Raw genomic sequence first — 56,488 nt, forward strand, 5'->3', positions numbered from 1 at the left:
CTCATCCTCACGGCCTTCGTGCTGAACGTGTGTGTTCCTTGGTCGGAGCACATGTTCAGCCGAAGGCCGCCTCCGTGTACCGCAGATACCGAACCAGGTGATCAAGTTCGACGGACCATTCGACACCGGACGTTAAAGATCAAGCTAAGGGGCTGTCCCGTGACTGAGGGTGTCTCGTCTCGGCGGGTTCCCTCAGGAGCGAGCAGGTGCTGGGTAAACAACCAGGTCGACGGGGATCAGTGCGATACCCGATCATGTGCTCATGTCCCTGAGAGGACCCTTGCCCGTGTCGATGCAGACCTGGCCTCCAGTCGGGTTCCTGTGGCGCGCCAGCGTTTGCGCGGTCTCGTCTCGTCCTTCCCGTGCGACCACTGCCCCGGCCCGTCGGACAAACCCGCAGCCGCAGCAGCCAGCCGCGCGGACCGACCAACGACCCCGGCAGCCCGCAGTCCAGCAGCAGCCGCGCCAGCGCCCGGACCAGCAAGGACCCCGGATCCGGTAGCGCGGAAGCATCAGCGCTACGGCGAACGTCTGTGCTAGAGCCACAGCCGCATCCAGGTAGAGCGCCCGGATGCGCATCGGGATTCCGGCGGATTCCGGCCCGGTGGCCATCGTCGCTGGGTGGCCAACGGCAAAGGGGCACAGCTCGCACAGTCGGCGGCTTGAGCTGCCCCGACGCCGACTGTGCCGCGAACCGAACCGGATCAGCCTTTTCGATGGGTGGGTGCGGGCTGTCTGCTTCGTCCCATGAGCTGAAGCGGAGACACGCTTCCCTCTCGCACCATTGATCCGACCATCGGCACAGCTGGTGTCAGACGTCCGCCGGAGCGTGCGCGGGTCTGGCGGTGTCTGAACGGTTGGTTGCCCATCAGGGCTCCTGCTACAGGCTCTTGCTACGCGCGGCCAGGGTGCGGAACAGTGACAGTTCCAGTTGCTGTGCCTCGGGGAACGGCATCCGGCTGCCCTGCACGACGGAGGCCTTGACAGCGTTCAGAGCCTCGCCGGGTGCGGCCGCGACCCGTGCGGCCCAATCCAGAACGTGGCTGCCGAAGCCGTCCGCGGGCAGCAGGGCACTGAGCCATCCGATGCGCAGCGCCTCTTCAGCCTCGACTTCGCGCCCGGTCAGGATGGCCTCGGCTGCGGCTCCCGGGCCGACCAGGCGTGGCAGCCGGACACTGCCGCCGCCGCCAGGGATGATCCCCGCAGTGACCTCGGGCTGCTGCAGCCTGGAGCGCGAGGAGCCGATGCGGACCGTGCAGGCCAGCGCCAGCTCGTTGCCGCCGCCGGAGGCAAGTCCGTCGATGGCCGCCACGGTCGGCTGCGGGATCTCTTCGAGTAGACGCAGCGCCCGGCTCCAGGATCCGGCTTCGGCCGGTGAGGCCTGCCCGCTGCCGACCCTGGCCAGGTCGCCCAGGTCGGCGTGGTTGATGAAATAGCCGTCATTGCGGCTGGCCAAGACCACCAGTTTGATGCCCGCCGGGTCGTTGGCGCAGGATTCCAGCAGGTCGCCGAGCTCCAGCAGGGCGGCGAAGTCGATGAAGTTCTCCGGCGGCCGGGCGAAGGCGAGCACCGCCACCGTGTCATGCCTCTGAAGGCTCCAGGCGCTTGTCACAGGTTTTCCCTTCGCAACAGCGGTATTGACTGACGTGCCCAGACCGTTGATCGGGGCGGGGTCCTTCGGACCTGACGGGCGCATGTTCGGGTCGCGGGTCAATTGCCGAGGAAGGCGTTCACTTCGGTGGCGAACTCGCGGGGGTATTGGAACAGGAACCCGTGTCCGGCGTCGGGGTAGATGCGCAACGTCGCGTTGGGCAGGTGCTCAGCGAGCAGGTGGGAGTTCTTCGTGGGGACCATCTCGTCGTTGTCGCCGTTGGCAACCAGGACGGGCTGCTGGATGGAGGCCAGGCGCCGCAGTCGGGTCTCGTCGCGCACTCCCCACGTGGAGATCGCGGTGAGCTGGGCGTCGCGCACGGCCAGCGTGGACGGCGCGTCGCGTTCGGCAGTGCGCAGGGCAAGGCGCTTGAGGAACTCCACGCCCTTGGCCTGGCTGGAGGCGCTCTTCTCGAAGAAGAGGATGAGCAGGCTCTGGGCGGTGGGCGCGTCCAGCAGCGCGGTGTCTCGGATGAGGCCCGCGGTGTACACGTGGATGTCCTGCCCGCCCCGGGGAGCGGTGCCGGCCAGGATCAGGCGGCGCAGCTGCCAGGGGCGCATGAGCGCCACCTCCTGGGCGATGAACCCGCCGAGGGAGAAGCCGAGCAGGTCGTAGCGGCGCACTTCGATGGCGTCGAGGAAGGCGAACAGATTGGACGCCATCTGCTCGACCGTGTCCGGCGTGGTGCCGGTGGAGCCGCCGACGCCGGCGAGGTCTACGAGGATGACCTCCCTTTCGGCGGCCAGGGCGTCGACGAGTTCGGGGTCCCAGTTGTCCAGGTTGGCGCGGAAGTGCACCAGGCAGATCAGCGGCAGGCTATGGGTGTCGGCGGCGCCGAAGCGGCGGTAGCGGTAGGTCACCCCGTCCGCGGCGGCGACCTGTAGGTTCGGAGTGGTGATCTGGCTCTGGTCGGACATGGCGAGGCTCCTGCTCTGAGTGGATGTGTGGGTCGGCTTGCCACCCGCCGACGATTGAGGCGCGGATCCGGGAGGCGAAGGCGGTGCGCCGGTGGGAAGTCGGGCCCTGGGGGACCGCGTGGCCCCCGCATGCGCCGCTGGCTGGCGTCAAGTACCGGCCCGGGAAAGGAGACGGGGGCCGCTTCCGGGCCGCCTCTGATCGAGGCGTTCGGTTGTTCGCCCGCTGCCGGCCTGGCATCCCGGGCCAGCGGCATGGCGCGTCAGAACATCGTGTTCTCGTTGGCGCTTTCCTCGGGGACCGGCTGGATGACATCCCAGTGTTCGACGATCTTGCCGTCGGCGATGCGCCAGATGTCGGCAACGGCCATGCCGGGGTGGCCGGTGATCACGTGCATCTTGGTGTGTGTGACGACCAGGTCGTCTTCGGCGATGACGCGCTTGATGTCCAGGTGCAGTTCGGGGAACCGGCCGCGCATTTGGTGCACGTAGCCGACGAAGCCTTCGGCGCCGTCGGGGGCCTGCGGGTTGTGCTGGGTGTAGGTAGCGCCCAGGTACGCCGCAGCGGCCTGCTCGGGCTGACCGTCGTTGAACGCCTGCTGGTAGAAGGCGATCACCAGGGACTTGTTTTCCGCCGGGGACATTGGCGGGCTCCATTCATGTCGGGCAGGCGCCGCGATCGTGGCGTCGCGGTCGCCCGCGGGCTTGGTACACATGTGTGCGGCGACCGGTCAGGCGCGCGCTCCGAGGCGCTCGCCCATGTTGAGCTCCAGGTCCCAGATCGCCTCCGGTCCGGCCTTCACGGACTGCTGGAGCCAGGCCTGGACGGAGGGCCGGGCCAGCAGGGCGGCGAAGCGCTGATAGACGGAGGCCATGCTCTCGGTGCTGGGCGGCGCATCCTCGCCGTTGAGGATCTCCTTCACCGCACGCAGCGCCTCGGCGTCAAACGAGGCGATCCGCCTGGCGAAGCGCTCGACGAACGCGTCCAGTTCGTCGTCCGGGACGGCGCGGTTGATCCAGCCGTAGCGCTCGGCCGTCTCCGCGTCGTAGTCCTCGCCGGACGCGATGATCTCCAGTGCGCGGGCACGGCCGGTCAACCGCCACAGACGCTGCATGCCGCCGCAGCCCGGGATGATCCCTGAACCGATCTCCAACTGGCCCAGCACTGCCTTCTCCAGGCTTGCGAACCGCACGTCCAGTGCTGTCAGGAACTCGTTGCCGATACCGCGTGCGCGGCCGCGCAGCGAGCCGACGGTGATGAACGGGGCCCGACCCAGGCGGCTGACGACGTCGAACCAGGTCGGCATCCCCGTCTCGAACTCCCCGATGCGCCCCAGGTTCAAGTGCGCCATGAAGAAGTCGGGCAGCGCGCTGTCGAAGACGACGACCTTGACCTCGGGATCGGCTTCGAGTGCATCGACGATCGCCGCCAGGTGGGTCTCGACCTCGGGGTCGTACAGGTTGAAGGGCGGGTTGTCGAAGGTGACGCGCCAGTAGCCGGCGCCGCGCCGTTCGGCGCGGACGGGGCTGCGTCCACTGTCCACGGTGCTTTCGGACATCAGGGGTCTCCAATCGTGTGGCATCAGGCGTGCCGGGAAGGTTTGATGGAAAGTCGGCCGCAAATGCCGGTCGGATGTCGTCCGACCGACGACGCCGAAGTCGTCCGGGTGCTGCAAAACAGGGGCCGCCGGGGGAAGGCCCGTCGCCCCGGGTTTCCTGCTCGCGAATCAGTCGACCGTGATGTCCGTCAGTTCGATGGAGACGACTAGCTGCTCGGGGATGGGGTGGTTCTCGCCGTCGCGCACGTAGATCGTTCGCGTGCGCGGTACGACCAGGCCGTCGACCTCGTCGAAGTCCGAGACGTAGTGGGCCGCCGGCGACCCTCCGGCGATGTCCACCTGGTAGTCGCGGCGCTTGATCAGCCCGTCGCTGTCGACGTAGAGCACCTGGTGCGGGCTGTGGGTGGCGATGGTGTCGGGATAGGTCACGTGCAGCCGCCGCCAGCGCTCGCCGTTCTCCGTCCACGGCTCGCCCTCCTCGGTCCGCACACCGGGCAGGGTGAGGCTGAACGGCTCTGCGGTGTACGTCCACATGGCGTATCCGGTGAAGTACGCCAGCTGGAGCGTGGTCCACGGGGTTTCCAGGGTGTGCCCGGCGAAGGACGAGCGAGGGTCTTCCAGGACCTCGACGACGTCACCGCCACTGGCCTCGATGCCGACCCTGTCCGGCGTGTAGGCGGTCCTCAAGTCCGGTGCCGTGAAGGGCCGCAGACTCGTGCGCTGGTCCTTGACCCACACCGTGATCTCGCCGTCGTCGACGATGCCGGGGACCTGCTTGATGTCCCAGATGGCGCCGCCGAAGCGCTTGTGCGCGCTGATCGACGTCGCTTCCTTCCAGCGGTCGTAGCCGCCGTAGGCCGCGAGTACGTTCTGCAGGATGTCAGTCATGGTCGTCTCCTAGCGTCCGAGGAACTGGCGGATGTGGTGGCCGAACTCCACCGGGTACTGGTTGAGGAACCCGTGTCCGGCGTCGGGGTAGATGCGGATCTGTGCGCCCCGGATCTTCTCGGCCAGCAGGTGACTGTTCTTCGTCGACATCATGGTGTCGTTGTCGCCGTTGGCCACCAGGGTCGGCTGGGTGATCGCCGAGAGGCGCTCCAACTTCGCGGATTCCGGGATGCCCCAGGTCATCAGGGCCTGGTACTGGGCGTCGCGGCAGGCCAGCGTGGTCGGGGTGTCGCGGTCCTCGGTGCGGGCCTGGGTGCGGGCCAGGTACTCCCATGCGCTCTTGGTGCTCTGTTCGGATCCGGAGAAGAACAACGTGGCGAAGTCTTCCGGCGTCGTCACATCGCTGCAGGCGTACCCGTAGACGTCGTCGGACCAGCGGTGCAGGTCTTGGGCACCCTGCGGGGCGGTGCCGGCCAGCACCAGGCGACGCGGCAGCCGCGGACGCACCAGTGCGATCTCCTGCGCGATGTGCCCGCCCAGCGAGAAGCCCAGCAGATCGACCGTGCCCAGGCCCAGCGCGTCGGTGAAGCGCAGAGTGTCGCGGGCCATCTGGCTGACGGTGTCCGGCGTGGTACCGGTGGAGCCGCCGACGCCGAGCAGGTCGACCGTGATCACCTCGCGGTCAGCGGCGAGTACGTCCAGCAGCGCCGGATCCCAGTAGTCCAGGTTCCCCCGGAAGTGCTGGAGCAGCAGCAGCGGCGGCAGTGTGGCCGACGGCGTGCCGAACCGCCGGTAGACGAAGGTCTCACTGCCCGCATCAGCGCGGCGGTTGGCCGCGTAGGCGGCGCCTGTGTGTTCCGTGGTGGTCGTCATCCCTCTTCTCCCTGTCGGTCGGGTGCACGTCCACCACGCTGACATCCGCCGCCGGGGCCGGGTATCCGACGGATGACCATGGTTCGGCGCGGCCGCCTCGCCGAATTCCGTGGTCACCTGACTTACGGGCAGAGGGACGAGGCAGCGACCGCCCATCGTGTTCAGTCACGAAGGGCCGCTGAGCGGGGATGTGTGGGACATCGAGCTGAGGCTGCTTGCGGGCCCCGGATGGCGTGCGATCGCCCACGACCGGCGTGCACACGGTCGTGCTGGAACTGTCGGATGTCGCGCCCGGTCGGACGCTCCGACGGCGGCGGTGAGGCAGCACGCCACGGAAGGGGCCCGGAATCGGCGGCCACTGCCTGCCGTAGGCGCGGTGCGGAGTACCAAGCGAAGCTGAAGAGGATCCTGCAGTCGGCGTTCGATGAGATCTGCGCGACCGGTCTGAGCATGGGCAGGGGGTCGCGCTGCCCGCTCGCGGGCTCAACGGGGACGGCACCGTCTCATCCCAGGGCCCGAGCGCAGAGGTCAGCTGTTCTTCTGCTCCACCAGGGCGACGCTGGCGGCCCGGACGCGGCTGCCGTCGCGACGGCGGAAGCCGACCCCGACGGTTTCGCCGGTGCCGGTGTCGATGAAGCGGTAGTCGCTGCTGTCGGAGCGGGACAGGTGGATGTGGCCCCACTGCCCCATCGCCGCCAGCACCGGCAGCAGGCCCCGTCCGGCGTCGGTCAGCACATAGCGGCTGCGCTTGCGGTCCCCAGGCTGCTGGTAGTCGACGGCTTCGAGGATGCCCGCCGCCACCAACTCGGACAGCCGGGCGCTCAGGACGTCGGATGCCAGACCCAGCCGCTCCCGGAACTCGGAGAAGCGTGACCGGCCGAGCATCGCCTCGCGAATGACGAGGATCGCCCAGCGCTGGCCCAGCACCGACATGGTGCGAGCGATCGGGCACGGGTCCTCGGACCACGGATCGGGGCGCATGATGACACTATAGCTGGGTTGGCCTGGCCAACCCAGCCTGTTAGTGTTGTAAAGGTGATATTCGGACGATCGGTTGAGCTGGTCGCCGTCGGCGACGCGCTGGCGGCGGTCTCCGGCAGCGGCACAGCGCTGGTGATCGACGGTGAGGCGGGCATCGGCAAGTCGACGCTGCTGGCAGCTGCCGCGGACCGGGCGGCCGCCGAGGGATTCCGGCTGCTGCGCTGCTCAGGCCTACAGGGCCAGACCGAGGTCGGGTTCGCGGGGATCCATGAACTCATCCATCCGCTGCTGGGGCAGGTCGGGGAACTCCCGCCTCGTCAGCGCAGCGCACTGATGACCGCCTTCGGGCTGGAGGACGGCTCCGAACCGGACCGGCTGCTGGTCAGCCTGGCCGTACTGGGCCTGCTGGAGGAGGCCGCGGTACGGCGCCGCCTGCTCCTGCTCGTGGACGACGTCCAGTGGCTCGACCAGTCCTCCTTGGACGTCCTGGCCTTCGTGGCCCGCCGACTCACCGCCGCGCCGCTGTTTCTGCTGTGCGCCGAACGCGTGGGCCTGGGCGGATCGGCACAACTCCTCCAAGGGCTGCCGCGGTTGTCACTGGGACCGCTGCCGCATCCGGACGCTGCACAACTCCTGGCGCACACGTTGCGGCACGCCCCACGAGAAGTGGATACCCATCTGCAGCACGGACTGCTCGAACAGGCCAACGGGAACCCGCTGGCCGTCATCGAGCTCAGCGCTGCGCTCGGGGAACGCTGTAGCCACGACATCGGTTTCTCGGGCGAGCCGCTGCCCGCCAGCCAACGGGTCGAGCGCGCCTTCCTGGCCCAGCTCGAACCTCTGCCCGACGGCAGCCGCCAGCTCCTGCTGCTGATCGCGGCCAGTGACGGCTCCGTGGCCGAACTCGACGCCGCCTCCCAGCGGATGGGTTTGAGTCTGACCGAGCAGCTGGCGCCGCTGGAGCAGGCCGGCCTGGTCGCCGTGGTCGGCGGCCGCCTGCAGGTGCGCCACCCCCTGATCCGCTCCACCGCGTACAGTGCCGCCCCGCTGTCGGCGCGCACGAGCGTGCACCGCGCTCTGGCGGCTTCCGCCGTCGATCCGACCAGGTCGGCATGGCACCGGGCGCAAGCGGCGTTCGGGCCCGACGAAAGCGTGGCAGCCGAACTGGAAAGCGCAGCCGAACGCACCCGGGCGCGAGGCGCCGGCGCCGAGTCGGCTGCGGCGCTGCGACGCGCGGCCGTGCTCTCGCCCGATACCAAGGACCGGGTCCGGCGACTGGTCGCCGCCGCACACATCGCGCGTAGCGCAGGTCTGACGGCGGAGGCCATCAGCATCCTGGAAGAGGCGCAACCCCTGGCCCAGGAGCGCGCCAGTGCACAGCAATTGGCGATTACCAGATTCGTGCTGAATGTGACGGCCGCTGTGCCCGGCCAGACGGCGGACGAACTGGTCGCCCTGGCCGACACCTACACCAGCCCCGATGCCGGCCAGCGGGAACTGCTGTGGGCTGCCGCCATCGAATGCCGCATGCACGGGCTGGCTGAGCGTCCACGCCGGAAGGTGGTGGCGGCCCTGCGCCGCCTGGACGGCTCACTGGAGGACCCACTGGTCGACATCGCCATGGCGCTGGTCGACGACGTCGAAGACGGGCTGCGGTTGCAGGAGCGGCTGCCCGCTCTCATCGGCCACCTGGACGGTAACCCCTTGTTGGCGCTGTCCCTGGCCTTCGCGGCCGAATGCGCCAGCGACCGGGACAGCGCGCTGCAGTGCTGGACTCACGTGCAGAACCGCGCCCGGCAGCGGAACTCCTCGGCCGACGAGTGTGAAGGCCTGCGCGGTGCAGCTCACCTGCTCATCCAGCAGGGCCGCATCCAGGCGGCGGTGATGGCGGCGCAGAACGCCCTGGGCTTGGCCGAGGACATGAACCTGCCGATGACGGCGGCCTCGGCGGCGGCGAGCCTGGCCCGCGCACTGATCTGGCAGGGCCACCCCGAGCACGCCCGTCAGATGCTGGACCGCGCCCGGCAGCTGCTGGCAGCGGATCCGGCGATCCTGTGGAACGACGACGCGCACTGGGCGGCAGGGCTGGCCGCGTTGTGCGCGGCCAGCCACACCGAGGCACTCCACCATCTGCTGAAGATGTCCTTGCACCGGACCAGCCGACGGTGGGCCATCGCCGACCTGGCCGAGGCGGCTGCCGGAGCCGACCAGCCCGATCTCGTCCGCCCGCTGCTGGCCGACGCCGAGCAGCAGGCCAAACGGCTCAACACCCCGCTGGACACCATGCTGGTGCACCGGGCCCACGCGCTGATCGCGCGCACCGACAGCGAAGCCGACGAGCACTTCCGCGCCGCACTGCACCAGAGCGAAGGCCTCGACGCCGACCTGGAGCTGGCCCGCACCCACCTGCTCTACGGGGAATGGCTACGCCGGCACCGCCGGATCGCTGATGCACGGACGCACCTGGCGACCGCGTTGACGACCTTCGACGCCGCTGGCGCGGCCGCCTTCACCGACCGTGCCGCAGCCGAATTGCGCGCCGCCGGTGTGACCGCACCGAGCACGGCCGCGCCGGGTCCGGCGGCAACGCTGACCGCACAGGAACTCCAGATCGCCCAGCTGGCCGCTTCCGGGCTGACCAACCGCGAGATCGCCGACCGGATCTACGTTTCGCACCGCACCGTGGCCGCCCACTTGTACAAGGTGTTCCCCAAGCTGGGAATCACCAGCCGCAGCCAGCTGTATGCGGCCCTCGGCGACGCCGCAGCATAGTCATCCGCCCTATACCCCGGCCGTGGCAGGCCGATCGAGGATGTCACGAGGGGCCGGTGAGGACCAGCGGGGTGCTCGCATTCTGCTCTCCATGACTGTCGCAGGAGACCGTCGTTGCGACATACCGGGCCCTCGACCACCGATCGGACAGGAAGTCGGCATGAGCTGGAACCCTTATGAACTCCTTCCCCCTGCGGCGTCTTTCTCGCTGACCAGCAGCGACCTGCGAGACGGCGAGCAGCTGGCGCTGCCACAGGTCAGTGGCCTGTTCGGCGACGGCGGCCTGGACGTCTCCCCTCAGCTGTCCTGGAGCGGATTCCCCTCGGAGACGAAGAGTTTCGTGGTCACCATGTGCGACCCGGAAGCACCCACGGTCAGCGCCTTGTGGCACTGGGCCGTGGTGAACATCCCCGGCACCGTCACCCGGCTGCCGGCCGGCGCAGGAGACGAGTCAGGGGCAGGACTTCCACCGGGCGCCTTTCACCTCCCGAACGACTCCAGGACGAAGCGATACGTCGGCGCCGCGCCGCCAAAGGGCCATGGGAGGCACCGCTACCTCTTCGCTGTCCTCGCCCTCGACATCGACAGGGTCGAGATCGACGCGGAAGCGACTCCCGCCTGGTTGATGTTCAACCTGTTCGGGCAGGACTGCACCCTTGGACGCGCCTTCCTCACCGGCTGGTACGAAAGCTGAACCACTGGGACCGAGGTCAGACAGGCGGCGGCAGCGCGTCGGCGAGGGTGGACCAGTCCAGCAGCGCGCCCTCGCCGCCGGCGGGGACAAGGTCCTAGGTGTCGTCCAGCCACCGGCGGATCACCGTCAGGTCTCCTGCGAACGTCGCCTTGTTTGAAGGGTTGTCAGGACCTTCAACTCGCCCTGACGGTTGCCATGGCCGTGGCCCCGATCTTTTCCGTACTCAGTCATCTGGTCATTGTCCTTGTCTGTCGTCTGACTGCCCCGGCGGTGCAGGGACGAGTCGTTGGTGTCTGATGTGGCAACCCGACAGTGAAGATGGGGTGCTGGGGGCTACCGTTCGGCAGAGTCCTCCGGGACCAGGAGGACCGCGATCCGGCCGGCGTGGGCGATGGCGTCGCTCACTCGCGGGTTGAAGAACGCGGCGACCGAGCTCCTGTGGTGTGGGCTGACAACGAGCAGGTCGGCCTGGAAATCCTCGGCCTCGGTGGAGATGATGGCGGCCACTTCCTGGGCGAACCCTTGGGCCACATGTCCGTCGGCTTCCACGCCGAGGTCGTGCAGGACTGCCAGCGACTCCTTGAGGATCGCCTCGCCCTCGATCTCGTCCTCCAGCACCAGCACGGTGCCGGCGGCCACAGTGGACGCCGCGACGTGTACGACGTGGACGCGGGCCCCGGTCAGCTGGGCCAGCTGACCGGCCGTTGACGTGGCCGCCCGGCGGGCGTCGGTCGGATCGATGGCTACCAGGATGCGTTGGAACATGAGACTTCGTCCTTTCTTCGGCGGCGCGGCAAAGTCAGCCCGTGCCGCATGGGCAAGTGAGTTGGGGCACGCGGCCCGCGCGGCTTCTCAGTCCGTCCAGGAGGAGAACAGCGCGTTCAGCCCTTCGGCCATGGTCGGGTGCGCGATCATTCCGTCTCGCAGGCGAGTGAAGGGAAGCTCGGCCCACATGGCCGTCTGCACCACGGACAGCACCTCCGCCGACTCGGGTCCGAGCAGGGCCGCCCCGAGGATCTGCTCGGTGTCCCGATCGACCACGGCCTTCCACAGTCCCCGTGTCTCTCGTAGAGTCCGGGCCCGAGGAATAGCCTTGACCTGCAGTTTCGCGACCCTGATGGCACGGCCCGTGGCGCGGGCCTGCTCCTCGGTGAGGCCGACCCGGGCAAGCTCCGGGTCGGTGAACAGGTTCCAAGGGATCAGCCGGTCGGCCGTACTGCGCGAGCCGCCCTTGATGTTCTCCCTGACGATGCGGTAGTCGTCGAGCGATACATGGGTGAACTGCGGGCTGGCCGCCACGTCGCCCACCGCCCAGGTGTGCGGGGCGTCGGTCGCCAAGGTGTCGTCGACGCGCACGAATCCGCGGTCGTCGGTCCGCACACCTGCCGTCTCGAGGCCCAGGTCGCGGGTGACCGGGGCCCGGCCGGTGGCCGCCAACACGTCGTCCGCGGTGAGCATCCGACCGCCCTCAAGCAGCACCCGCACCGTTTGCCGTTCCCTGACCACCTCCTTCACCGCCATGTGGGTGATCAGCTCGACACCGTCCTCCCGCAGACATGCCGCCAGGGCTGTGGCGATGTCCCGGTCCTCGTGGGGCAGCAGGCGGGGGCCGCGTTCCAGGACGGTCACCTGACTGCCGAAGGAGGCGAACATCTGCGCGAACTCCAGCCCTACGTAGCCTCCGCCGATGACGACGAGCCGCTCCGGGAGGCGCCGCAGTTCAAGGATGCTCTCGCTGGTCAGCGGCTGCGCCTCGGCCAGTCCGGGGATCGCGGCGATATGCGGTTCGGTCCCCGTGTTGATCACTACATCGGCGCCGCGCACGAGACGGCGCCCGCCGCCGTTGACATTGATCTCCACCGTCCGCTGCGCCACGAAACGCGCGGTCCCCAGGACGAAGTCCATGCCGCTGTCCAGGAACTGACTGTGGTTGAGCTGGACCATGTCGGAGACGACGCCCTCCTTGTGCGTCCGCAGCAGTTCCAGGTCCACTCGGGGCGCACCCATGCGGATCCCCAGCGCGTCGGCTCTGGCTGCCCTGCGGGCCAGACGGGCGCTGGTCACCAAGGTTTTGGTGGGGATGCAGGCGACGTTGATACAGGTACCACCGATCATGCCCCGCTCGACCATCATCACCCTGCCGCCGGATCGCGCGGTGTCCATGGCGAGGGTCTTGCCGGCCTTGCCGCCTCCCACCACCAATAGGTCGGCATCCTCCACGACTTCCTCGGTGACGTTCATCCTCAGGGCCCTCCTGCGCCGGTGAACAAGTGATGGGGGTGGGGTGACCTGGACGTCAGGAACCCGTTCCCCGCATCAACAATCACTGCTTAGGCGACCTGTGCCATCAGTCGAATGACCAACAGCTTGGAGTCACTGCCCACGAGCGCGTCCGCCTGCGTCGACGGCTCAAGTCATCTGACTGATGGCCGTACTGCCGGTCGGGTCAACCTTTCTGACAATGGATTCGGCTCATGGACGAACTGGGATGGGCGCTGGGGCACGAGCAGAACCGTGGTCAAATGCCCGATGCCCGGGAGGCCCTGCGCCGTCAGTGTCGACGTCGTACGTGCGCCCGCTGAGGGGATGACGCATCCGGCAAAAGGACCGACATGTACATCGACGCACCGAACCCCATGGTCGACGCCGCCAACGGCGTCAGGTACGCGTACCGTCGCTGCGGTCCCGCCGACGCGCCCCGGCCGCCCCTGTTGATGCTGCAGCACTTTCGCGGCACGCTGGACAGCTGGGATCCGGCGCTGGTCGATGGGCTGGCCGCCGAGCGCGACGTCATCGCCTTCGACCATGCCGGTGTCGGCATGAGTTCCGGACGCACACCGCGCACCATCAGCGGCACAGCCGTCGACACCCTCGCCTTCATGGACGCCATCGGAGTACGGCAGGCGGACGTGCTGGGATTCTCGATGGGCGGCTACACAGCGCAGGAACTCGCCCTGCAGCAGTCCTCCGCTGTCCGGCGCCTGGTCCTGGCCGCGACCGCCCCTCGTGGAGGTCCCGGCATCCACGGATGGAAGGACGACGTCCTCGCCCATGCCGGCGCCGACCAGCCGAGATTCGAGGACTACCTCTACACCTTCTTCAACCACACCGAGTCCAGTCAGCGCAGTGGTCTCGAATTTCTGGGCCGATACATCGAGCGGGAGGACGACCGGGATCCGCCGGCCGACCGGGAGGCCAGGGAGGCACAGTACGAGGCGGTGGTCGAGTGGGGAACCCCGGATGACAGCGCCCTGGGCAGGCTTTCGGAGATCGGGCAGCCGGCGCTGGTGGCGCTCGGCGACAGTGACCGGGTGACCCCGCCCCACGCGTCCTTTCTCCTCGCGGACCTGCTGCCTGATGCCCGAGTGAGGACGTATCCCGATTCCGGGCACGGATTCATGTTCCAGTACCACGCGGAGTTCGCCCGGCAGGTGCTGAACTTCCTGGCCGAAGTCTCCTGAGGGCGGCTGCACATTAGTCAACTGACGGATGTACCCGCCGACGGGCGCCCTTCACGCTGTGGATGTGGGGTGGAGCAATCGCCCCTCTGGCGAGGGAGGAACGTTGTCGTTGGTGGGGCGTACATCCGAGCTGCGAGTCCTCGCGGCGCTGTTGGCCGAGGCGGAGAATGAGGGAGCAGCGCTGCTGCTCCAAGGCGACCCGGGCGTGGGGAAGACCGTGCTGCTGGATGCCGTGACCGCCCGCGCCAGGGCGGGGGGCTTGCGGGTGCTCCAGGTGGTGGGAGTGGAGAGCGAGCAGGAACTGGCGTTCTCCGGGCTGCACCAGCTCCTCTATCCGCTGTTCGACCGCCTGGCGGAACTGCCGGCCTTTCAAAGCGTCGCACTGGAACAGGCTCTCTCCCTGCGGGAAGGCACCGTGCCGGGCCGCTTCGCCATCTCGGCGGCGGCGCTGGCCCTTCTCCAGGCAGCGGCCAAGGGGCAGCCCCTGTGCGTGGTGGTCGACGACGTGCACTGGATCGACCATTCCAGCGCCGAGGTACTGACCTTCGTCACTCGCAGACTCAGCAACTGCCGGGCAGCCTTCGTCATGGCCGCCCGTAGCGGGGGGTACGGCTTCCTCGATCCGACCGGACTGCGCGTGCTCAGCGTCGGTCCGTTGCCCCACACCGACGCCTTGGCGCTGCTGGACAGCAGCCATCCGGGACTGGCCGAAACGACTCGACGGCGATTGCTCGACGAGTCCGAAGGCAACCCGCTCGCCCTGGTGGAGCTGCCGAGCCAACTCACCCACGCCCAAAGGGAAGGCGCGGAGGCCCTGCCGGCGAATCTGCCGCTCAGCAGTCGGCTGGAGAGCGTGTTTGCCGACCGGATCCGGCAGCTCGGCCCGCCGGCGCGCTTCGCCCTGCTGCTCACCGCACTCGACGGCGAGCGCCCTGGGAACCTGGCGGACATCCGGGCGGCGTGCCTGACAGCAGGGGAGGAGTGGGATGACGGCCTGTTGGAGAGCAGTGAGCGGAGCGGGCTGGTGCGGATCGATCATCTGGTCGAACAGGTCACCTTCCGGCACCCCCTGGTCCGTTCCTGTGTGGTGCACATGTCCCCGGGGGGACGCCGCAGAGCGGCGCACCGAGCACTCGCCGAGGTCGTGAAGACGGACCCGGAGCGACGTGCCCTGCATCTCGCCCACGCCGCCACCGACCCCGACGAGGGGGTCGCCGTCGCACTGACCCAGGCCGCGGAACGTGCGATGGCCCGTGGCGGCTCCGCGGAGGCTGCCACGGCGTACCGCCGCGCAGCGGAACTGAGCCAGGATCCCGCCGAGCGCGCGCGCCGCCTGGACGAGGCCGCTTTCGCCGCCGGCGTCGCCGGGCTCCTGGACACGGCCCACGAACTGACCTCCGCCCAGACCACCGAGACACTGCGAGGCGCGGCTGCGGCGGCCTATGTGCAGTTCCACCGTGAAGGAGACATCGACGCCGTCTACCGCACCCTTCCCCCTGCTATGGCGGCAGCGTCCGGCAGTTCCGCTCCGGAGGATGTGGATGCGTTCGACGACGCCTTCTATGTGCTGCTCAACTCGGCGGTGTGGGGAGGACGTCCTGAACTCTGGCCTTCCGTGTACGAAGTGCTGGACCGTGTCTCCGAGTTCGCGCGCATGTGCTTCGACTGCGTCGCCGACCCGGCACGGACCGCCCACGACGTGCGGGAGCGACTGGACCGCGCGACAGCCGCGCTGTCTCCCGACACACCCCTGTGGCGGGTCAACTGGCTGATCTACACGGCCATGTACCTCGACTGCTTCACCTTCTACGACGGTGCGTGGCGAGACGCCGTCGGCCACGGCGCATACGACAGCCTGCGCTTCGGTGTGGTGGCCAGGACCCACGAGGCCTTTATGCGCGGGGACTGGGACCGGGTGCAGTCCATCGCGACGCAGGGCATCGCGGACGCCACCGAACACGACTACAACCTCATCCACATCATCTTCATCTACGGACTGGCCATGGTCGCCTCCGGGAGGGGGGACGAAGACGCGCTGCGCAAGCACTGCGACACCATCAACGCATGGGCCCAGCCGCGGCGTATGCAACTGCTGGTCAGCACCACGAACGAGACCTGGGCTCGCGCGGCGGTCGGACGGGGCGACTTCGAGGAGGCCTATCTGCTGACCTCCGCGCTGACCCCGCCCGGCGAACTGACCTCGCACTTTCCCCACTTCCCGCGGATCTTCCTGGACCTGGTGGAATCGGCGATGCGCACCGGCCGGACGGCGGAGGCACGCGCACATGTCGAGGCCGGTCGGCGTGCGCGCCTGGATGCCGTCTCGCCGCACCTCGCGACCATCCTCGCGGCAGCCACCGCGCTGGTCGCGCCCGACGAACAGGCGGGCGAACTGTACGAGGCAGCCCTCGCGGTACCGGACGTCCGCCTGTGGACGTACGAACACGCGCGGCTTCGACTCTGGTACGGGGAGTGGCTCCGCCGTCGTCGGGAGTACACGGCCGCGCGCGTCCAGTTGAGCATGGCTCTCGAAGTGTTCGAACAGCAGCTGAAGGCACCTCTGTGGGCACAACGGGCGCGGGACGAACTGCGGGCGGCCGGCGTGGGCGTCGGCCTGCCGGACAACAGGGCGGGGGTGAGATTCAGCCCACAGGAGCGCCGCATCGCGGAGTTGGCGGCGAGTGGCCTGTCCAACAAGGAGATCGGCAGGCAGCTCAACATCTCACCCCGTACTGCGGGCGCTCATCTGTACCGGGTTTTCCCCAAGCTGGGCATCACCGCCCGAGCTGCGCTGCGCGACGCGCTGAGGGCCCTTGACGACGCCGACAGCGCGTCCCGGTTCCGCTGAGCGAGGGTTGCCGCACACGGTTCGCAAACCTCTGATCTGGTTGACGCCCCGTCAGGTCACTTCTGTGCCAACTGCGGGTACAGGGCCGTCAGGTCCGCGGACAGGCCCGCCCTGACCGAGCGCGTGATGACGTCCGCGAGCACTTCATAGGCCCCGCTGACGATGCCGTCCAGCGCGAGGGAGGCGACCTCCTCCGGAGTCGACTTGGGTGCGTTGACGTCCGCCGTCATGTCGGTCTCGACGTATCCCATGTACAGGCCGGTGACCTCGATCTGCCGGGGCCGCAACTCCAGCCGCAGGGAGTTGGTCTGGGACCACAGGGCGGCCTTTGAGGCGCTGTAGGAGCCGGCGACGCCGACCCAGGACAGCACCGAGGCGACGTTGAGGATGTGGCCGCCGCCGTTGTGCTCGATGACGGGGACGAAGGCGCGGGTCATGTGCAGTGCGCCGTAGAAGTTGGTCTCGAACTCCTGGCGGACGTGGTCCAGGGGTGAGTTGAGAAGGGAGGCGTTCAGCGAGATGCCTGCGTTGTTGACCAGTACAGTCACGTCACCGGCCTGTTCGGCGGCCGCGGCGACGCCGATCGGGTCGGTAACGTCCAACGCCAGCGGCACCGCGTCGGGGTGCCTCACCGTGCGAGGGTCACGCGCGGTGGCGTAGACCCTGGCCGCACCGCGCGCGAAGGCCTCCTCCACCAGTGCCCTCCCCAGACCGCGGCTGCCGCCGGTCACCAGAACCACTGCGCCGTCGAGCGAAGTCATGCGCTTCTCCTAGCAAGATGATTGATCACGTATTTCGCTGGGCGCGCCCAGCAGGCGGCAGGGGAGGCTCAGGCGAGGAAGCGGTTCACCTCGTGGGCGAAGTCCTCCGGGTGCTGGAACAGGAAGCCGTGCCCGGCGTCGCTGTAGAGGATCACTTTGGCGTTGGGCAACTTCTGTGACATGGCATACGAGGCATAGGCGTGGATCATCACGTCGTGAGCGCCGTTGGCCACCAGGACCGGCAGCGTCAACTCCTCCTGGCGGTGCCAGTAGCCCTCGAAGGAGCCGATGGCGCCCAGTTGACCGCGAACCGTCTCCGGGCTCACCACGCTCTTGGAGTCGTGCAGACGGTGTTCCAACCGCTCCAGGGAGGCGCGGCCCGCGGCTGTGGCCTGCTCTGTCTCCGGGAAGAACAGGTACAGGAAGTCGTCGTCGTTGACCGGCCTGCTCATGGCCTGCCGGGTGCGCGGCGTGGGTTGAGGCAGGTCGGGCACCCCGCCCGCGGAACTGCCTGCCACTACCAGGCGGTGAACGATGTCCGGCGCGGCGAGGGCCACGCCCTGGGCGACTATGCCGCCCATTGACCAGCCCAGGACGTCGATGTCGGTCAGCCCGAGGGTACGGATGAAGGCGAGTGAACCCTCCACCATGTCCTCGATGGTGGTCGGGGAACTGCCCGTGGAGAGGTTGACTCCCCGGTTGTCGAAGATGATGACCTCGCGCTCGGCAGCGAGCAGGTCCAGGAAGGCGGGATCCCAGTGATCGATGGTGCCGCGCAGCCGCATGTGCATCACCAGGGGGCGTCCGCCCGCTCGGCCGAACCTGCGATAGGTGAAGCGCTCGCCCTGCGGTCCTTCGATTTCAAGGGTGTCGGCCGAATCGGCCGCGTATGTGGACATGTTGACGACTCCTGTCGAGGAAGGGAGAGGATGGGAGGTGTGCTGGGCGCGGGCCCGTGCTCTGGGCGGTCAGGGGGTGATGACCATGCGGAACCGGGCGGCGCCGCTCATCATCCGGTCGTATGCCGCCTGTACGTCCGTCAACGACGTGTGTTCCACCATGGGTGAGACGTCCTGCGCCTGGGCGAAGGCCAGGTTCTGCTCGTTCTCGGCGGGGGTGCCGGTGAGTGAGCCTGACACCTGCACCGCATCGAAGATCAGCTGTCGCGGTGAGATGCGGACCGGCTCCGGCGATACCCCGACCATGACGAGCCGGCCGCGACGGGCCAGGCCGGCGAGCAGCGGGCTCACGTCGCCGCCCGCCACGGTGGCCAGCACCATGTTGGCGCCCCCGAGCTTGGTCAGCTCATCGGCGGCGTCCGAGGCCTGGCTGTCGACATAGTGGTGCGCGCCCAGGGCACGGGCCAGCTCTTCCTTGTCCGTCCCGCGGGCGATCGCGGCCACCCGCAGCGCGAGAGCACGGGCGTACTGCACGGCCAGGTGGCCGAGACCGCCGATGCCCTGCACGGCCACCAGATCCCCGGCCACCAGGCCGTCGGGCTGCCGGATGCTGCCGACCAGCGCGTTGTACACCGTGAATCCTGCGCACAGCAGCGGCGCGACGCGCGTGGCGTCCATGCCCTCCGGTACCGCCACCAGGGCCGTCTGCCGCGCGTACATGTATTCGGCATAGCCGCCGTCGACGTGGATGCCGGTGTAAGGCTGGGCGGTGCACCCGACGAAATCACCTCCTCGGCAGGCCGCGCACACCCCACAGTGTCCGCCGAGGAAACCGACGCCCACCCGGTCACCCACTGCCCACGCCGTCACGCCCTCGCCGAGCGCGTCGATGCATCCGACCGCCTCGTGGCCAGGCACGCGGCCGGTTTCCCCGGCGTCGTGCGGGTGTACGGCGGCGGAGTCGCTGTGGCAGATGCCGCAGGCTTCTACTCGGATGCGTACTTTGCCAGGGCCAGGTGGAACCAGTTCTCGCTCGGTGGAACGAAGGCCGCCGTCCGGGGCGACCTCTACTGCGCGGTACGTAGTCATGAGTAACTCCATTGCAGGTAGGCGAACGCGCCTGATTCAGAGCGTCGCCAGGTACTGGTGGACGGAACGAACGGCACTGGCGCCGTCGCCGACGGCGGCGGCGACCCGTTTCATCGAGTTCAGCCGCACATCACCAGCAGCGAAGACGCCGGGCAGACTGGTCTCGAAGGGGAGTGGTTCGCGCCCCAGCCGCTTCCACAGGGGCCCGAGTTCCCTCTGTGGCAACTGTCGGTCCGTCGGCACGAAACCGTCGGAGCCGAGAACCACTCCGCTCAGCCAGGAGGTCGCGGGTCGGGCTCCGATGAAGCAGAACAGGCCTGCGCAGGCGGTGTCCTGTGCTGTGACGCTTGTGGCACCTTCGGCGCGGGTGGTCAGACTGACGCCTTGGAGATGAGGCCGACCGTGCAGGGCCGACACCTCCGTGCCGGTGCGTACGGTGATGCGAGGATCGTTGAGGATCCGTTCCACGAGATACGCGGACATGCGTGCACCGAGGTCGTGGCCTCGCACCACCAGTGTGACGCCGGAGGCGAACCTGGCCAGGTGCAGCGCCGCCTGTCCGGCCGAGTTGGCTCCACCGACCACGGTGACCGGTCGGCCGGCCACCGCCTGGGCCTCCAGGTCGGTGGCGGCGTAGTAGATGCCGCAGCCGGTCAACTCGGCCCAGCCGTCGAGGGGAAGCGCCCGGTACTCCGCTCCGGTGGCGACCAGTACCGTGCGGGTGGCGATACTGGATCCATCCATGAGGGTCAGGATGTGATCGTGGCCCTGGGTACTCAGCCCGACGACACCGCAGGGACTGGCCAGGTGCACGCCGAACTTCAGCGCCTGCACGGCCGCACGTGCGGTCAGGTCGGCTCCGCTGAGACCGAAGGGGAAGCCGAGATAGTTTTCGATACGGGCGCTCGTGGCTGCCTGGCCGCCGACGGCCACCCCGTCCAGGAGCACCGTCTCCAGACCTTCGGACGCGCCGTACACCGCCGCCGCCAGGCCCGCAGGACCGGCGCCCACGATGGTGAGGTCGGCCGAGCCCCGGCCGGTTCGGCGGTACGCGAGGTTGAGCTGCTGGCTCAGGATCCCCGGGGTCACGTGCGGCGTCGCCGCGTTCGTGGTCAGTGCCGCGGGCAGGTCGTCCTCGGTGAGGCCGGCCGATCGGAGCGCCTCCGCGCCCTGCGGGGAATCCCCGTCGAACCAGTGGTGTGGCACACCCTGGCGGTCGAGGAAGGTGCGCATGGCCATCCCCTCGGCCGACCTGGTGTCGCCGACGATCCGCAGCGTCTGCTCTGCCGCCTGGCGCAGCAGCCGTCGCCTGGCGAGGATCGCGCGCAGGAGCAGGTCCGAGAGCTCGGTCTCCTGGGCCATGAGCCGACGGAAGGCCTCCGGCGCAACGCGGTGGATCGTGCCGCTGGTCGTGACACGGACGGTCAGCCCGCGCCGCTGGCCGGTGAGCAGGTTGAGCTCTCCCGCGAATTGGCCGGGTCCGTGTGTCATAAACAGGTGACCATCGCCGTCCTGGGCCGACGGGATGACTGCTTCCAGGGTTGCCGTGCCACACAGGAAGAGGTCTACCGAATCGTCCCCGACTTGATAGAGGACGTCCCCTGCTCGGACCTCCTCACTTGTCGCGTACTGCGCGGCCCGCGTCAACTGTCCGTTGTCAAACCGCACTTCGGCGGCGGCGGCGAGATCGTCCGATCGTTCGCCTATCTCAGGGAAAGAGGTTGCCATGTCTGAAGAGTTCCTTTGCTTCCCGGTCGGGCCACGGATTGGTCCACCTCTGGGCTCACAACTGCACCCCAGGACAGTGCCGTTGCCCCATAGGGAAGGTGTGCTGCCGGTCGTACGGAATCACATCGCACCGCTGCGGATTGCGTAGGCGACCGCTTGTGTCCGATTGCGCAGATCCAGTCGTGTAATGGCGTCATGAAGCACGTTCTTGATTTCTCGTCCCGAGTAATTGAGACGTCCCCCCACCTCCGCGGTGCTCAGCCCTTCGGCCAGCAGCCGAAGGACGCTCACCTCCCGGGCGGACAACTCGGAGGAGGCCGGTTGCTGTCCCGGCCGCGAGCGCAAGCGCTCGACGAGCGCGCGCACCAGGGCGGGTGGCTGGGGGGGACTCTCCCCGTAGCGCCATGCGGCTCGCCCGTACGATGTCGGTGTAGCCGACCTCGCCGCGCAGCAGTACACCCACCACTCCGCGGTCGGCCGCGGACCACAAGTGCCGCTCGCTGATCCGGCCACCACGAGCAGTACCGGCAAGGTCGTCCCCTGTGTGGACCCGGTGACCTCCTCGACACGTCTGAGCGTCTCAGGTGTGACCTCGTCGGCCATCACGAGCAGATGTCGGCGCCCTGCCGGTCCTCCCAAGGCAGCACGCGCACTCCAGCCGCCCCGCGGAGGAACGCCTCCGCACCGTCCACTGCGAGCCTCGCTTGCTGTGAGTGTCAGTGTCACCGGGAGCGTGTCCCAGTCCGCTGCCACTCCCGACCTCTCCGGCACAGACGTCAGATGAAGCCGTGCGTGCGCCCGGGACCTCCAGCCCCGGTGTCTTGACGGAGTTCACTGGCACGTGTGATCACCAAGTTCCTGAGGGGTGTGCGAGTGGTCCCCGGCAGCCCGTACACCTGGAACGTGGTGCGGGCTGCCGGGATGTCGGGACGGCGAAGGTGGCTACTTGGCCAGGAAGGCGAGGAGGGCGTCGTTGACTTCCTCGGCATGGGTCCACAGCAGGCCGTGCGGGGCGCCGTCGATCTCGACGTAGTCGGCCTGGGGGAGGGCCTTGTGGAAGGGACGGCCGGTGGAGTCGATGGGCAGGACGTTGTCGGCGGTGCCGTGCAGGATCAAGGCCGGGACGTCGATCTTCGGGATGTCGGCCCGGAAGTCGGTGGGCCAGGTGAGGGGAGCTGCCCAGGCGGCATAGGAGCCACCGCTCGCGGCGACGTTCCAGCTGTTGCGGACGACCTCCTCGCTGATGCGGGTGCCCAGGTTCTCGTCCAGGTTGTAGAAACCTTCGTAGAAGGACGTGTAGTAGGCGTAGCGGTCGTTCTTGGCGGTGTCGGAGACGCCCTGGAAGAAGGCCTGGTCGCCGGCGCCGGCGGGGTTCTCGTCCGTCTTGAGGAGGAAGGGTTCCAGGGAGGCGAGGAATGCGGCCTTGGAGACCCGGGCGGACCCGTAGGTGGAGAGGTAGCGGGCTACCTCTCCGGTGCCCATGGAGAAACCGACCAGGGCCGCGCCGTGCAGGTCGAGCGTCTCCACGACCGTGTTGAGGTCTGCGGCGAAGGTGTCGTAATCGTAGCCGGTGGTGGGCTGGCTGGACTGCCCGAAGCCGCGGCGATCGTAGGTGATGACCCGGTAGCCGGCATCGAGGAGGGCGGCGGTCTGCTTCTCCCAAGAGCGGCCGTCGAGGGGGTATCCGTGGATCAGGACGACGGGCCTTCCGGTGCCATGGTCCTCGTAGTACAGGTCGATGTCGGTGGTGTTCTCCTGGCCGACGGTGATGAACGGCATGGTGTTCCTTCGAGACTGCGGCGGCGCGGAGACGCCGACTTGACTCGGTCATGGACCGCTTGCGGCATCGGCGAAGGAGCCACCGAGTCGCACTGCGGACAGCTGCCGCCGGGTTCCGCGCTACCGGGCGACGAAGCCACCATCCCCCGGGGGCACCCGGTTCCGAATCTGTCTAATGACTTACTTTGTGCGAAGTCGCCTGCAGCGCGACCCGATGGCGACGGGACGCGCACGGCCGGATCGCGCCTTCTTCCGGGCCTGGACTCGTGAAAAACGATGCGTCCTGTCGGCCTCCCGCCGCGCCAAGCAGCCGGTGCGAATACCCGGAGCGTACGAAGGCAGTCATCTGACCGATTGCCTAGACGCGGCCAGGGGAAAAGCTGTCATTCGCGACCGGTGCACGCATTGGCCGGTCCCAAGCGGCGGCAGCCTCTGATCTCTTCGGGGGCTCCGTGGGCCCGTGCTATTTCCTAAGCGCTTTGTGGACGATGCAGCACCTTCGTATTCTCCGATTGGAAATGAGGTCTCGTCATGGCTCCTGAACCCCTCACCCCCGCCGATACCACGGTTGTCCTCGTTGACTATGCCGTCGGTTTCGCCAATCTCCTGCGCTCCCACAACCTCACCGACCACATCAACAACGTCGTGGGTCTGGCGAAGACGGCGAAGTGGTACGAGAGCGGTCTGGTGGTGACCAACGGTGAGTCCAGCAAGCCTTCCGGTCCGCTGTATCCCGAGCTGTTGGACGCCATCGGCGACCACCCCGTCATCGAGCGCACAGTCGACTTCAACGCCTTTCTCGACGAGCAGTTCGCCCAGGCGGTCCGGGCGGAGGCCCGGAAGAACGTGGTCATCGGCGGCATCGCCACCGACGGCTGCGTACTGCAGACCGCACTGGGCGGACTGCGGGCGGGTTACCGCGTGCACGTAGTGGTCGACGCCTCCGGGAGCCCCTCGCATGAGGCGCACGACGCGGCGGTGCAGCGCATGGTCCAGGCTGGCGTGATCCCGGTCACCTGGTTCTCCTTGGCTGCGGAGTTCCAGCTCGATCCCAAGTTCCACGGCACACCGCACCGCATGCGCCTGATGCAGGAGAACGTGCCTTCCATGGCCATGGGCGCCCGCTCCTTCGTCAACGCCGTTGAACTGGGGAAGGGCATCACCCCCGCTGCCTGACCCTTTGGGTGCGTGCGCCGGCCTGCCGCTTGTCCCCCTGCCAGGGCCGATTTCCCGGCTCCGGCAGGGCCCCGGCCACGTTCTACACGCCTTTCACCCGGGAGCCGCGCTGAACATCCGGCCCCCGTTGACGCATCAGAGAGGAGCAGTCGATGCACAGCAACAGACTCGTCCCACGGTTGGACGTATGGCAGTGGCAGGCCTCCGCCGCATGCCGGGGCATGGCCTCCGCCGTGTTCTTCTCGCCTCCCGGCGAGCGGGGCAACACACGCAAATCCCGCGAGCGGAAGGCCCTGCAGATCTGCCAGTCCTGCCCCGTGCTCGACCAGTGCGCCGCCTTTGCCCGTGGCACTGACCAGCGATTCGGCGTTTGGGGTGGCCTGACCGAACGCCAGCGTATCGACGCCAACACGTCATGAACGGCGCGGTCCTGGCCGCCCACGGAGAGCTCGACCTGGCCACCGCTCCGCACTTCGAGGCAGCCGTCCGGGCCCATCTGCGCCGACGACCCACCCTGCTCACCGTCGAACTGCGCGCGGTCACCTTCATGTGACTGCGCGGGTGGCTGACCACAGGCGACAAACGCAGGCCTCCGCGGGCCCTCACTCCTACCGAGAAGACCGTCAACCGGGCTCTGGCCGCGGCACGGGCACCGGTTGAGCGCGGAGTGGCCTGTCTGAAGTTCTGGCGGATCTTCCGCAGGTCCCGCTGCAGCCCCAACCGCATGACGTCAATCGCCAAAGCCATTCTCGCCCTGGAGCGGCAACGCTGAAGAGGCTCACTGGGCGAGGCGGTCGCGCACGATCGTCTCGGGGGAACAACCCCGCGGGTCCGGGGAGGGGTTCGGGGACACCGCCGAGCACGAGGGAACAACCCCGCGCCAGCGGGGATGGACCCGTCTCTCCCCTCTCCAGGTGGCATGCAGAAGGCTGCTCTCCGTGCCGGCAGGTATGAACTCGGTCGAGCTGACTTCCTTCCCTGGGGTTGCAGGAAGGGGCCGGTCGCGTACGACAGCCAGGTGGACTGCGCCACCTATCAGGCCCACGCGCCACCGGCACACCGTGTCCAGGGCCGCTTCATGAGTTCAAGGACAACAACTGCGTGCGTGAAAGGAGTAAAACGCCCTCATGGGTGGGCTCTGATGCTGACTTTTGCTGACTTTGCAGGATCCATAAGGCTCTGACCTGCGAAAACGTCGACTGATCCATAAGTTCTGGAACTGGATCGGACGGTCTCAGGAGGAGATCGAACGGGCCCGCCGGGACTGGATGGAGGGGACACGGTTCGGTGAGGTGAAGGGCTACGACGGGGAGCCGCTGCCCGCGCCTGAGCTGCCGGCGGTGCCACTGAAGGCTCGAGGGCGGGTGCGTTGAGCCTCCCGCGTCCCTAGGTGTGACCGAGGCGCTCGGGCGGGGCGGACATTCATTCGATCGGTGTGCTCTCGGTCCGTGACCGCCACCCCGCGAGCGCGGGAAGCGGCACCACTGCGGGCGGTGCTGATGCGCCACTATCATCCGATATGAGACGTTTGGGGGCTGGTGCCCCCAAAAGGGCGGGAAATCTTCCGGAGTGGCCATGTCCCGCAAGCGCCCCGCGGACCACGGCGACGAGTTGCTGGCCCGGCTCGGTTCGCTGACCTCCCTGGCGCGTGAGCACGCGGAGCTGCAGCGCTCCCGGGTCGAGCTGGCCATCGCTCTGCAGCGCGACATGCTGCCCGCGCAGATGCCCACGGCACCCGGTTACCACTTGGCAGTGCGCTATGTCCCGGCCTTCCACGGCCTCAACGTGGGCGGCGACTGGTACGACGCCTTCCACCTGTCGGACGGCTGCATCGGGCTGTCCATCGGGGACGTCCAGGGCCACAACATCGAGGCCACCGCCTTCATGGGCCAGGTACGCGTCGGTCTGCGCGCGCTCGCCTCCGTGACGAGCGAGCCTGGTGAGCTGCTCGCGCGGACGAACGAGCTCCTGCTGACCCTCGGCACCGATCTCTTCGCCACCTGCACCTTCATGCGCCTCGACCCGTCCACCGGCGTGCTGGAGAGCGCCCGGGCGGGGCACATCCCCTGCGTGTGGGCGACGGCGGACGGAAAGTCCGGCGTCGCCGCCGACGAGGGCGGGCCGCCGCTCGGCATCCAGACCGGCACCGTCTACCCCGTGACCCGGTACCGACTCACCACGGGAGGCGTGTTCGTCCTGCTCACGGACGGTGTGGTGGAGGGGCCGTCCATGGAGGTCGACCAGGGTCTCGACCAGGTCGTCCGGCTGGCCGGCATCGCCGCCGTGGCGGGCATGGACGCCGGCTCGCTCGCGGCGGCCGTGATCCGGGGAGCGGAGCGGGTGGGGCACGAGGACGATGCCGCCGTGCTGGTCCTCGGCCACGAAGGGGCCGAAGCTCAGCCGTAGGGCGGCATGCCGCCGCGCCCGCCTCGCCGAAACGGCGGCGCCGGTGTCTGATGGCTTGTGTGGTGGGTACCGAGAATCTGCGCCGGACCGGCGTCTTCGCCCTCCAGACGCTTGCTGTCGCCGGTTGCTATTACGCCGCGGGACGACTCGGACTCATACGGAACCTGGTCGTCGAGGGAGCGGTGGTCACCCCCATCTGGCCGCCGACCGGCGTCGCGGTGGCCGCCCTGCTGCTCTTCGGACTGCGCGTCTGGCCCGGCATCGCACTCGGTGCGCTGCTCGTCATCATGCACCTCACCACGATCCGACCCGAGACGCTCGGCATCCTGGCGGGCAACACCCTCGCCCCCGTCTGCGCGTGCCTCATGCTGCTCTACGTCGGCTTTCGCACCGATCTCGGCCGGCTGCGGGACGGCCTGGCCCTGGTGTTCCTCGGAGCCCTGACCGGCATGCTGATCAGCGCCACGGCGGGCGTCGGCATGCTCGTGATCACGGACCGGCTCCACCCGCACGCCTTCTGGACCGTATGGCTGGCGTGGTGGGTGGGCGACGCGATGGGTGTCCTGATCGTCACCCCGCTCCTGCTGCTGCTGTACACGGCACGGTGGCCCCCCAGGATGTCCCGGTGGCCGGAAGCCACCGGACTCGCCATCGTCACCTGCGCCGTCGTGCCGCTGGTCACGCACAGCACCATCAGCGCGCTGTTCCTGGTCTACCCGCTGCTGATCTGGGCGGCCCTGCGCTTCCAGCTCGTCGGCAGCATGCTCTGCGCCCTCACCACGTCCGTCCTGGCCACCATCGCGGCCACGGCTAAGGCCGGCCCCTTCGCAGGGCTCAACCAGACCGAGGTGATGATCAAGCTGCAGGCGTTCAACGGCACCATGGCCCTGACCGCCCTGCTCCTCTCCGCCGTGATCACCGAGCAGCGCAACACCCGCCGCTCGGTGGAACGGGCCTGCCAGGAACTGGTCGAGGTGCTGGAACACCTCACCGCGGGGGAGGCGCCACGAGACCGGCCGACACGACCGGCGGGGGAGGCGGACGGGACCCGGGACCGGCGTCCTGGGCCGCGAGCCGCACCCGAGGCCAGGCGTGGTCCGCCGGGCGGAAAGTGACCGACTCGCCCGAGAAGTGGGCGCTGGGTCTGTTCGCCGTGGTCGTGACCGAGCGCAGCCGCAGGCCGTCGGGGATGTTCCGCAGATGGATCGGCTGTTCGAAGGCCTTGTCCAGCAGGGCCTCTCCGACGGCCGGGAGTACGCCGCCGGTGACCTGGAAGTCGCCGAAGTCGATGCGGTTGCCGGCGTACGACAGCAAGGCGGTCGCCTCGGCCTCACGCGCGGTGGCCTCGGGAGCGGGCGCGCCCCGCCCTCGGCCGGTATGTCCCGCGCGGTGAGGTCCACGTCCCGCAGGGTCCCGTCGGCCGGCTGGGTCAGCCCGGGAAAGCCGTGCACGCGCACCTTCGGTGGCAGGTCCGTGTTCATGGCCTCCTGGAAGGCGCGTGCCGTGGCGGCCTCTGCGCGCCCGCACGCCACGCGATCCACCGCGAGGGCGAGGCCCGGGGTGGGGGAGCCTCGGTCCGCGGCGCATGCCGAGCATCTCGGCGTCGATGACGACCCAGCGGTCCTCGTACGTCCGTCCCTCGTACCCCACGCCGAGCCGCGCGCGGGTCCGGCTGGAACCACCGTCGGCCGCGATCACGTACGACGCGCGCAGCCGTCGTACCCCGTCGTCCTCGGTGTTCACCACCACCAGTTCCACCCCCTCCCGCGGGCGGCGCCCTCGCGCAGGGCCTGCTCGACCTCCTCGTCCGTGGAGACCGCCCGCGCCCGGGAGAAGACCTCGCCGTCCCGTTCCAGTACGACGACCCGGGTGCCGTGACTTATTTGCACGCTGATGGGCAAGAGAATAAGCTGCCCATTGTTGAGCAATTAGTGCGTCCCCTGGAGTTCCCATGCCTGTGCTCGCCACCACGCCCGTCGACCGGATGGCCGGGCCGTACGCCCGGCGCTGGTGGGCGCTGATCGTCCTGTGTCTGAGCCTGCTGATCGTGGTCATGGCCAACACGTCGTTGATCGTCGCGGCCCCGGACATGACCGCCGACCTCGGTCTGTCCGGCAGCGATCTGCAGTGGGTCATCGACGGCTACACGGTCCCCTACGCCGCGCTGATGCTGGTGCTCGGCGCGATCGGCGACAAGTACAGCCGTCGCGGCGCGCTCGTGGCCGGTCTGCTGATCTTCGCGGGCGGCTCGGTGATGGGCAGCCTGGTGGACGAGACCGGCCTGGTCATCACGGCTCGCGCGATCATGGGCGTGGGCGCCGCCGTGGTCATGCCGGCCACGCTGTCGCTGCTGGTCGCGATGTTCCCCAGGCGCGAGCGGGCACGCGCCATCACGGCCTGGACCGCCACGTCCGGCCTGGCCATCGCGATCGGCCCGGTCGTCGCCGGCCGGCTGCTGGAGAGCCACGCGTGGGGCTCGACGTTCCTGATCAACGTGCCGATCGCGGTCGTCGCCGTCCTCGGCGCGCTCGTCCTGGTGCCGCCGTCCAAGGCGGAGGGCATGGGCCGGATCGACTACGTCGGCGGCCTGCTGTCGATCGTCTCGGTCGGCTCGCTCGTCTACGCCATCATCGAGGGCCCCCACTTCGGCTGGGGCGCCGGTCCGGTCGCGGCGGCCGTGGCCGCGGGCGTGGGCCTCGTGGCCTTCACCGTGTGGGAGCTGAAGCACCCTCACCCGATGCTGGACGTCCGCAAGTTCAAGCTGCGCGGCTTCAGCGGCTCGATGATCGCGGTGCTGTTCTTCTTCTTCGGCACCTTCGGATCGATCTACTACTCCACCCAGTTCCTCCAGTTCGTCCTCGGCTACGACGCCCTGGAGACCGGCATACGTCTGCTGCCGCTGGCCGGTGCCGTGTTCGTCGGCGCCGCGGTGACCGGGAAGCTGACCCCGAAGCTCGGTGTGCGGGCGACGGTCGTGCCCGGCATGGCCATCGGCACCGTGGCCGTGTTCCTGCTCACGCAGGTCGGCAAGGGCTCGACGTACACCGACTTCCTGCCCACGCTGCTGCTGCTCGGTCTCGCGATCGGCCTGAGCGTCTCGCCGGCCACCGACACGATCATGGACTGCTTCCCCGAGTCCGAACTCGGCGTCGGCGGCGGCGCCAACGACACCTCGCTGGAGCTCGGAGGATCCCTCGGCATCGCCGTCCTCGGCTCACTGCTGGGCACCGCCTACAAGGACCAGCTGACCGGCCTGGTCGGCGCCCAACTCCCGCCCGACGCCCTGGAGACCGCCAAGGAGTCGGTCGGCGCGGGACTCGCGGTCGCCGAACAGGCCGCCAGGACCCCCGGCGCCACGCCCCAGCAGGCCCAGGCGCTGGTCGACGCGGTCCATGAGTCCTTCGCCCACGGTGTCGCCCACACCAGCCTCATCGGCGGGATCATCATGGCCGCGGGCACGATGATCGTCCTCGCGGTCCTTCCCGGGCGCCGGAGCACCCGCAAGCAGGAGGAGAACACGGTCGCGGCGGCTCGGGACCCGGAGCGCGACGAACCCGCCGAGCAGCGCGTGGACGCCTGACCGGGCCACGGTCGACGAGAGACGAGGGCAGGTGGTCCGCACCTTGTCGCGCGGGGGCGGCGCCGCTAGCGTCGCGCCCGTCCGGGAGCGCTTGCCGCGCCTGTCTCCGAGGACAAGGAAGGCGGTCCCATGCCCTCCGTCGTCACACTCGCCGTCGTCGGTGCCGGTGACCGCGGGACCGGCCATGCGCGGTGGGCGCTGGCGCATCCCGAGCGGGCGCGGGTCGTCGCGGTGGCCGAGCCGCGGGAGACCCGGCGCGACCGCTTCGCGGCGGCGCACGCCCTGGCGCCCGGGGCGGCGGTCGAGGACTGGCGGGTGCTGGCCGCGCGTGGGCGGGTGGCCGACGCCGTACTGATCTGCACCCTGGACCGGGACCACCTGGAGCCCGTACTGGCGTTCGCGGAACTCGGCCACCACATCATGCTGGAGAAGCCGATGGCGCTGACCGCACAGGAGTGCCGGCGGATCGTGGCCGCGGTGGAGGAGGCCGGGGTCACGCTGGCCGTCGGCCACGTCCTGCGGTACACGCCGTACACGCGGGCCCTCAAGGCCGTCATCGAGTCGGGCAGGCTCGGGGACATCGTCAGCGTCCAGCACCTGGAGCCCGTCGGCTTCTGGCATCAGGCCCACTCGTTCGTACGGGGCAACTGGCGCCGGGAGGACGAGGCCACCTCCATGCTGATGGCCAAGTCCTGCCACGACCTTGACTGGTTGCAGTACGTCGTCGGCCAACCGCCGGTCCGGGTCTCCAGCTTCGGACGGCTGTCGCACTTCCGCCCCGAGAACCGCCCTGCCGGAGCCGCCGAACGGTGCCTGGACTGCTCGGTCGAGGCGCACTGCCCGTACTCCGCCCCGCGCGAGTACGGCGACCGGCTCGCCCGAGGACGGCATGGCTGGCCGCTGAGCGTGGTGGTGGACGACTTCACCCCGGAGGCGCTCGAAACCGCCCTGCGCGAAGGGCCGTACGGCCGCTGCGTGTACGCCTGCGACAACGACGTGGTCGACCACCAGGTCGTCGCGATGGAGTTTGCCTCCGGCGCCACCGGCACCTTCACCATGACCGCGTTCACCGAACAGGCCGACCGGCAGACCCGGATCTTCGGCACCCGCGGCGAACTGCGGGGCGACGGCAGGAGCTTGCGGATCTACGACTTCATGACCCGCGCCGAGGAGGCCGTCGACCCGGGTGGCGTGGACGCCATGACCGCGGCGGGCGGCCACGGCGGCGGCGACGGGGGCCTGATGGACGCGTTCGTCGCCGCCGTCGCCACCGGTGACCCCGGCCTGGTGAAGTCGGGCCCACGGGAGTCGCTCACCAGCCATCTCGCGGTGCTGGCGGCGGAACGGGCCCGGCTCGACAACACCGTGGAGTCCGTCGACCTGTGCTGATACGGGGGCTACGCGGTGAAGGCGTCCGCGTGCCGCGCCGCCCACTGGGCGAAGGTGCGGGCCGGGCGGCCGGTGACCTTCTCCACGGTGTCGACGACCGTGCGGCCGACCTCAGGGGTGTTGCCGTAGGCCTCCAGCAGGAAGCCGATCACGTCCTCCGGGTGGCCCGCCGCCCGCCACTGTGCGACGGCTTGTTCCTCGGTCAGTTCGACCAGGGAGATCTCCTGGCCGCGGGCGGCGGCGACGGCGGCCACCTTGTCGCCCACCGTGAGGAGTTCGGGTCCGGTGATCACGTACTCCTGGCCGCCATGGCCCTCCTCGGTGAGCGCGACCGCGGCGACGGCGCCGATGTCGCCCTCGTGCACCATGGCGCTCAGCCGGGAGACGAACGGCTCCTTGACCTCCCCCCGGGCCACGATGCCGTCCGCCCATTCCAGCGCGTTGGCCATGAACTCGACCGGCATGAGCACCGTCCAGGCCACCCCCTCGTCCGCGCGCACCGCGTCCTCCAGCGGCGACGGCCCGCCTCCGTGCAGCACGGTGACCCGGCGGACGCCGGCCGCGCGGGCCAGTTCCAGGATCCGCGGACCCGTCTCCAGCGGGGCGAAGTAGGCGCCGCCGAAGGTGATCAGGTGGAGGCCGGTGACGCCCTCCAGAGCCGGGGCCAGGCTGTCGGGGTCGGTCAGGTCGCCCTCGACGACCTCCACCCCGGCCGGGAAGCCGGCCTTCGCCGCGTCCCGGGTGAGGGCCCGGACCCGGTGGCCGCGGGCGAGCAGTTCGGCGACGACCTGACGGCCGACGGTTCCGGTGGCACCGGTGACAAGGATGTTCTGCGTCTGCGTCATGGAACGACCGTAGGAAACCTTGCGGTCAGGTTCCGTCCTCAAACGGCGGGGCCTTCAGCGAGGCGAGGTCCGGCAGCCGGTGCGGATGGAAGGCCGCCAGGCCGGCTCCCGCGAGCCACCAGCCGCGGTACACCAGGGCCCGGCACAGGCGTTCCGGCAGCTGGTCGAAGACCGTGGGTACGAGCGCCAGATCGCGGCCCTCGTGGCCGCGGTGCTCGGGGAAGGCGTCCCGCCACTCCGCCAGCCGTCCGCCGGCGTCCTGCGGGAAGTCGGTGGCCAGGGCCACCAGGACGCCCCGGCGCGCGCCGGGCGGCAGCGCTTCGTCGGGGCCGAAGGCGTCACCGCGCCGGAAGCGCTCGACGATCAGCCGGGTGCGCAGAGCCGTACTCTGGCGATACAGCAGGGAGTTGGCGCGCGAGAGGTCGCGGACGACGGGTATGCCGCCGTACGCTCCGGGGCGCAGCAGGCCGCCCGCGTTGAGGACGAGCAGGAAGACATCGCGGTAGCGCTCGCCGTCGACGGACTCCGAGCCGGTGTTGTCGTAGACGCCGCCGTCGAGGAGGGCGGGTGCCTGCGCGCCGCAGGGGAAGCTCGCGTGCTCGAGGACCATCGGCGGGAAGGCCCCGGGTACCGCGGCCGAGGCGGCTGCCGCGGTGCTCAGCCTCAGACCGGTCCCCGCGGTGGGCGCCAGCCCGATCGTGTAGTCACCGAACACATCGCGTTCGAAGGTGAAGCGGGCGCCGGTGGTCAGATTGGCCGCGTTGAGGATCCATCTGACCTGCGGGTCGAGGTCCTCCAGCCGGGTGCGGCCGAAGAACCACTCGTCGAAGCGCCGGGCCAGCAGATCGGTGCGCGTCGACGGGCCCACGGTGCGCCACACGCCCCGCAGCAGTGCCTTCTTCAGCGAACGCGAGCTGATCCGCCCGACGGCCGGGTCGATGAGGCGCTCGTCGACGGCCGTGCCGGTGAAGCCCTGTTGGCGCAGGTCCCGCCAGGCCGTGGCGAGCAGGCCGTTGGCCACCGAGCCTCCGGACACCGAGGACGCGTATCTGAGCTGGGGCAGCATGCCCGCGTCGGCGAGGAGACGGATGACGCCCAGTGCGGAGAGAGTGGCGCGGAAACCGCCGCCGGACAGCGCGACGGCGACCGGGTCGTCGGAAGGGGCCGGCCGGGCGGGCCGCAGCGCGTCGCCGCAGGGCTGCGCCCGCAGACCGGTCCCGAGGGCCGGTGAGTCCACGGCCCACTGTGTCCCGCTGGACGGCCGGGGCCGGTTCATGACGGGTCACCGAGGTCTATGACCAGGGCCGGCTCCGCGGGAGCCCGCTCGCTCACCGTGAAACTCCGCCTCTTGCGGAGATCCTTGAGTGTGTCCCGGGCGAACTCGATCTCGTTCGTCAGGTGGACGGTGTACTCGTCGTCCCGGCCTCTGGAGTCGACGAGCATGCGCAGGGTTTCCTCGCTGGGATGGTGGTGCTTCACCCCGTCGGCCGAGATCACGTAGTGATCGGCGTGGATGCTGTCGAAGAAGTCCTGCTCCACATTGCGGTCGCTGCCGTGGTGGGGGAGCTTCAGCAGGTCGACATGGAGGGGGCCGCCGTCGTCGAGCAGCCCGGTGGCCCGCAGCCCGGCCAGGATGCGGTCGCCTCGGGCGTCCCCGGTGAGCAGCACGGTCCGGCCCCTGTGCGTCACCAGCAGGACGATGCTGGACAGGTTCGGTATGGAGCCGTCCGAGTAGGCCGACGCGATGACCGTCGGGTCCTTGCGCTGCTTGGCCTTGCGCCAGCGTTCCGTCAGCTCCTCCAGCGCCGCGTCGTCCGGGGCGACGACCGTGACGTGCAACTGGTCCACGGTGGCCTCTTCGCCCTCGACGAGAGGGCCGTCGAAGAGGGGATTGCCGTCCAGGCCCAGTCCGGCCGCCGCGTCCCGGATGGCGCGTCCCTGGTGGTAACTGGCCCTGACGGCGTCGCTGTCCGCTCCGGCGCGGTCGACGATCTCCTGGGTCGAGGCGCTCAGGCCGGGCGACTTGCGGTCCACCAGTTCGTCCACGGAGTTGAACCAGATCCTCTTCACCGCGAACGGGTCGGGTTCCTGATCGTCCCTGGCGTGCTGTATCTGCCGGAGCAGTTTGAGCAGTCCGGCCGCGTGATCGTCGTCGACGTGGGACAGGCAGACGACATCGATCCTCGGGCTGCCCTGGGCGTCCGGGGCCAGAAGCGCCAGCCGGTCGCGCAGCGACGTCTCGAAGACCTGGCTCGGGCCGCCGTCGATCAGCATGACCCGTTCCTTCGGTTCCCCCCAGCGGACCAGGAAGGAATCTCCGTGCCGGGCGTTGAGGAAGTCAAAGGTGAACATGTCGGTCCTTTCCGGCTCGACCCCTCAGACGGACTGCATCGCGCGCAGGACGTCGACCAGGCCGTACCCCTGGTAGTGCCGTTCCCGGCCCAGGTCCGTCGCCGTCGTGCACAGGATCTGCTTGACCCGCTCGGGGCGGCCGATCAGTTCCCGGTTGCGCGCGAGCAGCATCGCGGCGGCTCCGCTCACATGGGCCGCCGCCTGGCTGGTGCCGTGCAGTGCGGCGATGCCCTGGTCGGGCACCGGACCGTCGATGTCCTCACCCGGCGCCAGGAGATCGGGCTTCAGACGGCCGTCGCCGGTCGGGCCGCGGCTGGAGAAGTAGCTGACGCCGTGGCGGTGCGGATTGCTGCGATGCGTGGAGCCGACCGTGATGACGGATTCGGCGTTCCCCGGGTCGGAGATGCTGGCGCCGCGGTAGTCCTGGCCCAACGTGTGTACGGCGCCCGCGTATCCGGAGTTCCCGGCCGCCACGACGACCACCACGCCCGAGCGGGACAGGCGGTCGCATTCGATGCACACCGGGGTCCAGCCGGTGGAGTGGCTCGCCACGTCGTGCGGCACCGACAGGCTGAGGTTGACCCCGGCGATGACGAACCGGCCCGCCTGTTCGTTGATGTACCGGATGGCCTGGAGGGCCGTCACGATCGAGAACTCGTCACCCTTCCCCTCGGCTCCGAGGACCCGGAAGTCGTAGAGCTGGATGCGTGGACAGATGCCACGGAAGACCTCATGGGGACGCGGCCACCAGCCACCGATGATTCCGGCGATGTGCGTGCCGTGCGCGTCGACCGGGGTGGTGTACTCCTCGGAGCACACCACCTCGGAAGGCTGCGCCACGGCGGTCACCGTCGACAGGTCGTACTCGACGAACGGCAGTGCGAGCTGCCAGTCGATCCGCCCGTCGTTCTTCGCGTCCTCGGACAGCGTCTTGCGCACGCCGACGAAGTTGAAGGCGCGGGGAATGCGCAGCTTGCGCGGCACCGGCGCCGGTGTGGCCGTGGTGTCCCAGTCGTAGAAGGCGGGGTGCCGGGCGTCGATGCCGCTGTCGACCACGGCCCAGCCGATGGAACTGCAGTTCACGGAGAAGACCTGCTCGGCGGCGTCGGCCTTGATGGTGGCACGGGACCGTACGACGGCGGAGGACGCCTGCCGGTTGGCGGTCACGGAGAGGATCGGATACCGATGCCTGCGGTCGACGACGACCTGCCCCACCGGATCCGTGAGGGCCTCGGTGTCGGTCCGCTCCAGATGGACGCCGCTCAGCATGCCGGCCACCTCGGCGCAGACGGCCGGGTCCGACGGCGGCCGGTCACGCAGCGCCGGATACGACTCCGCGACGATGGCGGTCAGCAGTCGGAGAAGCCATCGCTGATGCCGGGTGCGTTCCTGCCGCCTCGCGGAGTTGTCGTGCACGTCGCTGGCCCGCTCGGGGATGCCACCGGGCCGCGCCGGCGGCGGGGTGTCCTCACGCAGCGCGTCCGCGATACCGGCGCCGCCCTGACGGTTCGCCAGGTCCTGCGCGTCGCGGACGACACGGTTGAGGTTGGTTTTGGGCAGCACGGTCTGGACGAGCTCGCGCAGGGTCAGTTTCGCCACGATGAAACTGCCGGACGCGATCGGCTCGGAGTCGCGCATCATGTCCAGGTACCTGAACCGGGTCAGTATCTGGTGGACGCCGTGTTCCTCGTTGATGGCGAGGATCAGGTCCTCCCTGGACTCCGTCGAGCGCTCCGGCAGACGCGCGAGAGCCAGCAGGGCGTCGAACCGGACCGGACAGTCCGTCGCCCAGGGGACGGGCCGGGGGCCTTTGCCGTAGAAGAGTTCCTCGAGCCTCTGTCGGTCCATCTGTTCCTCACGGTGGATCAGGTGCCGGTCCGGAGGGTGAGCTCCCCGTCGCGCCGGACCCCGGACGGAGCGAGAGGGCTCATGCCCTCAGTGTGGAGGTCGGGGGAGGACGGGCACAGGGCAGAAGGACCCACGTCGGAGCGGGGCAGCGTTACCCCTGCGTACCCCCGCGCTGCCGCTTCCAGGTGGCCGCGGGGATGATGTCGTGGGCGATGGCGAAGCGGGTCAGGTCGGCACGGCGCCGGGAGCCGATCTTGTCGCGGAGCCGGTCCAGGTGCGAGTGCACGGTGTGCTCGCTGATGCCGAGCCGGGCGGCGATGTCGTGGTCGGTCTCGCCGTGGGCGATCAGTTCCAGGATCTGCCGCTCGCGGTCCGTGACATGGCAGGGAGGCTCGGCGGCGGGACGCACGGCGAGATCCGCGGAGATGTACGGGCGGCCGTCGGCGACGAGCCGCACCGCGGCCAGCAGTTCCCCCTCGTCCGCGTCCCGGCTCAGGCAGCCGAGGGCGCCGGCGCGCATGGCGGCCAGGGCGTGGTTGTCCTGGACGGAGGAGAGGACCAGGACCGAGATCCCGTGGGCGGCGAGGCGTCCCACGACCTCCGCCAGACAGGCGGGCGGGAGCTGGAGGTCCACGAGCGCGAGGTCGCCCCGGCCGAGAACGCGCACGGCCTCGTCGGCCGACCGGGTGGCGAGGGCGAGCACCAGGCCGTCGGCGTCCTCGACGACATGGGCCACACCGCTGCGCAGGAGGGGGCAGTCGCCTACGACGGCGACACGTTTCGCGTCCGCACTCATGGGCGCCTCACTCCGACGGGGGCCGACGCCCCCGTGTGTGGGGTGGCCTCACGGGTCCAGTGTTGGTCCTCCGACGCGGTCCGGCATGCCGAGAGGGCGTCGGCGGGCGGAGGTGAAGCGGCTGCGGTACTCCTCGGCGCCGTCCCCGGACGGCGGGCGAAGGCGCGCCGCAGCGTCTCGTCACTGCCGAGTCCGCTGCGCCGCACGGCCGAGGTGACGCGGAGGCGGCGTCCTCACCTCCGGCACAGGGCGACTCGCAGGTGCGTCCACTCTGTGCCACCGTGATGGGGGCATCCGCGGACATGCTTGCGGCCCGCGGTGCCCGGTGTGCGCCCGGCACCGCGGCCCCGCGCGCTGTCGACGCGGCCAGGCCGAAAGGACGCCCATGAACCGGCCGAACCGGCTGATCGACTTCACCGTCCGCCATGGACGGTGAGCTCCGCGGCTGGCGCCCCTGCCTGCTCGCCGGAGCGGTCTTCGCGGTCTGCATGGCCGGTACGACGCTCCCGACCCCCCTCTACGGCCTCTACCAGGAGAAGTTCGACTTCTCCGAGCTCACCGTCACGGTCGTCTACGCCGTGTACGCCTTCGGGGTCATCGGCGTCCTGCTGCTCGCGGGCAACGCCTCGGACGTCGTGGGAAGACGCCCGGTGCTGTGGTGGGGCCTGGGGTTCGCCGCCGCCAGCGCCGTCTGCTTCCTGTGCGCCACCGCCCTGGGCTGGCTGTACGTCGGACGGCTGCTGTCGGGTCTGTCCGCGGGCCTGTTCACCGGGGCCGCCTCGGCGTACGTCATCGAGCTGGCGCCGCCCGGCTCCTCGCGGGCCACGTTCGTGGCGACCGCCGCGAACATGGGCGGCCTGGGCTGTGGCCCCCTGCTCGCGGGGGTGCTCGCGCAGTACGCCGACTGGCCGCTGTACCTGCCGTTCCTCGTCCACCTCGCCCTCGTGGCCCTCTCGGCGGCCGTCCTGCTGTGGCTTCCGGAGACCGTGCGCGAGCGACGGCCGCTGAACGCCGTACGACCGCGGAAGCCCGGCCTGCCGCCGAGGGTGCGGCCGGTCTTCGGCCCCGCGGCCACGGCCTCCTTCGTCGGGTTCGCCCTGTTCGGCGTGTTCACCTCGGTCAGCCCGTCCTTCCTCGCCCACTCCCTGGACGTGCACAACCGCGCGGTGAGCGGACTGGTCGTCGCGCTCGCCTTCTTCGCCTCGACCGCCGGGCAACTGGCCGTCGGCCGCGTCGGCGTGAGCCGCTCCCTGCCCCTCGGCTGTGTCGCGCTGCTCGCCGGACTCGCCCTGCTGGCGGGCGCGCTGCACTGGGATCTGCTGCCGCTGGTCGTGCTCAGCGCGCTCGTCGGCGGGGCCGGGCAGGGGCTGTCGTTCCGCGGCGCGCTGTCGGCGGTGGCACAGGTGTCCGAGGACGACAAGCGCGCGGCCGTGATCTCGGCCCTGTTCGTCGTCGCCTACGCCGGCATCTCGGTCCCGGTGATCGGCGTGGGCCTGCTGGTCGGACCGATCGGCCTGGAGGGCGCCGGCCTCGTCTTCATCGCGTGCATGGCACTGCTGGTGTCGACGGCGGGCGTGTACCTGCTGCGCCGCCCGGTACCGGTGCCGGAGGCGGGCGGCGTGCGCTGAGAAGTCTCGCCGGTGGTGCGGCGACGGGCCGCTGTCCGTACGGCGGGTCTCCCGAGCGCCAGGCCGGACGGCAGAACTCCGCCACGGTGTCAGGACGAGCGCCGCCACACCCAGGCCGGCGCGGCCTCGGCAGGAGGAGGAGCAGGCCGAGGAGCAGGATGCCGAGCGCGGGCAGGTGTACGGGCGGGCTGAAGCTCTGTGCGGCGCGCGGCCATCCGCAGCGGAGCGTGCCTGTCAGGATGCCTCCCGCGATCAAGACCGGCAGGAGGGTGACCAGGAGGAGCCGGGTCCCGATGACACCGGTGCCCCACCGGCGGCCGTCCTCCAGGACCGGCGAGTCCGGGCGGCGGTCACCCGGGGCGAAGAGTCGTACGGGACGCGCAGGACCAGGTCGGTCTCGAAGTACACCGGCTCGTCGGAGGCGTTGTCCCCGCGGACGGGGTCCCCGGCGAGCCGGACGACGGTGACGGAGTACACCCCGTACCGGGCGGCCTCCAGACGCTCGGTCTCCCGCCCGTACTCCGGCGACACCATGAACCCGAGGTTGAAGCAGGCCGGCGTGGCCAGCGGCACCGCCCCCCGCGATCAGCCACACCAGCCCGCGGCCGCCGGCCGGGGGGAGGCCAGCCCGGCCGCGCTGACCGTGGTCTTCGCCGCCGCCTGGATCGCCGCCTCACGCCGGGCCCCGCACCACACCGTACGGACGGTCAGTCCTCGGCGGACGGCCAGGTCTTGCGGACGAGTTCCAGGCGCTCGTAGGCGTCGTCGAACCAGGAGTCGGTCAGCGGTACGGTCACCGTGACGGAGGTCAGCGAACCGGCGCCGTCCTTGACGGTGACGTGGGCCCGCGCCTCCTCGTCGTCCCGCTCGACGAACAGCGCGGGCCCTCGCGAGAACTCGCGCCAGGCGATGTCCTGCCCGGCGTCGAGAGCGTCCAGGGCCTCCTGCCACTCGCTCAGGTCCCGGGGGAAGACCCGGACCGTGAGACTGCCGTTCACGAAAGGCGTGTCGACGACGAAGGCCCCGGCCAGGACCTGACCGGGGAGCGCACCCTGACGGTGATCGGGTCCGGTGATCCGCAGGACGACGCTGTTGCCGTCCCCCGCCAGCCGTATCAGATCGATCGGTCCGTCGCTCACTGCTGTCCCCCCCCGTCGCTTTCCTGGCCGAAGAATAGCCTTCGCCCACGACGGGGAGGATCCCGCGCACCTCCGTGACCTGGTGCCGCGCGCTCAGGCGGTCGGCGGCATCTCGCTCGGCCGGGAGTCCAGGCCCGTGCGGTGGTTGACCCAGGAGCCCCGGGTGAAGTCCGGCACCGCGACCGGACGGCCGCCCGCGGCAAGCGACTTGACGCTCAGGGGGATCGGGGAGCACCAGACCGCGCCGTCGTAGACGTCCATGTCGGGGACCAGACCGGCCCGCATCTGCTGGACGGTGCGCCACTGCAGGACGTAGTCCATGCCGCCGTGGCCGCCGTTGTTGGCCGCGTCGTCGCCGATCTTCAGCCACAGCCAGTGGTCGAACTCCTTGCGGTAGGCGTCGAACGCCCGCCAGGTGTGACCGCTGTGGTCCGGTTCGAGGTAGATGCGCCCGCCGCCCGCCGACGTCACTCCGGCGTAGTCCTCGAAGATGCCCCGGCTGCCGGCGAGTGAGTTGATACGGCTGTACGGACGCGGCGAACTGACCTCGTGCTCGGCGCGGATGACGCGGCCCCGCTCGGTGTCGATCAGGCAGGTGACCAGGTCACCGTTGATGTACGTCTCCTTCCAGCTCGGGTGGGACCTGGGAATGAACCGCTCGCGGTAGTCGGCCAGTCCCCGGGGTTCGGTGGCCGTCGCCCGCAGCGTCGTCATGCGGTCGCCGCGGTTGATGTCCATCGCCGCCGCGATCGGGGCGAGGCCGTGCATCGGGTAGAACGACGCGGTGCTGCGGGTGTGCCACAGCCTCCGCCAGGAGTCGGTGTAGTACGTGTCCGAGAAGAGCAGTTCCCGCAGGTCGTGCAGATAGCCGCCGTGGCCGTTGGTGACCTCGCCGAACAGGCCGTCGTGGGCCATCTTCAGCATCGCCAGCTCGTTGCGGCCGTAGGAGCAGTTCTCGGAGAGGATCAGATGGCGGCGGGTGCGCTCGCTGGTGTCGACCAGGTCCCACAGCTCGTGCAGCTCGGTGGCGATGGGCAGTTCGACCAGGACGTGCTTCCCGGCGAGCAGGGCCGCGCGGCCCTGCTCGTAGTGGAACTCCCAAGGGGTCGCGATGTACACGAGGTCGATGTCGTCGCGGCGCAGCATGCGCGCGTACGCGTCGGCGGAACCGCCGTACTCGGCCGGGCGGGGCCGGCCCTCCGCGACCAGCTTGTCCGCGGTGCGTCTGGCACGGTCGGCGCGGATGTCGCACACGGCGGTGACCGTGCAGCCGGGGACGGCGCCCCAGCCCGAGGACATCCCGTGGCCCCGGTTCCCGAGACCGATCATGCCGACGCGGACTGTGGGGTAGTCGCCGAACGGAACGCCGATCATCGACTTCTGCCCCGGCCGCCGCGACGGCGTGCCGTCGACGGTCGGCGCGCTCGGGGCGGTCGGAGCCGCGGGGACGGCGGAGGCCTGGGTGCCGAGTCCGGCGACGACGGCCCCCGAGGCCAGGGCTCCGCCCATGACGGTACGGCGTGAGACAGCAGGGATTTCAGGCATGACGAGGATCGCTCCCTAATGCGTGGCGGCCGGCTGCTCTTGCTGCGGCATGACTCTGTCCACGCCGACGCCATGTGTCAATAGGTGCTCGAAGAAGAGGAGTTGCGAGCAGAAATGAGCATGGAGCGAGTCATCCGCCCGACCTGCGACGACGGCTGCGCGCTCGTCCGTACGCGGGCATGCGTGTCAGCCGCCCTGGACGAACCAGAGCGGCTGACCGATTCTCACGTCATACGGCGGACAGCACCTCGGTCACCTGCCGCCGCACCAGGTGCCGGGCGTCAGCGGGCAGCGCCCCGATGTCGGTGGACTCCACGGCGTGCAGCACCGCGTCGGTGTCCGTGTCGTAGGCGGCGGTCGCGGGCAGGAACTCGTAGCCGTCGCGGACCGCGACGCGCAGGCGCTTCGTGCCGTCCGGTTCCGCGTGTACGGCGGTGGCGACGACGAAGGGGGGCGGACCGCCCGCTTCGCCCTCCTGCTTCACGTAGCCGCTGGCCAGCGGGGTCCGCCAGGTGATGCTCAGCAGCACCGGGCGCTTCGCGAGGAGTTCGGTGAGGTCGGTCTCGTAGACGCCCGCCGCGTCCAGGACCGTCGCGCGGGCGTCCAGGACGAGGGCGGCGGGGAGCAGGCAGCGCAGGGTGCTGCCCACGATGTTGCCTCCGGCCGTCGCCGCTCGGCGTACGGCGCCGGTGCCGATCGTGGAGGCCGCCTTGCGGAGGACCTCCGGCACCCGGTCGTCGATCCGTTGCAGGACCACCGCCGAGCCCAGGGTCTGGGGCCCGAGGACGTTCGCCTCCGGCAGGTTGCGCAGGGACATCGCCTGGTCCGGGAAACCGTCGCGTTGGAAGGTCGCCCAGACGAGCGTGGCCCCGCCGATCGGCAACGCCCCCTCGGCTATGTGCTGTTGGACCTCGGACACGGACGTGGGCAGATGCAACAACACGGAGCGGCCTGCTTTCCCGATGGGTCTCGTTCAAACGCGTATCGCATTCTCCCCACCGGGCAGGGGGCGCATGCAGGGTTCACGGTGTCATTCCGCGCGCCCCGCGGGGCCCCGTGCGGTGCTCCGACGCACCACCAGCTCCACCGGCACCAGCGACTCCACCCGCGGCGGCCCCCCGTACCCGTCGATACGGTCCAGCAGCAGCCGTAGCGACCGCGTGCCGATCTCCGCGAAGTCCGTCCGGACCGTCGTCAGCGGCGGCAGCAGATGCGCGGCCTCGGGGATGTCGTCGTAGCCGACCACGCTGACCTCGCCCGGGACCGGGCGCCCGGCCTCGTGCAGGGCGTGCAACAGACCCAGCGCCATCTGGTCGTTGGAGGCGAACACCGCCGTCACCTCCGGGCGCCGGGCGAGCACGCGGCCCACCTCGTAGCCGGAGTCCGCGCTCCAGTCGCCGACGAGGGGTTCCGGCACCTCGGCGCCGTGCTCCCGAAGACACGCCTGCCAGCTGTCGCGGCGCCGGTCGGCCGAGCTCCAGCCGGCCGGGCCCGCGATGTGCCACACCGTGGCGTGCCCGAGGCCCAGCAGATGCTCGGTGGCCAGCCGGGCCCCGGTCCGGGAGTCGCCGGTGACCATCAGCGTGTCGGCCTCCGGGCCGGTCTCCAGCACCACCAACGGCGTGTCGAGCCGGGTGTCCGCCAGCGCCCGGCCCACCCAGGCCTGCGGGGCGATGGCGATCACGCCGTCCGCGCCCTCCGCCGACAACCGGTCGACCGCCTCGGTCACCGTGTCGTGCTCGGCCGTGTCGAGGGCGATGGAGCTGACCAGGTAACCGGCCCCCTGCGCCGCGGTGTTGATCGCGGTGAGGATCGATGCGGGGCCGTACCGGGCCGCGTCGAAGGAGATCACGCCGAGCATCCGGGTCCGTCCGCTGGCCAGCGACCGGGCGCTGCGACTGGGCCGGTAGCCGAGCGTGCGCATCGCGGCGACGACCGCCTCCCGCGTCTCCGGCCGCACGGAGGGATGCTCGTTGAGCACCCGGGAGACGGTCTGCTTCGACACCCCCGCCAGCCGGGCCACGTCGTCCATCACCGGACGCGCCCCGGCGAAGTTCCGCTTGGCCCGCCCCTTGGGAACGGAGGAGCCGGCAGGGCTCGGTCTCATCGTCGCTGTGTCCTCGGCATCGGCGCGGCGGTCCGGTCCCGCACAGCATAGGCATGCGCTGTTCAGCTCACGCGTGCCGTCCAGGAACGCGTGATCACCCACTCCGCCCGCGTGATCGCGGCCGTCCCCGCATCCTGCGCCACCAGATACACGGGCGCGTCCGCGTGCAGCGGCAGCACCCGCAGCCGCAGTTCCCCAGGGGGTGGCGCGCCGAGGTCCCAGACCCCTCCCGAGTAGAACTGATCGGCGACGAGCCGGTCGCCGGAGTACGCCCGCCCCACGTCTCCCGACCACGTCAGCCGCAGAACGGCCCCCGCCGGCAGATCGTCCGGCACCTCGACGACGTACTCGGCCGCCACCGCCTCGAAGTGCTTGTCCGCGGGCACGCCGGCCCGGCCGAGGACACCCGTCACCGGCTCGGGCGCCGGCCCGGCGGCACGCACCCGCGTGAGCCGTACGGCTTCGCAGGCGCCGTCGGCGTCCAGCGTGAAGCGGGTCAACACCCCGTCGGGCGTCTTCGTCACCGCCGTACCCTCCACCACCGGATCACGCTCCGGGGCGGGCAGTACGGCGAACGACGGCCGGGCCGCCGCACTGTGCACACGGACCTCGCCCCGGTCGAAGACGACCCCGTCCGCACAGAGCACCAGCCGCTCGGCGCCCCAGGCCTCACCCCGGTACACGCCACGGGCGGCCGCCGCGTCGAGGAACAGCAGGCCGATCCGCCCGCCCTCCGCCGTGGCCACCTCGACCAAAGCGTCCGTGCCGGGGCGGAGCCCGGTCACCAGGACCCGGCCGTCCACGTGGACGACGTCCCCGGACGGTGTGTCGACGGACCTCACCGTGCCCGCGTCCAGGGCGAGTTCGGGCGCGATGCCGTCGGTGGCGGCCAGCACCAGGACCGTACGTCCGGCGTCGTCCTGGACCGTGCACACCGGCTGCGCGGTGGCCCACTCCAGCCGCAGCCCGGCCACGTCGAGACGCAGCGGCCAGCAGAAGCAGGCGCCGGACGGGATGGTCACCGGGGTGCTGGGGAGGGCCAACTCGCCGTCGGGCAGGGTGATGTCGAAGGCTGTGTCCGGCCGGTCCGGCAGCGGTTCGTGCGGCTGGTGGTTGTTGACGAAGAGGAAACCCGAGGCGCCGTCGCTGCGGACCGCCCAGCGCAGGGTGTCCCGGTCGTCCTGCCCCGTCGGCCGCCGCTCGGGCAGCACCGCCTCCATGGGCGCGAGGAGATGCCCGAAGTCCGCCAGCATCAGGTGCTGCAGGCGCAGTTCGTGGTACGAGTCGCGGTACTGCCCGTACTCGCCGAGCGGGGCCTGGAAGTCGTACGTCAGGAGTGGCAGGTCGTTCGGGTAGCCGGTGGCGTGGGACTCCTGGAGGGGCGTGAGTTCGCCGGGCGGGTTGGTGCCGCCGTGGAACATGTAGTAGCCCTGCCAGACCGATCCGCAGCCGATCTTCGTGAGGCCCAGCGCGCCGATGTCGGCCGCCTCCACCCGGGGCCGCCGGTGGTACGCCACCGCCATCCCGCCCCCCAACTCGCAGGTCGCCCAGGGAAATCGATCCGTCGGGGCCGGTTCACCGCCACGGACGGTGGCGGGCCGCAGATCGGCCCCGATGCCCTCGTCGTCACGCTGGTCGGTGAAGAAGAAGTGCTTGCGGCAGGTGTCGGGCCAGCCGCCGTCCCACTCCGTCCAGAAGGCCTCCGGGTAGCCGCCGTACAGCGGAAGCAGTTCGTCCGGCGGGAGTCGGACCCCGCCCCAGGCCGTCGACGTCCACAGGGGCGCGGCCAGTCCGGCGTCCTGGGCCATGCGCTTGAGGGTGAGGAGGTGGCCCGGCCGGTCGTAGAGCTCGTTCTCGATCTGGATCGCGACGATCGGGCCGCCGTGCGCCCGGTCCAGTCCGCGCAGTTGCTCCGCGACGGCCGCGAACCAGGCGCGTACGGCCTCCAGGTAGGCGGGGTCGTCGGTGCGGGGCGTCAGCTCGCGGGCCAGCAGCCAGTCGGGCAGGCCCCCGTTGCGGACCTCGGCGTGACACCAGGGGCCGATGCGCGGGATGAAGTCCAGGCCGTGCCGGGCGCACAGCTCGGCGAAGCGGCGCAGGTCCCGGTCGCCGTCGAAGCGGACCCGGCCCTCGATCTCCTCGTGGTGGATCCAGATGACGTAACTGGCGACGGCGGTCACCCCGCCCGCCTTCATCTTCAGCAACTCCTCCTCCCAACTCGCGGACGCACAACGGGAGTAGTGGAACTCTCCCGAGACCGGGAACCAGGGGCGGCCGCCGCGGGTGAACCAGCGGCTGGTGACCTCGATCGGGTCGGGCACTCCCGGCGCGTCGGCGAACGGCAGGTGCCCGGTCAGCGGGGGAGCGGCGGGCGCGGGAACGCGCAGGCGATGGGTCATGAGTGGTCCTCCGGGCCGAGGTCCGCGGTGTCGGTGAAGTGGGCGCGGGTGACGGTCGTGGCGTGCAGTTCCAGCAGCACGAGGTCGTTGACGCCGGGGCGCAGGACCGGCGCCGGGACGTACAGGGTGCGCTGCGGCCCGCGGTTCCAGTAGCGGCCGAGGTGGAAGCCGTTGACCCAGGCCTGGCCCTTGGTCCAGCCGGGCAGGGCGAGGAAGGCGTCGGCGGGGGTCTCCACCTCGAACGTGCCGTGGTGGAAGGCGGGTTCGGCGGACCGGGTGGCGGTGGCCGGGGTGAACGGCACCTCGCCGAGGTCGGTCAGCGGCAGGGGGTGGCAGTCCCAGCCGCGCAGGACGGTCCCGTCGAGCGTGACCGGGCCCAGCAGGCCCTTGGGGGCGCCGATGCGCGGGCCGTAGTTGACTCCGCCCTGGTTCTCCACGAGGACGTCGAGCGTGGCGCCGGGGCGCGGGACGCGCAGCGCAAGTGCCTCGTCGCGCCGCTCGCGTTCGAGTACGCCGACGGGGGCGCCGTCGACGAAGACCTGGGCGCGGTCGCCGACTCCGCCCGCGAAGTGCAGGAGGCGGTCGCCTGCTGTGGGGAGGGTGGTGCGGTAGAGCGCGTACCCGGTGTGCGGGCCGAGCGCGTCCATGGGAAGCGGGTCGCCGTCGGCGCGCAGCGGCTCGGAGAGGGTCTCGACGAGCGGCAGCAGGGACGCGCGGCGGTTCAACTCGACTGTCGTGGGCGGGAGCTTGGGCGCCGGCCCCGGGACGGGTTCGTCCGGGACCGGGGCGTGGCGGGCGATGACCTCGCGGAAGGCGTGGTACTTCGGGCCCGGGTCGCCGTGCTCGGTGAGCGGGGCGTCGTAGTCGTACGAGGTGACGGTCGGGGCGTAGGTGTGGTGGTGGTTGGCGCCGTTGGTGAACCCGAAGTTGGTGCCGCCGTGGAACATGTAGAGGTTGACCGAGGTCCCGGCGGACAGCAGCCGGTCCAGGTCCGCTGCGGCGTCGGCCGCGTCCCGTACGTGGTGCGGGCCGCCCCAGTGGTCGAACCAGCCGATCCAGAACTCGGCGCACAGCAACGGCCCTTCGGGCTGGTGGGCGCGCAGGGCGGCGAGGTTCCGGTCGACCCGGCCGCCGAAGGTGACCGCCGTCAGGACGCCGGGCAGGCTCCCCGCGGCCAGATGCGCGGGGTCGGCCTGGTCGCAGGTGAACAGCAGCTCCTCGACGCCACGGTCGCGGAACGCCTGCTCCAGATGCTTCAGGTAGGCGGTGTCGTCGCCGTAGGCCCCGTACTCGTTCTCCACCTGTACGGCGATGACGGGACCGCCCGACGCGGCCATGTGCGGCAGCAGCGGCGGGAGCAGGAGGTCGAAGTAGCGGTCGACCGCGTGGGTGAAGCGGGAGTCGGCGGTGCGCAGGCGGATGTCCGGGTCGGCGAGCAGCCAGCCGGGCAGACCGCCGCCGTCCCACTCGGCGCAGATGTACGGCCCGGGGCGGAGCAGGACGTGCAGGCCCTCGGCCTGGGCGAGACTCAGGAAGCGGGGCAGGTCGAGCAGGCCGTCGAGGACGAGGGGGCCGTCGGGCTCGGGCTGATGGAGGTTCCACGGCACATAGGTCTCCACCGTGTTGAGGCCCATCAGACGTGCCTTGCGCAGCCGGTCGGCCCATTGGCCGGGGTGGACGCGGAAGTAGTGCAGGGCGCCGGAGATGATGCGCAGCGGCTCGCCGTGCAGCAGGAAACCGTCGGACGTCGTGGTCAGGGCGGGCATACGGGCTTCCCTTCTGTGGAGGGGGCGGAGGGGCTCCGTGCTTGGTGATCAGTGCGTTGCGCGCTGCGCTCAGCCTCCGTGCTCGGTGATCAGTGCCTTGCGCTCTGCGCGCAGCCCTCGTGCTCGGTGATCAGTGCTCTGGGCTCGGTGCTCAGCGCTCGGTGCGGGCGTGTGGCGCGGACCAGCCAGAGCGTCGCGGTGAGGCAGAGCGCCGAGACGGCGCCGAGGAGCAGGGGTACCGTGCGGACCCCGGACCATTCGATGGCCTTGCCCAGCGCAGGGCCCGCGACCACACCGCCGGCCATCGAGGCGGCGATGACCACGGCTCCCGCCCGGCGGGCGCTCGGCGCCGCGCGGTTCAGCCAGGGCAGCCCGGTGGGGAAGATCGGGGCGATGAACAGGCCGACACCTGCGTAGGCGTAGGGGGCCAGCGCCGGAACCGAGGCCAGCAGCAGACACACCGTCATGCCCGCGCAGGACACGGTGATGATGGTCTGGGGTGCGTGGCGCAGGGCCAGCGGGGCGACCAGGAAGCGGCCGACCGTCATCATCAGCCAGTACACCGAGGTGGCGGTGGCGGCGAGCCCGGCGCCGTAGCCCACGGTCTCCAGATGCGTGGGTTCCCAGCCGCCCACGCCCGCTTCGATGCCGACGTGCAGCACGTACAGCGCGATGAAGACGGCGAGCACCGAACCGAGGCTGCGGGCCAGGGGGCCGCGCGACTCCTCCGCCTCCGCCTGGGCCGGCGCGGGCACCTCGTCGCGTACGCCCTTAAGACACAGCAGCAGCGGCAGGTTGGCCAGCGCGAAGGCCAGGAACAGCGCTGGATAGTGCGCGGCGCCGACCAGGCCGATCAGGGCCGGGCCGAGGATGGCGCCGATGCCGAAATGCGCGTTGAGGATGTTGAGCATGGCCGTCGAACGGTGCCCGAAGCCCACGGCGAAGAGCTGGTTGAGGCCGTAGTCGACACCGCCGAACCCCAGCCCCGCCAGCAACGCCATGACCAGCGCGACCGGCCAGTTCGGCGCCAGCGCGAATCCGGCCGCCCCCAGGGCCATCAGCAGGTACGACGTGCCGAGGATCCGCCGGTTGCCGATCCGGCCGAAGGCGCGGTCGAAGAGCAGCACTCCCGCCACCCCGCCGACGAAGTGGGCGCTCAGACCCAGACCGGCGGCGGAGGGGCTCAGCCCGAATTCCTGACGGAAGGCCGGGATGGACGGTCCGTAGAAGGCCTGGAGGGCGCCGAGCAGGACGAATCCCGCGCAGGAGGCGACCACCGCGGTGGGGCTGAAGACCTCTCTGTCCCGCAGCAGCACGGCACACACCTCTCGTTCACGGGAAGCGACGGGGTGTGATGTTACCGGTAACATCACACCCCGCAACATCCCTTCGGGAGCGATTTCCCCGCGGGACAGGGGAGTTGGGTGGGGTGCGGGTGGCATGTGGGGCGGGGAGCGGGTGGGGTGCGGGTGAGGCGGTCGCCGCTCTGTTCTGGACTGTTCGTACAACTCTTGGACGTGTAGTCTAGAGACGGATCTACCGACGGGAGTGCGTCATGACGTCCGAACCGGCCCTGGACTCCGAGCGGGACGCGATCATCGCGGCGCTGGCACCGGTCGTCGACGGGCTCGTGGCGACCTTCGGGCCGCTGTGCGAGGTGGTCCTGCACGACTACCGGCAGCCCGAGAAGTCCGTCGTCGCGGTCGCCGGCGCGGTGACCGGGCGGCACGTCGGCGGGGCGATGAGCGAGATCGGCATGCGGATCGTCTCGCGCGGCACCGAGGCGGACGACGATCTCAACTACGTCACCCGGACCGGGACCGGGAAACTCGTCAAGGCGTCCACCATGGTGCTGAGGGACTCCACGGGCGAGGTCTTCGGCGCCCTCTGCGTCAACCTGGACGTCACCGCCGTGACCGAGGCCCACGCCCTGCTCGGCGCCCTCGCCGGTATCGGCGGCGACCCCGCGGAGGCACCGGTCACCGCCTTCGGCAACGACATCGACGCCGTCGTCGACGCCATCCTCGACGCCCACCAGCTCCGGCAGCACCGGAGCTGGGCCCAACTCGACCGCGCCCAGCGCCTGGAACTGTTCCGCGGACTGGACGGGCGGGGCGTGTTCGCCGTGCGGCGCGCGGTCGAACAGGTCGCCGCCCGGCTCGGCATCTCCCGCGCCTCCGCCTACAGCTACCTCGCCCAGGCACGCGCCACGACCGGCGCCACGCCCAGCTCTGCGGCCGGCCCGACTTCCGACTCCGACGGAGGAGCAGCGTGACCACGACCACCCCGCCCATCACCCTCGACGACGTCCGCGACGCGGCCGTACGCCTCAAGGGCGTCGCCCACCGCACCCCGGTCCTGCGCTCACGCACCCTCGACGGCCTCGTCGGCGCCGAGGTCTTCCTCAAGTGCGAGAACTTCCAGCGCGTCGGCGCCTTCAAGTTCCGCGGCGCCTACAACGCCGTCTCCCGGCTGGCCCCCGAGCAGCTGGCCCGGGGCGTCGCCGCCTACTCCTCCGGCAACCACGCCCAGGCCGTCGCCCTCGCCGCCCGGGAGCTCGGCACGACCGCCGTCATCGTCATGCCCGAGGACGCCCCGCCCGCCAAGCGGAGGGCCACCGAGGGCTACGGCGCCGAGATCGTGACCTACGACCGCTACAGCGGCGACCGCTCCGCCATCGCCGAGGAACTGGCCGCCGAGCGGGGCCTCGCCGTCATCCCGCCCTACGAACACCCCCATGTCATGGCCGGGCAGGGCACTGCCGCGCTCGAACTCATCGAAGAGGTCGGTGAGTTGGAAGCGTTGATCACTCCGGTCGGCGGCGGAGGGCTCATCGCCGGGAGCGGGACCGTGGCCAAGGCGCTCTACCCAGGACTGCGACTCATCGGGGTCGAGCCCGAGGCCGGCGACGACACCAAGCGGTCCTTGGAAGCCGGGCGGCGCATCGAGATCCCGGTGCCCAGGACCATCGCCGACGGCCAGGCCCTGCCCGCGCCCGGTGAACTCACCTTCTCCGTCAACCGACGGCTCGTCGACGCCATCGCCCTGGTCAGCGACGACGAGATCCGGGACGCGATGCGGTTCGTCTTCGAGCGGCTGAAGATCGTCGTCGAGCCCAGCGGCGCCACTCCGCTCGCGGCCCTCCTCTCCGGTCGGGCCGGCGCGCTGCCGCGCCGGGTCGGGGTGATCGTCTCCGGCGGCAACGTGGACGCCCAACGGTTCGCCGAACTCTGCGGAACGGCGTCCTGAGCGACTCCGCGGAACGGCCGGCTGAGCGCTCGTCCCCCGAATGGCGGCCCCTGGTGGCCGGGCGGACGATGGAGTGGTACGGGGTCGGCGGCCGACGGCGGTGCACAGCGCTGCCGGACGACCGGCCCCGGCCGTACCGAGCGCGGCCGGAAGGAGAGCCGTGATGATCGAAGTGAAGACGCTCGACAAGCCGGACGAGCGGCGGGATTTCCCCCGAGGGCACCTGGAAGCCGTCCACATGTCCGGACTCGACTTCGCCGTGGGCACGTTCGAGCCCGGCTGGCGGTGGTCGGAGTCCGTGGCCCCGATCGCGGGCACCGAGAGCTGCATGGTCCACCACAACGGCTATGTCGTGCAGGGCCGGATGCACATCACCATGGACGACGAGGGCGGCGAGGCCGAAGTCGGCCCCGGCGATGTCTTCGTGGTCCCGCCCGGACACGACGCCTGGGTGATCGGCGACGAACAGGTCATCGTCTACGACTTCGCCGGTGGCATGGCCACGGACTACGCCAAGGCGAAGGAGTAGCGACGCTCAGACCGTGACGACGACCTTCGCGCGCGCGTGCTCCACCTCCAGGTACCGAATGGCCTCGGCCGCCTCGCTCAGGGGGTACGTCCGCTCGACGACCGGGGCCATGCGCCCGGACTCCGCCAGCTCCTTCAAGGCCGCGAGGTTCTTCTTGCTCTGACGCGCCGGGAGTTCGAGCAGCCGCTGACGCGCGAAGGGCGCCGTCAGCTTGCGTTGGAGGAACAGCGTCATCGGTCCCAGGAAGCTGCCGCCCTCGTACACCCCGCCGCCGGACAGCACCAGCGTGCCGGTCGGGGTGACCGTGCGCCGGAAGGCCCCCAGGGAGTGGTTGCCGACCAGGTCCAGCACCACGTCGTAGGTCCGGCCCGCCCGGGTGAAGTCCTCGCGGGCGTAGTCGATGACATGGTCCGCGCCCAGTGAGCGGACCATGTCCGCGTTGCGCGCGCTGCACACGCCCGTCACCTCCGCGCCGTACGCCTTTCCGAGCTGCACGGCGAAGGTGCCGACCCCGCCTGAGGCGCCGTTGACCAGCAGCCTCTGCCCCGGCTGCACCGCGCCCACGTCCCGCACGCCGATGAGGGCCGTGTTCCCCGCGAGGGGTATCGCCGCGGCCTGCTCGAAGCCGAGGTTGGACGGCTTCGGGCCCACCGAGCCGTCCGGCGCGCACACGTACTCCGCGAAGGCGCCGTCGGCCTCGCCGAACACCTCGTCACCGGGCTTGAGATCCGCGACCCCCTCGCCCACCGCCTCCACCACGCCCGCGAAGTCCCGGCCCCTGATCCGCGCCTTGGGGCCCCGCCACCCCATCACCGGGCGGGCCACCTTGGGGTCGCCGTGCAGGAAATGCCAGTCATAGGCGTTGACCGACGCCGCGCGCACCCGCACGAGTACTTCGCCGGGGCCGGGCTCCGGCCGCTCGACGTCCTTGAACTCCAGCACGTCCGCCGGTCCGTACCGGTCCTGCACCACTGCCTTCATGATCTCCCCCTTCACCACTTTCGAGAGTAGGGATCCGGCCGGGCTCGGGCATCAGGGGCGAACCCCGAACTTTCCTCGGGGGTGGACCGCCTTGCACCTGGAAACCGATCGGTTTACGGTGGTGCCAGATGAGGAAACCGATCGGTTTCCTAGGCTGCGCCGTGGGCGCCGCGAACGAGTCGGGAGTTGCTCATGACCACCATCGAAGGTTCCGTCGCCATGGTCACCGGCGGCAGCCGCGGGATCGGCCGGGCGCTGGTCGCCGCCTTGTACGAGCGGGGCGCGAAGAAGGTGTACGCCACCGCACGCGACCCGCGGACCGTCACTCACCCGGACGCCGTCCCGCTGGCCCTGGAGGTCGGCGACCCCGAGTCCGTCGGGGCCGCCGCCGAGCGGGCCCAGGACGTCACCCTGCTGATCAACAACGCCGGCGCGAGCGTGAACGCCAACTTCCTCGCGTCCCCGCTCGAGGACGTGCGGCGCGAGTTCGAGACCAATTTCTACGGCCCGCTCCTGGTCACCCGGGCCTTCGTCCCGGTCATCGAGCGCAACGGCGGCGGGCACATCCTCAATGTCCACTCCGTGCTGTCCTGGATCGGACTCGCCGGGTCCTACAGCGCCTCCAAGGCCGCACTGTGGTCGCAGACCAACTCCCTGCGCCTGGACCTCAAGCCGCGCGGCATCGAGGTCACCGGCCTGCACGTCGGTTACGTCGACACCGACCTCGCGGCTCATGTCGACGCCCCGAAGTCCACGCCCGAGAGCGTGGCCGCCCAGGCCCTCGACGGCATCGAGGCCGGCGCCTACGAGGTGCTCGCCGACGACATCTCCCGGCAGGTCAAGGCGGGTCTGGCCGCCGACCTCGGGGTGCTGTACCCGCAGCTCGCCGCCTGATCACAGGGGAGCGGGCAGGTGAGGCGACAACGGCGGTGTCACACGGGCAGCAGGCGGGTCACCAGGTCGCTGAGCTGGCGGGCGTTGCGGCACTCGTGCATCTCGACCAACTCGGCGTAGGCGGGCGCGGCCGAGTCGCCGGTGCCCCAGCTGTCCTTCTGCTCGGGGTTCAGCCAGTAGACGCGGCGGGCCCGTCCGGTGATCTCCCGGACGGCCGCGAGGTTGGGGTCGCTCATGTTGGTGCGCGCGTCGCCGAGCACGAACACCGTGGTGCGCGGGCCCACCGCGGCGCCGTACCGCTCGGCGAACTCGCCCAGGGCCATGCCGTAGTCGCTGCTGCCGTGCCAGGCCGTGAGCGCGCCCTCCGCCTGGATGCGGGCGCCGAGCCCCTCCGGGTCGGCCCTGCCGTGCACGAGGAGGCCGGTCACCTCGTCGACGCGGTTGACGAAGGCGAACACGCGCACCTTGCTGAACTGGTCGTGCAGTGCCTGCACCAGCAGCATCGTGAAGTCCGAGAACCCGGACACCGAGCCCGACACATCGCACAGCAGCACCAGTTCGGGCCGGACCGGCCGCCGCCTGCGCAGCACCGGCTTCATCGGCACCCCGCCCGTCGACAGCGAACCGCGCAGGGTCCGCCGTAGATCGATCGAACCGCGCGCGGCCCGGCGGCGGCGGGCCGCGAGCCGGGTGGCGAGCTTGCGGGCGAGGGGCTGAACGGCCCTGCGGAGCTCGGCGAGTTGGGCCTTTCCGGCGAACAGGAAGTCGACCCGGTCGGCGGTCGGGGCCACCGCCCGCCGGGCGATCTCGTCCCGGCCGCGCCGCTCGGCCACCCGCCGGCGCGCCTCCACGGCCACCAGGGCCCGGAAGGACTCGATGCGCCGCCGGATCTCGTCCTCCAGCAGCCGGTCGGTGAACCCCGGACTCCCGCCGCGCGCACGGACGTCGTCACGGACGCGGGCCAGCAGGGTCTGGGGGCGCAGGCGGTCGAGGGTCTGGTACGACGACCAGCCGTCGGAGGCGGGGGAGGAGCCGTAGCCGCCGAAGCCGTCGACCGCCTCCACCGCCAACCGGCCCATCATCGCCCGGTCGTCGGCGGCCAGCGCCGCCGCCAGCCGGTCGCGCAGGTCGTCCCGGCCCGCCGCCTCCCCCTCCGGCGCGCCGACTCCGCGCGGGAAGTACAGGTCGAAGACCGGGTCGAACACGGGCCGTTGCGCCGTACCGTGCAACAGGGTCGACGCCAGGCCCTCGCGCAGCCGCTCCCGGTCCTCCAGGCCCAGCGCCGCCACGGCCTGCGCCGCGTCCACCGTCTCGCCGGTGCCGATCCGGATGCCGTGCGAGCGCAGCGCCGCGACGAGCGACGTCAGCCGCTCGGCGACCCCGGCGGGCGTGGTCACAGGGCGTCCAGGTCGAGCTTGGCGGTGGCCTTGAGGACGTCGTCCTGGTGCTTGAGGAGTACGCCGAGACTGTCCCGTACGACGGTCTCGTCCAGGGAGTCGGCGCCGAGCGCGAGCAGGGTGCGCGCCCAGTCGATGGTCTCCGCGACCGACGGCAGCTTGCGCAGGTCCATCGCCCGCAGCGCGCCCACCACCCGGACCACGGAGCGGGCCAGCGCCTCGTCGAGCCCCGGCACCTTCAGCCGGACGATCCGGCGCTCCAACTCCTTGTCGGGGAAGCCGATGTGAAGGAAGAGGCAGCGGCGGCGCAGCGCCTCCGAGAGTTCGCGGCTGGCGTTGGAGGTGAGCACGACGAAGGGGCGGCGGGTCGCCGTGACGGTGCCCAGTTCCGGGACCGTCACCTGGAAGTCGCTTAGCACCTCCAGCAGCAGGCCCTCCACCTCCACGTCCGCCTTGTCCGTCTCGTCGATCAGGAGCACCTTCGGGTCGTCGCCGCGGATCGCCGTGAGCAGCGGGCGGGGGAGCAGGAACTCCTCGCTGAAGATGTCGGTGCGTGTCTCGTCCCAGGTCTCGTCGCGGCCGGCGCTGATGCGCAGCAGCTGCTTGGCGTGGTTCCACTCGTACAGTGCGCGGGACTCGTCGACGCCCTCGTAGCACTGGAGGCGGATGAGCCGGGCCTCGGCGACCTGGGCGACGGCCTTGGCCAGCTCCGTCTTGCCGACCCCGGCGGGGCCCTCGACCAGCAGGGGCTTGCCGAGCCGGTCGGCGAGGAAGACGGTCGTGGCGACCGCGGGTGAGGCGAGGTAGCCGGTCTCGGCCAGACGCGCGGCGACGTCGTCGACGGATGTGAACAACGGGGCCTCCCGGGCGGTGGCGGATCTGGGACCTATCTAAGCGCTTGTTCACCGATCCTGTCACGGGGAATACGGCGGGGCCAGGGTTGGATACCGATCGGTTTCCGTCGGTCCGTTCCGCGCGGTAACCTCGCCGTATGTCCCCAGACAAGGCGTCCACCAAGGACCGGCTCCTCGACGCGGCCGCCGATCTCTTCTACCGCGACGGCGTCTCCATCGGCGTCGAGGCGCTGTGCCGGTCCGCCGGGGTCTCCAAGCGCACGATGTACCAGCTCTTCGCGAGCAAGGACGAGGTGCTCGCGGCGAGCCTCGAGCGGCGCGTCCCGGCGTACGAGGCCCGGCTGGCGGGCGGTGTCCAGGACGACGTACGCCCTCGTGAGCGGATCCTGCGCGTGTTCGAGCGGCTGGAGCAGGCCTCCACCGAGCCGGAGTACCACGGCTGTCCCTTCCTGGCCGCGCTGGTCGAGCTGAAGGATCCGGAGCATCCGGCGAGCAAGGTGGCCGGAGCCGCGAAGGGGCGTCTGCAGACGTCCTTCCGTCAGCAGGCCGAAGCGGGCGGAGCGCGGGATCCGGAGCTGCTCTCCCGTCAGCTGATGCTGGTCTTCGACGGGGCGAGCGCCCGCGCGGGGGCCGGGATCGAGACGCTGGACGGGCTGACGACGGCGACGGTGGCGGCGCTGATGGACGCTGCCGGGATGACGTAGGGCCGGG

The 56,488-nt window shown here is 70.3% G+C and carries 50 protein-coding genes and 5 pseudogenes; 21 read left to right on the top strand and 34 right to left on the bottom strand.

The window, feature by feature from the left end; all coding sequences use genetic code 11:
* Positions 1-276 precede the first annotated feature (276 nt).
* Positions 277-369, top strand: a pseudogene (locus tag AC068Z_RS32390) (DUF6584 family protein); the annotation flags it as partial.
* Between the two features lie 511 nt (positions 370-880).
* On the opposite strand, the gene AC068Z_RS32395 reads toward AC068Z_RS32390, so the two are convergent.
* The 7 genes from AC068Z_RS32395 to AC068Z_RS32425 all read right to left on the bottom strand — a co-directional run bounded on the left by AC068Z_RS32395 (position 881) and on the right by AC068Z_RS32425 (position 6,866).
* Complete coding sequence (locus AC068Z_RS32395) at positions 881-1,576, bottom strand: enoyl-CoA hydratase/isomerase family protein (RefSeq protein WP_478563691.1); 696 nt, start codon at positions 1,574-1,576, stop codon at positions 881-883.
* Between the two features lie 134 nt (positions 1,577-1,710).
* Positions 1,711-2,568 carry an alpha/beta fold hydrolase gene (locus AC068Z_RS32400; RefSeq protein ID WP_478563695.1) on the bottom strand — a complete coding sequence of 286 codons (858 nt, stop codon included), beginning with the start codon at positions 2,566-2,568 and terminating at the stop codon, positions 1,711-1,713.
* 260 nt (positions 2,569-2,828) lie between these two features.
* Positions 2,829-3,209 (bottom strand): nuclear transport factor 2 family protein, encoded by a 381-nt coding sequence (locus tag AC068Z_RS32405; RefSeq protein ID WP_478563698.1) that lies wholly within the window; start codon positions 3,207-3,209, stop codon positions 2,829-2,831.
* A gap of 87 nt (positions 3,210-3,296) precedes the next feature.
* Entirely contained in the window at positions 3,297-4,124 is an 828-nt protein-coding gene (locus AC068Z_RS32410; RefSeq protein WP_478563701.1) for an enoyl-CoA hydratase/isomerase family protein, read from the bottom strand.
* Between the two features lie 168 nt (positions 4,125-4,292).
* Complete coding sequence (locus tag AC068Z_RS32415) at positions 4,293-5,012, bottom strand: hypothetical protein (RefSeq protein WP_478563704.1); 720 nt, start codon at positions 5,010-5,012, stop codon at positions 4,293-4,295.
* 9 nt (positions 5,013-5,021) lie between these two features.
* The gene (locus AC068Z_RS32420) at positions 5,022-5,885 is read right to left on the bottom strand and encodes an alpha/beta fold hydrolase (RefSeq protein WP_478563707.1); all 864 of its coding nucleotides are present in this window, start codon (positions 5,883-5,885) and stop codon (positions 5,022-5,024) included.
* Positions 5,886-6,413: 528 nt separating this feature from the next.
* A complete protein-coding gene (locus tag AC068Z_RS32425) occupies positions 6,414-6,866 on the bottom strand; it encodes a winged helix-turn-helix transcriptional regulator (protein WP_478563710.1) in 453 nt (150 codons plus the stop codon).
* Positions 6,867-6,884: 18 nt separating this feature from the next.
* Between AC068Z_RS32425 and AC068Z_RS32430 the strand changes: the two genes are divergently transcribed.
* Positions 6,885-9,638, top strand: a complete 2,754-nt coding sequence (locus tag AC068Z_RS32430; RefSeq protein ID WP_478563713.1) for an AAA family ATPase — start codon at positions 6,885-6,887, stop codon at positions 9,636-9,638.
* A 160-nt stretch (positions 9,639-9,798) separates the two neighbouring features.
* Entirely contained in the window at positions 9,799-10,332 is a 534-nt protein-coding gene (locus AC068Z_RS32435) for a YbhB/YbcL family Raf kinase inhibitor-like protein (RefSeq protein WP_478563716.1), read from the top strand.
* A gap of 333 nt (positions 10,333-10,665) precedes the next feature.
* On the opposite strand, the gene AC068Z_RS32440 is transcribed toward AC068Z_RS32435, so the two are convergent.
* Together AC068Z_RS32440 and AC068Z_RS32445 are read right to left on the bottom strand one after the other, a co-directional pair.
* A complete protein-coding gene (locus AC068Z_RS32440; RefSeq protein WP_478563719.1) occupies positions 10,666-11,097 on the bottom strand; it encodes a universal stress protein in 432 nt (143 codons plus the stop codon).
* Between the two features lie 87 nt (positions 11,098-11,184).
* A complete protein-coding gene (locus tag AC068Z_RS32445; protein WP_478563722.1) occupies positions 11,185-12,573 on the bottom strand; it encodes a dihydrolipoyl dehydrogenase family protein in 1,389 nt (462 codons plus the stop codon).
* A 371-nt stretch (positions 12,574-12,944) separates the two neighbouring features.
* Between AC068Z_RS32445 and AC068Z_RS32450 the strand changes: the two genes are divergently transcribed.
* Together AC068Z_RS32450 and AC068Z_RS32455 are read left to right on the top strand one after the other, a co-directional pair.
* Complete coding sequence (locus AC068Z_RS32450) at positions 12,945-13,793, top strand: alpha/beta fold hydrolase (protein ID WP_478563725.1); 849 nt, start codon at positions 12,945-12,947, stop codon at positions 13,791-13,793.
* Between the two features lie 112 nt (positions 13,794-13,905).
* On the top strand, positions 13,906-16,641 hold the full coding sequence (locus AC068Z_RS32455; RefSeq protein ID WP_478563728.1) for an AAA family ATPase: 2,736 nt from the start codon (positions 13,906-13,908) through the stop codon (positions 16,639-16,641).
* A 56-nt stretch (positions 16,642-16,697) separates the two neighbouring features.
* On the opposite strand, the gene AC068Z_RS32460 is transcribed toward AC068Z_RS32455, so the two are convergent.
* The 6 genes from AC068Z_RS32460 to AC068Z_RS32485 all read right to left on the bottom strand — a co-directional run bounded on the left by AC068Z_RS32460 (position 16,698) and on the right by AC068Z_RS32485 (position 22,897).
* A complete protein-coding gene (locus AC068Z_RS32460; protein ID WP_478563731.1) occupies positions 16,698-17,402 on the bottom strand; it encodes an SDR family oxidoreductase in 705 nt (234 codons plus the stop codon).
* Between the two features lie 68 nt (positions 17,403-17,470).
* Positions 17,471-18,301, bottom strand: a complete 831-nt coding sequence (locus tag AC068Z_RS32465; RefSeq protein WP_478563734.1) for an alpha/beta fold hydrolase — start codon at positions 18,299-18,301, stop codon at positions 17,471-17,473.
* A gap of 69 nt (positions 18,302-18,370) precedes the next feature.
* Entirely contained in the window at positions 18,371-19,390 is a 1,020-nt protein-coding gene (locus AC068Z_RS32470) for a zinc-binding dehydrogenase (protein WP_478563737.1), read from the bottom strand.
* A 36-nt stretch (positions 19,391-19,426) separates the two neighbouring features.
* Positions 19,427-21,118 (bottom strand): FAD-dependent oxidoreductase, encoded by a 1,692-nt coding sequence (locus tag AC068Z_RS32475; protein WP_478563740.1) that lies wholly within the window; start codon positions 21,116-21,118, stop codon positions 19,427-19,429.
* A gap of 120 nt (positions 21,119-21,238) precedes the next feature.
* Positions 21,239-21,721, bottom strand: a complete 483-nt coding sequence (locus AC068Z_RS32480; RefSeq protein ID WP_478563743.1) for a response regulator transcription factor — start codon at positions 21,719-21,721, stop codon at positions 21,239-21,241.
* A 339-nt stretch (positions 21,722-22,060) separates the two neighbouring features.
* The gene (locus AC068Z_RS32485) at positions 22,061-22,897 is read right to left on the bottom strand and encodes an alpha/beta fold hydrolase (RefSeq protein ID WP_478563746.1); all 837 of its coding nucleotides are present in this window, start codon (positions 22,895-22,897) and stop codon (positions 22,061-22,063) included.
* Between the two features lie 531 nt (positions 22,898-23,428).
* Between AC068Z_RS32485 and AC068Z_RS32490 the strand changes: the two genes are divergently transcribed.
* From AC068Z_RS32490 to AC068Z_RS32525, 8 genes and pseudogenes are all read left to right on the top strand, one after another.
* A complete protein-coding gene (locus tag AC068Z_RS32490) occupies positions 23,429-24,073 on the top strand; it encodes an isochorismatase family protein (protein ID WP_478563749.1) in 645 nt (214 codons plus the stop codon).
* Between the two features lie 152 nt (positions 24,074-24,225).
* A complete protein-coding gene (locus tag AC068Z_RS32495) occupies positions 24,226-24,492 on the top strand; it encodes a WhiB family transcriptional regulator (protein ID WP_478563752.1) in 267 nt (88 codons plus the stop codon).
* The gene (locus AC068Z_RS32500; RefSeq protein WP_478563755.1) at positions 24,489-24,626 is read left to right on the top strand and encodes an STAS domain-containing protein; all 138 of its coding nucleotides are present in this window, start codon (positions 24,489-24,491) and stop codon (positions 24,624-24,626) included. The genes AC068Z_RS32495 and AC068Z_RS32500 overlap by 4 nt, the downstream gene beginning before the upstream one ends.
* A 9-nt stretch (positions 24,627-24,635) precedes the next feature.
* Positions 24,636-24,845, top strand: a pseudogene (locus AC068Z_RS32505) (transposase family protein); the annotation flags it as partial.
* A 439-nt stretch (positions 24,846-25,284) separates the two neighbouring features.
* Positions 25,285-25,446: pseudogene (locus tag AC068Z_RS32510) on the top strand (pirin family protein); the annotation flags it as partial.
* Positions 25,447-25,648: 202 nt separating this feature from the next.
* Positions 25,649-26,479 (top strand): PP2C family protein-serine/threonine phosphatase, encoded by an 831-nt coding sequence (locus AC068Z_RS32515; RefSeq protein WP_478563758.1) that lies wholly within the window; start codon positions 25,649-25,651, stop codon positions 26,477-26,479.
* Positions 26,480-26,538: 59 nt separating this feature from the next.
* Positions 26,539-27,594: an MASE1 domain-containing protein gene (locus AC068Z_RS32520; protein WP_478563761.1), complete on the top strand. Its 1,056-nt coding sequence runs from the start codon at positions 26,539-26,541 to the stop codon at positions 27,592-27,594.
* The gene (locus AC068Z_RS32525; protein ID WP_478564375.1) at positions 27,591-27,872 is read left to right on the top strand and encodes a hypothetical protein; all 282 of its coding nucleotides are present in this window, start codon (positions 27,591-27,593) and stop codon (positions 27,870-27,872) included. The genes AC068Z_RS32520 and AC068Z_RS32525 overlap by 4 nt, the downstream gene beginning before the upstream one ends.
* Positions 27,873-27,903: 31 nt before the next feature.
* Here AC068Z_RS32525 and AC068Z_RS32530 read toward each other — a convergent pair.
* From AC068Z_RS32530 to AC068Z_RS32540, 3 genes and pseudogenes are all read right to left on the bottom strand, one after another.
* Positions 27,904-27,960 (bottom strand): annotated as a pseudogene (locus AC068Z_RS32530) (hypothetical protein); the annotation flags it as partial.
* Between the two features lie 175 nt (positions 27,961-28,135).
* A pseudogene (locus AC068Z_RS32535) lies at positions 28,136-28,237 on the bottom strand (FAD-dependent monooxygenase); the annotation flags it as partial.
* Entirely contained in the window at positions 28,219-28,368 is a 150-nt protein-coding gene (locus AC068Z_RS32540) for a hypothetical protein (protein ID WP_478563764.1), read from the bottom strand. The pseudogene AC068Z_RS32535 and the gene AC068Z_RS32540, both read right to left, overlap by 19 nt.
* Before the next feature lie 62 nt (positions 28,369-28,430).
* Here AC068Z_RS32540 and AC068Z_RS32545 point away from each other — a divergent pair, with 62 nt between their 5' ends.
* The gene (locus AC068Z_RS32545; RefSeq protein WP_478563767.1) at positions 28,431-30,059 is read left to right on the top strand and encodes an MFS transporter; all 1,629 of its coding nucleotides are present in this window, start codon (positions 28,431-28,433) and stop codon (positions 30,057-30,059) included.
* 129 nt (positions 30,060-30,188) lie between these two features.
* Entirely contained in the window at positions 30,189-31,448 is a 1,260-nt protein-coding gene (locus AC068Z_RS32550; RefSeq protein ID WP_478563769.1) for a Gfo/Idh/MocA family protein, read from the top strand.
* A gap of 8 nt (positions 31,449-31,456) precedes the next feature.
* Here AC068Z_RS32550 and AC068Z_RS32555 read toward each other — a convergent pair whose 3' ends face one another.
* From AC068Z_RS32555 to AC068Z_RS32575, 5 genes are all read right to left on the bottom strand, one after another.
* Positions 31,457-32,293 carry an NmrA family NAD(P)-binding protein gene (locus AC068Z_RS32555; protein ID WP_478563772.1) on the bottom strand — a complete coding sequence of 279 codons (837 nt, stop codon included), beginning with the start codon at positions 32,291-32,293 and terminating at the stop codon, positions 31,457-31,459.
* A gap of 25 nt (positions 32,294-32,318) precedes the next feature.
* The gene (locus tag AC068Z_RS32560; protein ID WP_478563775.1) at positions 32,319-33,530 is read right to left on the bottom strand and encodes a patatin-like phospholipase family protein; all 1,212 of its coding nucleotides are present in this window, start codon (positions 33,528-33,530) and stop codon (positions 32,319-32,321) included.
* A gap of 35 nt (positions 33,531-33,565) precedes the next feature.
* Positions 33,566-34,645 (bottom strand): ComEC/Rec2 family competence protein, encoded by a 1,080-nt coding sequence (locus AC068Z_RS32565; protein WP_478563778.1) that lies wholly within the window; start codon positions 34,643-34,645, stop codon positions 33,566-33,568.
* 24 nt (positions 34,646-34,669) lie between these two features.
* Entirely contained in the window at positions 34,670-36,493 is a 1,824-nt protein-coding gene (locus AC068Z_RS32570; protein WP_478563781.1) for a S8 family serine peptidase, read from the bottom strand.
* Positions 36,494-36,644: 151 nt separating this feature from the next.
* Entirely contained in the window at positions 36,645-37,289 is a 645-nt protein-coding gene (locus AC068Z_RS32575; RefSeq protein ID WP_478563783.1) for a LuxR C-terminal-related transcriptional regulator, read from the bottom strand.
* Positions 37,290-37,714: 425 nt separating this feature from the next.
* On the opposite strand from AC068Z_RS32575, the gene AC068Z_RS32580 reads away from it, so the two are divergent.
* Positions 37,715-38,917 carry an MFS transporter gene (locus tag AC068Z_RS32580; RefSeq protein WP_478563786.1) on the top strand — a complete coding sequence of 401 codons (1,203 nt, stop codon included), beginning with the start codon at positions 37,715-37,717 and terminating at the stop codon, positions 38,915-38,917.
* 252 nt (positions 38,918-39,169) lie between these two features.
* Here AC068Z_RS32580 and AC068Z_RS32585 read toward each other — a convergent pair whose 3' ends face one another.
* The 8 genes from AC068Z_RS32585 to AC068Z_RS32620 all read right to left on the bottom strand — a co-directional run bounded on the left by AC068Z_RS32585 (position 39,170) and on the right by AC068Z_RS32620 (position 49,189).
* Complete coding sequence (locus AC068Z_RS32585) at positions 39,170-39,451, bottom strand: hypothetical protein (protein WP_478563789.1); 282 nt, start codon at positions 39,449-39,451, stop codon at positions 39,170-39,172.
* Positions 39,452-39,624: 173 nt separating this feature from the next.
* A complete protein-coding gene (locus AC068Z_RS32590) occupies positions 39,625-40,056 on the bottom strand; it encodes a DUF5959 family protein (protein ID WP_478563792.1) in 432 nt (143 codons plus the stop codon).
* A gap of 93 nt (positions 40,057-40,149) precedes the next feature.
* Positions 40,150-41,601 carry a Gfo/Idh/MocA family protein gene (locus tag AC068Z_RS32595; RefSeq protein ID WP_478563795.1) on the bottom strand — a complete coding sequence of 484 codons (1,452 nt, stop codon included), beginning with the start codon at positions 41,599-41,601 and terminating at the stop codon, positions 40,150-40,152.
* Between the two features lie 229 nt (positions 41,602-41,830).
* The gene (locus AC068Z_RS32600) at positions 41,831-42,544 is read right to left on the bottom strand and encodes an FAD binding domain-containing protein (RefSeq protein ID WP_478563798.1); all 714 of its coding nucleotides are present in this window, start codon (positions 42,542-42,544) and stop codon (positions 41,831-41,833) included.
* A gap of 87 nt (positions 42,545-42,631) precedes the next feature.
* A complete protein-coding gene (locus AC068Z_RS32605) occupies positions 42,632-43,708 on the bottom strand; it encodes a LacI family DNA-binding transcriptional regulator (protein ID WP_478563801.1) in 1,077 nt (358 codons plus the stop codon).
* Positions 43,709-43,770: 62 nt separating this feature from the next.
* A complete protein-coding gene (locus AC068Z_RS32610) occupies positions 43,771-46,107 on the bottom strand; it encodes a beta-galactosidase (protein WP_478563804.1) in 2,337 nt (778 codons plus the stop codon).
* Complete coding sequence (locus tag AC068Z_RS32615) at positions 46,104-47,873, bottom strand: glycoside hydrolase family 35 protein (protein ID WP_478563807.1); 1,770 nt, start codon at positions 47,871-47,873, stop codon at positions 46,104-46,106. Before AC068Z_RS32615 ends, AC068Z_RS32610 begins: the two co-directional genes overlap by 4 nt.
* Positions 47,874-47,962: 89 nt before the next feature.
* Positions 47,963-49,189, bottom strand: a complete 1,227-nt coding sequence (locus AC068Z_RS32620) for an MFS transporter (RefSeq protein ID WP_478563810.1) — start codon at positions 49,187-49,189, stop codon at positions 47,963-47,965.
* Between the two features lie 239 nt (positions 49,190-49,428).
* Here AC068Z_RS32620 and AC068Z_RS32625 point away from each other — a divergent pair, with 239 nt between their 5' ends.
* The 3 genes from AC068Z_RS32625 (at position 49,429) to AC068Z_RS32635 (ending at position 51,651) form a co-directional block, all read left to right on the top strand.
* Positions 49,429-50,148: a helix-turn-helix transcriptional regulator gene (locus AC068Z_RS32625; protein WP_478563813.1), complete on the top strand. Its 720-nt coding sequence runs from the start codon at positions 49,429-49,431 to the stop codon at positions 50,146-50,148.
* A complete protein-coding gene (locus AC068Z_RS32630) occupies positions 50,145-51,122 on the top strand; it encodes a threo-3-hydroxy-L-aspartate ammonia-lyase (RefSeq protein WP_478563816.1) in 978 nt (325 codons plus the stop codon). The genes AC068Z_RS32625 and AC068Z_RS32630 overlap by 4 nt, the downstream gene beginning before the upstream one ends.
* 163 nt (positions 51,123-51,285) lie before the next feature.
* Complete coding sequence (locus AC068Z_RS32635) at positions 51,286-51,651, top strand: cupin domain-containing protein (protein ID WP_478563819.1); 366 nt, start codon at positions 51,286-51,288, stop codon at positions 51,649-51,651.
* A gap of 6 nt (positions 51,652-51,657) precedes the next feature.
* On the opposite strand, the gene AC068Z_RS32640 is transcribed toward AC068Z_RS32635, so the two are convergent.
* Entirely contained in the window at positions 51,658-52,632 is a 975-nt protein-coding gene (locus AC068Z_RS32640; RefSeq protein ID WP_478563822.1) for an NAD(P)-dependent alcohol dehydrogenase, read from the bottom strand.
* Between the two features lie 192 nt (positions 52,633-52,824).
* Between AC068Z_RS32640 and AC068Z_RS32645 the strand changes: the two genes are divergently transcribed.
* Positions 52,825-53,526: an SDR family oxidoreductase gene (locus AC068Z_RS32645; RefSeq protein WP_478563825.1), complete on the top strand. Its 702-nt coding sequence runs from the start codon at positions 52,825-52,827 to the stop codon at positions 53,524-53,526.
* Positions 53,527-53,564: 38 nt separating this feature from the next.
* Here the strand turns inward: AC068Z_RS32645 and AC068Z_RS32650 are convergent, their stop codons facing one another.
* Complete coding sequence (locus AC068Z_RS32650) at positions 53,565-54,923, bottom strand: vWA domain-containing protein (protein WP_478563828.1); 1,359 nt, start codon at positions 54,921-54,923, stop codon at positions 53,565-53,567.
* Positions 54,920-55,777, bottom strand: a complete 858-nt coding sequence (locus AC068Z_RS32655; RefSeq protein ID WP_478563830.1) for an AAA family ATPase — start codon at positions 55,775-55,777, stop codon at positions 54,920-54,922. Before AC068Z_RS32655 ends, AC068Z_RS32650 begins: the two co-directional genes overlap by 4 nt.
* Before the next feature lie 137 nt (positions 55,778-55,914).
* On the opposite strand from AC068Z_RS32655, the gene AC068Z_RS32660 reads away from it, so the two are divergent.
* Positions 55,915-56,481: a TetR/AcrR family transcriptional regulator gene (locus AC068Z_RS32660; protein WP_478563833.1), complete on the top strand. Its 567-nt coding sequence runs from the start codon at positions 55,915-55,917 to the stop codon at positions 56,479-56,481.
* Positions 56,482-56,488 lie beyond the last annotated feature (7 nt).

It is taken from the genome of Streptomyces sp. NPDC043726 (assembly GCF_056436565.1).

Coding starts and splice junctions, on each gene's coding strand:
- AC068Z_RS32400 (WP_478563695.1), bottom strand. CDS start 2,568: ATGTCCGACCAGAGCCAGATCACCACTCCGAACCTACAGGTCGCCGCC.
- AC068Z_RS32405 (WP_478563698.1), bottom strand. CDS start 3,209: ATGTCCCCGGCGGAAAACAAGTCCCTGGTGATCGCCTTCTACCAGCAG.
- AC068Z_RS32410 (WP_478563701.1), bottom strand. CDS start 4,124: ATGTCCGAAAGCACCGTGGACAGTGGACGCAGCCCCGTCCGCGCCGAA.
- AC068Z_RS32415 (WP_478563704.1), bottom strand. CDS start 5,012: ATGACTGACATCCTGCAGAACGTACTCGCGGCCTACGGCGGCTACGAC.
- AC068Z_RS32420 (WP_478563707.1), bottom strand. CDS start 5,885: ATGACGACCACCACGGAACACACAGGCGCCGCCTACGCGGCCAACCGC.
- AC068Z_RS32425 (WP_478563710.1), bottom strand. CDS start 6,866: ATGCGCCCCGATCCGTGGTCCGAGGACCCGTGCCCGATCGCTCGCACC.
- AC068Z_RS32435 (WP_478563716.1), top strand. CDS start 9,799: ATGAGCTGGAACCCTTATGAACTCCTTCCCCCTGCGGCGTCTTTCTCG.
- AC068Z_RS32440 (WP_478563719.1), bottom strand. CDS start 11,097: ATGTTCCAACGCATCCTGGTAGCCATCGATCCGACCGACGCCCGCCGG.
- AC068Z_RS32445 (WP_478563722.1), bottom strand. CDS start 12,573: ATGAACGTCACCGAGGAAGTCGTGGAGGATGCCGACCTATTGGTGGTG.
- AC068Z_RS32450 (WP_478563725.1), top strand. CDS start 12,945: ATGTACATCGACGCACCGAACCCCATGGTCGACGCCGCCAACGGCGTC.
- AC068Z_RS32460 (WP_478563731.1), bottom strand. CDS start 17,402: ATGACTTCGCTCGACGGCGCAGTGGTTCTGGTGACCGGCGGCAGCCGC.
- AC068Z_RS32465 (WP_478563734.1), bottom strand. CDS start 18,301: ATGTCCACATACGCGGCCGATTCGGCCGACACCCTTGAAATCGAAGGA.
- AC068Z_RS32470 (WP_478563737.1), bottom strand. CDS start 19,390: ATGACTACGTACCGCGCAGTAGAGGTCGCCCCGGACGGCGGCCTTCGT.
- AC068Z_RS32475 (WP_478563740.1), bottom strand. CDS start 21,118: ATGGCAACCTCTTTCCCTGAGATAGGCGAACGATCGGACGATCTCGCC.
- AC068Z_RS32480 (WP_478563743.1), bottom strand. CDS start 21,721: ATGGCCGACGAGGTCACACCTGAGACGCTCAGACGTGTCGAGGAGGTC.
- AC068Z_RS32485 (WP_478563746.1), bottom strand. CDS start 22,897: ATGCCGTTCATCACCGTCGGCCAGGAGAACACCACCGACATCGACCTG.
- AC068Z_RS32490 (WP_478563749.1), top strand. CDS start 23,429: ATGGCTCCTGAACCCCTCACCCCCGCCGATACCACGGTTGTCCTCGTT.
- AC068Z_RS32495 (WP_478563752.1), top strand. CDS start 24,226: ATGCACAGCAACAGACTCGTCCCACGGTTGGACGTATGGCAGTGGCAG.
- AC068Z_RS32500 (WP_478563755.1), top strand. CDS start 24,489: ATGAACGGCGCGGTCCTGGCCGCCCACGGAGAGCTCGACCTGGCCACC.
- AC068Z_RS32515 (WP_478563758.1), top strand. CDS start 25,649: ATGTCCCGCAAGCGCCCCGCGGACCACGGCGACGAGTTGCTGGCCCGG.
- AC068Z_RS32545 (WP_478563767.1), top strand. CDS start 28,431: ATGCCTGTGCTCGCCACCACGCCCGTCGACCGGATGGCCGGGCCGTAC.
- AC068Z_RS32550 (WP_478563769.1), top strand. CDS start 30,189: ATGCCCTCCGTCGTCACACTCGCCGTCGTCGGTGCCGGTGACCGCGGG.
- AC068Z_RS32555 (WP_478563772.1), bottom strand. CDS start 32,293: ATGACGCAGACGCAGAACATCCTTGTCACCGGTGCCACCGGAACCGTC.
- AC068Z_RS32565 (WP_478563778.1), bottom strand. CDS start 34,645: ATGTTCACCTTTGACTTCCTCAACGCCCGGCACGGAGATTCCTTCCTG.
- AC068Z_RS32570 (WP_478563781.1), bottom strand. CDS start 36,493: ATGGACCGACAGAGGCTCGAGGAACTCTTCTACGGCAAAGGCCCCCGG.
- AC068Z_RS32575 (WP_478563783.1), bottom strand. CDS start 37,289: ATGAGTGCGGACGCGAAACGTGTCGCCGTCGTAGGCGACTGCCCCCTC.
- AC068Z_RS32580 (WP_478563786.1), top strand. CDS start 37,715: ATGGACGGTGAGCTCCGCGGCTGGCGCCCCTGCCTGCTCGCCGGAGCG.
- AC068Z_RS32585 (WP_478563789.1), bottom strand. CDS start 39,451: ATGGTGTCGCCGGAGTACGGGCGGGAGACCGAGCGTCTGGAGGCCGCC.
- AC068Z_RS32595 (WP_478563795.1), bottom strand. CDS start 41,601: ATGCCTGAAATCCCTGCTGTCTCACGCCGTACCGTCATGGGCGGAGCC.
- AC068Z_RS32605 (WP_478563801.1), bottom strand. CDS start 43,708: ATGAGACCGAGCCCTGCCGGCTCCTCCGTTCCCAAGGGGCGGGCCAAG.
- AC068Z_RS32610 (WP_478563804.1), bottom strand. CDS start 46,107: ATGACCCATCGCCTGCGCGTTCCCGCGCCCGCCGCTCCCCCGCTGACC.
- AC068Z_RS32615 (WP_478563807.1), bottom strand. CDS start 47,873: ATGCCCGCCCTGACCACGACGTCCGACGGTTTCCTGCTGCACGGCGAG.
- AC068Z_RS32625 (WP_478563813.1), top strand. CDS start 49,429: ATGACGTCCGAACCGGCCCTGGACTCCGAGCGGGACGCGATCATCGCG.
- AC068Z_RS32635 (WP_478563819.1), top strand. CDS start 51,286: ATGATCGAAGTGAAGACGCTCGACAAGCCGGACGAGCGGCGGGATTTC.
- AC068Z_RS32640 (WP_478563822.1), bottom strand. CDS start 52,632: ATGAAGGCAGTGGTGCAGGACCGGTACGGACCGGCGGACGTGCTGGAG.
- AC068Z_RS32645 (WP_478563825.1), top strand. CDS start 52,825: ATGACCACCATCGAAGGTTCCGTCGCCATGGTCACCGGCGGCAGCCGC.
- AC068Z_RS32660 (WP_478563833.1), top strand. CDS start 55,915: ATGTCCCCAGACAAGGCGTCCACCAAGGACCGGCTCCTCGACGCGGCC.